Here is a 56,240-nt window from a genome sequence, read left to right as displayed (position 1 = left end):
GAACCGCGTGGCGCTGAAGGCGGAGCTGGAAGCCAGGCTGCGCGAGTTCGATGGCAAGGTGCTGGCCGACGAACTGGTGGCCGCGGGCGTGCCCTGCGCGCCGGTGCTGTCCGTGGCCGATGCCTTGCAGCATCCGCATACGCAGCACCGCGAGATGGTGGTGGAGATGGAGGGTGGCTACCAGGGGCTGGGTGCGCCGGTCAAGCTGAGCCGGACGCCGGCGACGTACAGGTATGCGCCGCTCACCGAAGGGGACGAGTTCCTGGATTAGACGCGACGTTGCCGCGCGGCAAACGAGAAAGGCGGCCATGTGGCCGCCTTTCTTCATGGATTCCGGCTAGCCCATCACCCCGGAATCATCCCCGGCAACAGGTAAGCCTGCACCACCGTCATGATGCCGATGATCACGGCAAACAGCAGGCTGTGCCTGACCGTGAAGCGGAACAGCTCCGACTCCTTGCCCACCAGCCCGGTCGCCGCGCAGGCCACGGCGATCGATTGCGGCGAGATCATCTTGGCCGTGACGCCGCCGGTGGTGTTGGCGGCGACCAGCAGCGTGTCCGACACGCCGATCTGATGCGCCGTGGTGTTCTGCAGCGCGCAGAAGAGCGCGTTGGACGAAGTGTCAGAACCAGTCAGGAACACCCCCAGCCAGCCCAGGAACGGCGAGAAGAACGGGAACGCCGCGCCGGTGCCGGCCAGCAGCAGCGCCAGTGTCGACGACATGCCGGAGTAGTTGGCGACAAAGGCGAATGCCAGCACCAGGCCGATCGACAGCACCGGGCGCGCCAGTTCCACCAGGGTCTCGGCAAAGGTGGCCAGCAGCGTGCGCGGCTTCATGCGCAGCGGCACCGCCGAGATCAGCGCGGTCAGCAGGATGGCGGTGCCGACGGCGGAGAGCAGGTCGAGCTTCAGCACCGCGTCATAGGCCTTGGGCGTGGCCACGATCGGCGCGGCCTTGATCACCATCTGGTCCAGCCCCGGGATCTTGAACTTCAGCACCGTGCCCGCGAGCGCGCCGTTGGCTGCAAACAGCGCCTTGAACGGCTGCAGGCTCCACACGGTGACGATGGCGGTCAGGATGCCGAACGGCGCCCACGCGCGCAGCGTCTGCGCCAGGGTGTAGGGCGACGCCTTGCGCCCGGACATCGCGCCGCCGAAGCCGCCGCCGAAGCCGGCCAGCGCGATGGTGCCGCCGCTGACATTGCCGCTGACATTGCCACCGGCGCGCTGCGACGCGCCGCGCGGCTGCCATACCTTCAGGAACGCGGCCAGCGACACCAGGCTGACCAGCGCCGAAGTGATGTCCGGCAGTTCGGGCCCGATATGGTTGGACGTGAAGTACTGCGTCACGGCAAAGCTGCCCCCGCACACCAGCGCCGCCGGCCACGTTTCGCGCACGCCCTTGGCGCCGTCCATCATGAACACCAGCCAGAACGGCACCAGCAGCGACAACAGCGGCAGCTGGCGGCCGGCCATCGCGCCGATGTGGAAGGGATCGATGCCCGTGACCTGACCCGCCACGATGATGGGGATCCCCATCGCGCCAAACGCCACCGGCGCGGTATTGGCGATCAGGCACAGGCCCGCCGCATACAGCGGGTTGAAGCCCAGTCCCACCAGCAGCGCCGCGGTGATCGCCACCGGCGCGCCGAAGCCCGCCGCGCCTTCCAGGAAGGCGCCGAAGGCAAAGCCGATCAGCAGCATCTGCAGGCGCTGGTCGTCGGTGATCGACAGCACCGAGGCGCGGATCACGTCGAACTGGCCGGTCTTGACCACGATCTTGTAGAGGAACACCGCGGTCACGATGATCCATGCAATCGGCCACAGTCCATAGGCAAAGCCGAAGCCGGCCGAGGCCAGCGCCTGCTGCGCGGGCATGCCGTAGGCGAAGATCGCCACGGCCAGCGCCAATAGCAGCGTCACGGCTGCGGCGACATGGCCCTTCATGCGCCAGACGGCCAGCGCAATGAAGAAGAACAGGATGGGAATGGCTGCCGCCAGCGACGACAGCCACAGGCTGCCCAGCGGCGTATAGAGTTGGGTCCAGGGTTGCACGGTTAGTCTCCTGCTTTGGTGGTGTTTCGGGAAATCTTTGTTTTGTTTGCAAGCACTGCGTGAAGGCCTACTCCGGCTGTCCCTTCTCCTTCAGCAAATCCGCCAGGCTCTTCGCCGCCGGCTTCAGCGGCGTGCGGTGCTGCGTCCAGCCCATCTGCTTCGACGGCGTCAGCGCGCGCAGCCGCGTGGCGGCCCAGCGGAACAGCCGGTACGTCGCCGGGTGCGAATACGCGCCGCTCCAGAAGCGCCACACCAGGTGCTCGCCGCGGCTGTACTTGGTGCCCTGGCCGCGCAGCGGGTTGGCGACCTGCTCTTCCGGATCGCGGTTGGCCTCGGTGCGCAGGCGCACCAGCAGTTGTGGGATCGGGATGCGTACCGGGCATACCTCGCCGCAGGCGCCGCACAGGCTCGACGCGGTGGCCAGGTCGGCGGTGGCGTCCAGCCCCAGCAGGTGCGGCGAGATGATCTTGCCGATGGGGCCGGGATAGGTCGTGCCGTAGGCGTGGCCGCCGATGCGCGTGTAGACCGGGCAGTGGTTCATGCACGCGCCGCAGCGGATGCATTGCAGCGTGGCGCGCAGCTGCGTGTCGGCATAGGCCTGGGTGCGGCCGTTGTCGAGCAGCACCAGGTGGACCTCGCGCGGGCCATCGCGCTCGCCCGCGCGGCGCGGCCCGGAGATCAGGTTGAAGTAGGTGGTGATGGCCTGCCCGGTGGCCGAGCGCGTCAGCAGCGTGGACAGCGGCACGATATGCTCCAGCCGGGCCACGACCTTCTCCATGCCCATGATGGCGATATGCACGTCGGGCACGGTGGTGGAAAGCCTGCCGTTGCCCTCGTTCTCCACCAGCCACAGCGTGCCGGTGTCGGCGGCGGCGAAGTTCACGCCGGACAAGCCGATATCCGCTTCGACAAAGGCCTGGCGCAGCGCACGGCGGCCGGTCTGGATCAGCGCGTCGACATCCTCGGTATAGGGCGTGTCGGGGATATGCGCCTGGAACAGCTGCGCGATATCGCCCTTGGTCTTGTGGATCGCCGGCATCACGATATGCGAGGGCTTTTCGCCGGCCAGCTGGACGATGTACTCGCCCATGTCCGACTCGATGCAGTCCACGCCGCGCTCGGCCAGGTAATGGTTCAGCTCGATCTCCTCGCTGGCCATCGACTTGCCCTTGATCACGCGCTGCGCCTGCTTCGATGCCGCGATGCGGTGGATGATCGCATTGGCTTCATCGGCGTTCTCGGCCCAGTGCACCTGCACGCCGGCAGCGGTGAGCTTTGCCTCCAGCTGCACCAGCAGGTCCGGCAGGTTGGCCAGCGCGTGCTGGCGCACGGCCTCGCCCAGGTCGCGCAGATGTTCCAGCTCGTCCGCGTCGGGGAACTGCGCCAGGCGCTTGCCCTGCAGGAAGTCCATCGCGCCGCGGAAGCTCTGGCGCAGCTTGGGATCGTCCAGGGCCTCGCGGGCGCGTGCCTTGAAGTCCTGCGGCGGAACAAAATTGAGTGTGTGCTGGCTCATTGCCCGGCCTCCGCAGTGTCGGTCTCGATGATGACCCACAGCCGGCGCGGACCATGCGCGCCGTAGGCCAGCGTCTGCTGGATGTCGGAGGTCTTGGACGGGCCGGAGATCAGCACCAGGTTGGTCGGCATGCCGTCGGACCAGCGTTCGGTGCGCGCGGCCATATGCAGGTCGGTGTGCAGCGTCGAGGCGCGCACCAGCGCGACATGCAGCGGCGGCACCAGCGACACCGTGCGTGGCGAGCCCGCATCGGGCGCGACCACCAGCGTGCCGGTGGCGGCAATGCCGGAGCGCGCCACGGTGAAGCCGGCATCGATGGTGTCGAACAGCTCCGCCTTCCAGGCTTCGATCGGGCGGTCGTAGCCGATGGCTTCGATATGGGCCGGCAGGGCGGCCGCCAGTGCCGCACCGGCCGTACTGGCGGGATCAAGCAGCAGGCGCTTCACGCCGGCATTGGCCAGCTCAGTGGCCAGCAATGCCGGCCAGGCCGCCTCGCTGGCGCACCAGACCTCGGCATGCAGGCCTTGCAGTGCCGCCTGCATCGCGCCGACCAGTTCGCCAACGGCTGGCGCGCCGTGGCGGCGTGCCTCGAAATGGCCGTCGATGCTGCGGTCGAGTTCCGCGGTGCCTGGGGAAGGTGCAGGCGCGGCAGCGCGCAGCCGGCCGAGCATGCGTTCGCGGGCGCCGGGCGTGCTCATGCGGCACCTCCGGTACGGCGCCACAGGAAGGTGGCCAGGTGCTCCACCTGCAGCGGGGCGTGGTCATGCGCCGCGGTATGGCCGATATTGAGCAGGCAGCCGCAGTCGGCCGAGACCAGCCGGTCGCAGCCGGTGGCGCAGGCCGAGGCCACCTTGTCGCGCACCATGGCGCCGGAGATATCGGGATGCTTGAGCGAGAAGGTGCCGCCGAAGCCGCAGCATTCTGACTCGCGTTCATGCTCCACGCGGGTCACGCCCGGCAGTGCGTCGACCAGGGCCACGCCGTGCTGGCGCGTACCCATTTCTCGACGGGCGCCGCACGACGTATGCAGCACGATGCGCTCCTGCGGCTGGCCCGCCGCTGCGGCATCGCCAAAGTCCACCTTCAGCACGTGCAGCAGGAACTCGCCTAGCTCATAGATGCGCCCGGCCAGTTCCAGTGCCTTGGGGCCGGCCACCGGATCGTCGGCAAAGAGCTGCGGCCAGTGGTGGCGCATCATGCCCGCGCACGAGCCCGACGGCACGATTACCGGCCACGGCTGGCTGAACAGGTCGAGCTGGGCGCGCGCCACCGCCCGGGCCGCGTCGGGCTTGCCGCTGCTGTAGGCGGGCTGGCCGCAGCAACTCTGGCCGCGCGGGAAGTGCACGGTGAGCCCTTCACGTTCAAGCAGCCGCACGGCGTCGAGGCCGGCCTGCGGCACGAACATGTCCACCAGGCAGGTGGCAAACAGGTAGGCCTGCGCGGGGGCAGGGCCGGTGGGGTACTGACGATCCTTCATGTCTCGCTCCGGACGTGCTGGGGTCGCACGTTTCGGCGCATAATTCCCGCTTCTGCGCGGCGGTACAAATTGGTTGGACCAATCTGCCCGGCGACCCGCGCAAGCTCAGGAGCGAGGACATACGGCATGACGGCAGCGGCAGCAAGGCACGGGCGCACCCGCGGACGCGTGGAGTCGGTCATGCGCCGGATCGAGACCGCGCTGCTCGACGGCACTTGGCCGCCCGGCACGCGGCTGCCGGCCGAGCGGGTGCTGGCCGGGCAATACGAGGTGGCGCGCAACACCGTGCGCGAGGCGATCCAGCGCCTGGCCGCGCGCGGCCTGCTGCAGAGCCGGCGCGGTGCCGGGGTTTACGCCACCGACCAGCTGCGCGCCGGCATTGCCTCGCCCTGGGGCCAGCTGGTGGCCGACCACCCCGCGCTGCGCGACGACATCCTGGAGTTCCGCCGCGTGCTGGAGGGCGCGACCGCGTATTTTGCGGCGCTGCGCGCGGATGCCGCTGACGTGAAGCGCATCCGCGCCCTGATGGCTGAACTGGAACGCGCGCGCGCCGCCGACGACAAGCAGGCGGAGGCCGACGCCGATGCGCAGCTGCATGACGCCATCGCCCAGGCCTCGCACAACACCATGTTCCTGCACCTGCATACCAGCGTGATCGGCATGCTGCGCGAGCACATCACCATCAACGGCACCGGCCTGCGCGAACAGGACGACGGCGCCTCAGACCTGCTGTTGCTGCAGCACCGCACGCTGTGCGATGCGATTTGCACGCGCCGCCCGGAAGAGGCGCGCACCGCCATGCAGACCCATATCGACTTCGTGCGCAGCCGGGTGGAGCAGGACGGCGCCTGAACCGGCATTGGTCCTACCACCGCTGCGGCATGCCGGCCGCGGCACTCAGATCAGCCCGGCGCCGGCCAGCTCCCGCTTCAGGTAGGCGTAGAAGATCGGTCCGGCGATCACGCCCGGGATGCCGAACAGCGTTTCCATCAGCAGCATCACCGTCAGCAGTTCCCACGCCGCGGCCTGGATGCGCGCACCGATGATGCGTGCGTTCAGGAAGTACTCCAGCTTGTGGATCACCACCAGGAACACCAGCGACGCCACCGCGATCGGCAGCGACACCGACAGCGAGGCCACCACGATGGCGGTGTTGGAAATCAGGTTGCCCAGCACCGGCAGCAGCCCGGCCACGAAGGTGATCACCAGCAGCGTCTTGGTCAGCGGCAGGTGCACGCCAAAGAGCGGCAGCACCAGCAGCAGGTAGATCGCCGTCAGCACGGTGTTGATGGTCGAGATTTGGATCTGCGCGAAGATGAACTGCGAGAACGCCTGCTGCAGCGTGCGTGCGCGCGCCACCAGCGCCGCGGCCAGCGGCCGGCGGTTGGGCCGCGCCACCGCGCGGTACAGCGCCACCATCGCGCCGATCACCAGCCCGATCAGGATATGCACCAGCGTGCGCAGCACCTCGGCACCCAGCTTCTGCGCCATCGCGGCATGCTCGCGCAGCGTCTCGATCAGCGTGTTGGCCAGCTCGTCCACGCCGTTGGGCAGCGCATCGCTGAGCCACGGCGGCATCTGCCCGCGCGAGCGGTCGATGATGTCGGCCACATGGTTGAGCAGCCCGTCCAGGGTATTGCCCTCGCCACTGACAAAGCGCACCAGCAGCCAGCCCGCCAGCGTCAGCGCCAGCAGGATCAGCGCCGACAGGATGGCCACGGCCAGGGCGTCGTGGCGCTGGTTCAGGCGCTTCAGGCGCGGCGCCAGCACGTCCACCAGCGAGTACAGCAGCAGCCCGGACAGCAATGCAGCCACCAGGTTGGCGTGGAGCACGGTCCAGAGCGCCAGGGCGGTCAGCAGGTAGGCGACGGTGCCGACGCTGTACCACGCGGCCGGCAGCAGGCGCGGGGTGGTGGTCGGGTCGGGGTCTTTCATCGGGGTCTCCGGCATGCAATTTGCTCAAATTTATTCTGAATTCTCGCCGATCCAGATGTTGTTCCTGGGTCAGGCTGTGTGCGCTGAGGCGATGTTGGCTTCGCGGCACACGCAAAGGCTGTCTATATTAGGGGGAATCGTGCCCGGCAAGGCGCCTGGCGCACCGCTGTCATCGTTTTCCCCAGAGCCCAGGAACGGAACGCATGGCCTACACCCACACCATCGGCACCCACCGCCACGTCTTTGCCGACCTGCGCACGCTGCTGGCCCGGGCCAGCCCGGCGCGTTCCGGTGACGCGCTGGCGGGCGTTGCCGCGGCCAGCGAGCAGGAGCGGATGGCCGCGCGGCTGGCGCTGGCAGAGGTGCCGCTCAAGCAGTTCCTGACCGAGGCGCTGGTGCCGTATGAGGAAGACGAGGTCACGCGCCTGATCCTGGACCGGCACGATGGCGCGGCCTTTGCCGCCATCGGTGCCACCACCGTGGGCGACCTGCGCAACTGGCTGCTGCTGCATGAGACCGACAGCGCCACGCTGGCGCGGGTGGCGCCGGGCATCACCCCGGAGATGGCCGCCGCGGTCAGCAAGCTGATGCGCAACCAGGACCTGGTGGCAGTGGCGCGCAAGTGCCAGGTGGTGACGCGATTTCGCAGCACGGTGGGGCTGCCGGGCCGGCTCTCGGTGCGGCTGCAGCCCAACCACCCGACCGACGATCCCAAGGGCATTGCCGCGTCGATCATCGACGGGCTGCTCTATGGCTGCGGCGATGCCACCATCGGCGTCAACCCGGCTTCGGACAACCTGGGCGCCATCGTGTCGCTGCTGCGCATGATCGATGAGCTGCGCAGCCGCTTCGACATCCCCACGCAATCCTGCGTGCTGACCCATGTCACCAACACGCTGCGCGCGATCGGGCAGGGCGCGCCGGTGGACCTGGTGTTCCAGTCGGTGGCCGGCAGCGAGCGCGCCAATGCGGCCTTTGGCATCAGCCTGTCGCTGCTGGCCGAGGCGCACGATGCCGCGCAGGCGCTCGCGCGCGGCACCGTTGGCGACAACCTGATGTACTTCGAGACCGGGCAGGGCAGCGCGCTGTCGGCCAATGCGCACCATGGCGTCGACCAGCAGACCATGGAGGCGCGCGCCTACGCGGTGGCGCGCGCGTTCTCGCCGCTGCTGGTCAATACGGTGGTGGGCTTTATCGGTCCCGAATACCTGTACGATGGCAAGCAGATCATCCGCGCCGGGCTGGAAGACCACTTCTGCGGCAAGCTGATGGGGGTGCCGATGGGCTGCGACGTCTGCTACACCAACCATGCCGAGGCCGACCAGGACGACATGGACACGCTGCTGACGCTGTTCGGCGTGGCCGGCATCAATTTCATCATGGGCGTGCCCGGTGCCGACGACATCATGCTGAACTACCAGAGCACCTCGTTCCACGATGCGCTGTACCTGCGCGAGGTGCTGGGGCTGCGCCCCGCGCCGGAGTTCGAGGCCTGGCTGCAGCGCATGGGCATTGCCGATGCCAGCGGCAGGCTGCTCGAGCCCGCCGCGCGCCAGCCGCTGCTGCAGATGGCCCACAGCCTGTAAGGTGCAGCCGATGACGGCCAGACGCCCGCCTCCCGCCGCTCCTGCCAACGCCGATGCCGAGGCCGACCCGTGGCAACGCCTGCGCCAGTTCACGCGCGCGCGCGTAGCGCTGGGCCGTACCGGCCACAGCCAGACCACCGATGCGGTGCTGGCCTTCGGGCTGGCCCATGCGCAGGCGCGCGATGCGGTGCACCTGCCGCTGGACGTGGGCGCGGTCACCGCGGCGCTGGATGCGGCGGGGGTACAGAACCTAGCCGTGCACAGCGCGGCGCCGGACCGCGCGCACTACCTGCGGCGCCCCGACCTGGGCCGGCGCCTGGACGATGCCAGCCGCGCGCGGCTGGCCGCGGCGCGGCCGGGCGCGGCGCCCGATGTGGTGTTCGTGGTTGCCGACGGCCTGTCCGCGCTGGCCACGCAGACGCACGCGCTGCCGTTGCTCGATGCCACCCGCGCGCGCTTGCCGCCGACATGGCGCATCGGCCCGGTGGTGGTGGCCGAGCAGTCGCGCGTGGCGCTGGGCGACGAGATCGGCGAGCTGCTTGGCGCGCGCCAGGTGGTGATGCTGATCGGCGAACGGCCGGGCCTGAGCTCGCCCGACAGCCTTGGCATCTACCTGACCCATGCGCCGCGCACGGGCCGCACCGATGCCGAGCGCAACTGCATCTCCAACGTGCGCCCCGAAGGCCTGCCGTATGCGCAGGCCGCCGACCGGCTCGCCTTCCTGCTGCGCGGCGCGGCGGCATTGGGCCGCTCGGGCGTGGACCTGAAGGACGACAGCGTGCCGGCGTTGCCTGAAGGCTGAAGCGTCTGCCTTACCCACCCGCCAGCATGCAAAACGGCCGCCGCGCGGGTTCGCAACCCGCGTGGTGGCCGTTCAGTGGCCAATAAAAAGCGCCGCTTACATCATGCGGCGCGAAAACTGCCCGTGCCCAGCGTCCGACATGAGCCGCGAGAACTGTTCGCCGCTCATGTGCACCAGTTCCTGGTGGTCGCCGCCTTCGAAATACACGTCGGGCTGCGCCATCAGGCTGTCGTCCACATAGGTCTGCATGCCGTAGGCCATCGCCACCGGCGGGATCGCGCCGAGGTCGCAATCCTTGAAGATCTCGCGGATCTCGTCCTCATGCGCCAGCACCAGGTTGCGCCCGGTCTGTTCGCAGATGGCGGCCATGTGCAGATGGTGGCTTGAAGGAATCACGGCGGCGACATAGCCGCGGTCATCCTCCAGCAACAGCGTCTTGGCCAGCCGGTCCCCGGGAACATGCGCGGCCTCGGCAGTGGCCATGCTGCTGAGGGTGTAGGGGTGGCGGATGATGTCGTACTGGGTGTTCTTGCTGCTCAGGCAGCTTGCAAGCGTGCTAGCCAGGGCCATGGTAGCTCCTCAGGTGCGGATGCGCCGACGGTTATCCTTGTGCTCCTACTATAGTCCGTGGCGCCGCTGCCGAAGGCGCCGCGCCAAGGGTCTGTTCCCCCATGGGAACAGACCCTAGCGGTGCAGGCGCGGCCAGACTGCCTGCAGCTCGGTCTTCAGGAAGTTCAGCAGGTAGCGCGTGGCCAGCGTCTGGTAGCGGTTGGGCATGGTCAGCATATAGAGCTTGCTGCCGAACACGCTGATACGGTAGTCGCACAGCAGCGGCACCAGTGCGCCGCTGTCCAGTTCGGCGCCGATCGCATAGATCGGGAGAATGCCGATCCCCAGGCCTGCCAGCACCGATTCCTTCAGGAAGGCAAAGTTTTCCGAGGTCAGCGTCGGTTCGAGCACCACCTGCTCGCGGGTTTCGTTCGCGTCACGGCCTTCATCGGCATCCAGCCGCGTGCCCGATGCCTTGAGTTTCTGGCCCACCGGCGACGCGCACACCATCGCATGTCCTTGCAGCCCGGTGAGTGTTTTCGGCGCAGGATGCGCGGCGAGATACCCCGGCGACGCGCACACGATCCAGTCGACTTCGCCAATCTCCGTGGCGACCACCGAATCGGGCGGGGTGGAGATAATGCGCAGCGCCACGTCCACGTCCTCGGACACCAGGTTGTGCACGCGGTTGTCGAACATGACGTCAAGCGTGATGTCGGGATAGCGCTGCTTGAACAGCACCAGCAGCGGCGACAGCAGCGTATGCCCCAGCCCTGTGGGCACCGAAAGCCGCACATGGCCCTGCAGGGTCTTGCCCATATTGCTGATGAGCGCATTGGCGGCCGCCACTTCGCCCAGGATGTTGCGGCCGTGCTCGTACAGGCCGGCGCCGACCGGGGTCGGCTCGACATGGCGCGTGGTCCGGCGCAGCAGCTGCACGCCCAGCTCTTCTTCGAGCGCCTTGAGCCGGTAGCTCACATTGGCGCGCGTCATCTTGAGCTTGCGCGCGGCCGCGCTCAGGTTGCCCGCATCGACGATGTCGACGAACAGGCGCAGGGCGTTCAGGTCCATGGGGTGATCAATGAAAGACGGGGGCGATTGCGGCCCCCGTATATTGCCATGCTCGTGGCGGCGTCCCGCGGCATTGCACCGCGGGGTGCCCATCAATGCTCGTGATGCAGGTATCTGGCCTGGCGCGGCAGGCGCAGGCTGACGAAGAAGGCAATCACCATCATCGCCGTCACGTACCAGTAGAACGCGGTCTCGTGGCCGAGCGTCTTCATGCCCAGCGCCACATATTCGGCGGAGCCGCCGAAGATTGCGTTGGCGATGGCATAGGCCAGGCCCACGCCCAGCGCGCGCACCTCGGGCGGGAACATCTCGGCCTTCACGATGCCGCTGATCGAGGTGTAGAAGCTGACGATGGCCAGCGCCACGGCAATCAGCACAAAGGCAAGCTCAGGGCTGCTGACCGTGCCGAGCGCCGTCAGGATCGGCACCGTGCAGAGCGCACCGAGCGCGCCGAACAGCAGCATGTTGGTGCGCCGGCCGATGCGGTCGGAGAGCGCGCCGAACACCGGCTGCATGCACATGTACAGGAACAGGCATCCCGTCATCACATAGCTGGCGGTCTTGATCGACATGCCGGCGGTGTTGACCAGGTACTTCTGCATATACGTGGTGAAGGTGTAGAAGATCAGCGAGCCGCCCGCGGTATAGCCTAGCACCGTGAAGAAGGCGGCCTTGTGGTGGCGGAACAGCGCGGCCACGCTGCCGGCTTCCTTGCTGCCGCGGGTGGCCGCCGACGAGGTCTCGTGCAGCGTGCGGCGCAGGAACAGCGCCACCACCGCGGTGACCGCGCCGACCACGAACGGGATGCGCCAGCCCCAGGCCTTCAGTTCGGCCTCGTCCAGCAGTTGCTGCAGGATCACCACCACCAGCACCGCCAGCAACTGGCCGCCGATCAGCGTCACATACTGGAACGACGAGAAGAAGCCGCGCCGGCCGCGCAGCGCCACCTCGCTCATATAGGTGGCGGTGGTGCCGTATTCGCCGCCGACCGACAGGCCCTGGATCAGGCGTGCGAGCAGCAGCAGCGCCGGCGCCCAGTTGCCGATGCTGGCATAGGTGGGCAGGCAGGCGATCAGCAGCGAGCCGGCGCACATCATGATCACCGAGATCAGCATCGAGTTCTTGCGGCCGTGGCGGTCGGCGATGGTGCCGAACAGCCAGCCGCCGATGGGCCGCATCAGGAAGCCGGCGGCAAACACGCCGGCGGTGTTCAGCAGCTGCGCGGTGGGATCGGACTTGGGGAAGAACGACGGCGCGAAGTAGATCGCGCAGAAGGCGTAGACGTAGAAGTCGAACCATTCGACCAGGTTGCCCGACGAGGCGGCGACGATGGCGTAGATGCGCTTGCGCACCTCTTCGCGGCTCGGAGCGGCCGTCTGGGCTGGGGTAGCGGTGAGATCGGTCATGTTGTTGTGTTGCAGTCAGGGCGGCGCAGGGCAGCCGCGGGTCAGGTCGCGCTGCGCAGTGCTGGCGGCAGATGCCGCAGACATGGCGGCCGCAGGCCACCGGAACGGTGGGCGGCAAGGGGGAACACGGGGAAGGCCGGGCGGGAGCCCGTCGGTCTGGGGCGTGAACTGGCGCGCACTGCGGCGCATTTGCCATCGAAGCGTAGCCCGATCCGCCGGGGCTGCCCACCCCTTGGATGTGCTGCGGTGCAGCATAGGCCGACCGGTCGACGCAGCCATCAGGGTTTGCGGGCGATTGTCCATGTGACTGGACACTGAATCCGGCTGCGGCCCGTCTGGCGCCCGGCCACAACAGGGTGTTGCGTGCGCTGCGGCTTGCACTGTGCGCGGGTCTGGGCAATGATGCGAGCCGGACCCTCAACTGGCCTACCGCGCCCCCCGTTTGCCATGCACCGCTCGTTGCGTCGATGGCTGTGCCTGCCTTTGCTCTTTGCCGCCGCCAGCGCCCCTGCCCAGGACCTGGTCGAATGCAAGCGGATCGAGCACGAACAACTGATCACAGCCTCGCAGGAAACGCTGCTGTTCCTGCGCTGCCGCGCGCGCCAGGTCGCGTATGAAGCGCCGCGCCTCAAGGGCGTTTCGCAGCGCGTAAAGGACGACCTGGTGTTCGCCTGCCTGGACCAGGCCGACGCCGTCGAGCACCAGCTGCGCGTGCGCCACGGCTACTCGCGCGACGCGCTGGCGCGCCAGCGCTGCGATCTGTCAGGGCCGACGCCGGGGGGCTGATTGCTGGCCCGGCGGGCAACTGCTCAGGCAAAGCCCCCGTTCACGCGCATCACCTGAGCATTGACCCACGCCCCATCCGGCCCGGCCAGGAATGACACCGCCGCGGCAATGTCCTCGGGCGTGCCCAGCCGCTCCAGCGGCGCCACTTTGGACAGCTGCGCCACCTGCGCTTCCGATTTGCCATCGAGGAACAGTTCGGTCGCGACCGGCCCCGGCGCTACCGCATTGACGGTGATGCCGCGCCCGCGCAGTTCGTTGGCCAGGACCCGCACCAGCCCTTCCACGCCTGCCTTGGCGGCGATATACGGACCGTATCCGGGGAAGGAGCGCGCGATCACGCTGGTCGACAGCGCAATGATGCGTCCGCCTTCGCCCAGCCGCGCGGCGGCCTCGCCCAGCACCAGGAAAGCGCCGCGCAGGTTGGTGGCGATGGTCTGCTCGAAGGCGTCCAGGCTGGCCGGCGCAACCGGCGCCATCTGCATGATGCCGGCGCTGTTGACGACCACGTCTAGCCGGCCGAACGCCTGCTGCGCGGCATCGAACAGCCGTGCCACGTCTGGCGCCTGCGCCACATCGCCCTGGATGGCGATGGCATTGACGCCGGACTCGCGCGCCGCCGCCACCGTCTCTTCGGCCCGGGCGGCGTTGCCGGCGTAGCCAATGGCCACGTCGAAGCCGTCGGCGGCCAGCCGCAGCGCGATAGCGCGGCCGATGCCGCGGGAGGCGCCGGTGACGAGCGCGGCGCGGCGGGAGATTGCTGGGGTGGAGGTCATGGCAGTTTCCTTGGGAGCAAAGGGAGGATGACCTCATGATGGATGTTGGCTGTATTTGGATAAATGTGCGGAAATCAATTTGATTAGCCAGAATTTCTCAATAATATCGGGCGTGCCGCATGCGCCGCACCGCATTGCACATCCCGGAAATCCCGCGCTGGCGTTGCAGGCTCCGCCTGCGCCGCCCCCAGGCATGCGTTAAGATTCTTCCTTTCCAGCCGTCTTTGGCGCTGCATCCTGCCGCTGTATCCCGCGTTTCGCCATGAGCAACCTGAACCAGCAATCCATCCTCTCCGTCCATCACTGGACCGACACCCTTTTCAGCTTCACCTGCACGCGCGACCCTGGTTTTCGCTTTGAAAATGGCCAGTTCGCCATGGTCGGGCTGGAAGTGAACGGCCGCCCGCTGCTGCGCGCCTACAGCATCGCCAGCGCCAACTATGAGGAAACGCTGGAATTCTTCAGCATCAAGGTGCCCGATGGCCCGCTGACCTCGCGCCTGCAGCACCTGCGCGAGGGCGACCAGATCTTCGTCGGCAAGAAGCCGACCGGCACGCTGCTGGTGGACAACCTGCAGCCCGGCAAGACGCTGTGGCTGCTGGCCACCGGCACCGGCCTGGCCCCGTTCCTGTCGATCATCCGCGATCCGGAGGTCTACGAACGCTACGACAAGGTCGTGCTGACGCACACCTGCCGCTTCGTGGAAGAACTGGCCTACCGCGAACTGATCCAGGAACACCTGCCACAGCACGAGCACCTGGGCGATCTGGTGCGCGAAAAGCTGGTGTACTTCCCGACCGTGACGCGCGAAGAATTCGACAACCGCGGCCGCATCACCGACCTGATCGCCTCCGGCGAGCTGTTCGAGCGCCTGGGCGTGGAGCCGTTCTCGCTGGAGAACGACCGCATCATGCTGTGCGGCAGCCCTGACATGCTCAAGGACGTCCGCGGCATCCTGGAAGGGCGCGGCTTTGCCGAAGGCAATATGAGCCATCCCGGCCATTTCGTGCTGGAGAAGGCCTTCGTCGGCTGAGGCCGGCCTGCCCCGGCGCGGATCGGTTCCGTGCCGGGGCACATCTCTGCTACACCCCCAGCTACACCTCCCGCGTCATCCCCTTCAGGTCGATCCACTCTGCAAACTGCGCCTCGGTGACATGCCCCGACGCAATCGCCGCCTCGCGCAGCGACAGGTTGCGCTTGACCGCCAGCTTGGCGATCTCCGCGGCCTTGTCGTAGCCGATATGCGGATTGAGCGCGGTCACCGGCATCAGCGAACGCTCCAGCAGTTCGGCGATGCGTTCGCGGTCGGCCTCGACGCCTTCGACCATATGCTCGGCAAAGCTCGACGCGGCACCGGCCAGCAGGCTCACAGACTGCAGCAGGCTGTAGATGATCACCGGCTTGTAGGCGTTCAGCTCCAGCGTGCCCAGCCCGTTGGCCAGCGTCACCGTGGTGTGGTTGCCGATCACGCGGCAGCACACCATCGCCAGCGCCTCGGCCTGGGTCGGGTTGACCTTGCCCGGCATGATCGATGAGCCCGGCTCGTTGGCCGGCAGCACCAGCTCGGCAAAGCCGGCGCGTGGCCCTGAGCCCAGCAGCATGAAGTCGCGCGCAATCTTCAGGAACGACGACGCCGTGGTGCTGAGCGCGCCGGACAGGTCGGCCAGCGCATCGTGCGAGGCTTGCAGCGCATAGCGGTTGGGCGCGGGCTCGAACGGCAGGCCCGTGTAGTCGGCCAGCGCCCGTGCGAAGGCCGCGGCGAAGCCGTGCGGGGCGTTCAGGCCGGTGCCTACCGCGGTGCCGCCCTGCGCCACCGGCATCGCGCGCAGCATGGCCTGCTGCAGGCGCGATTGCGCATCGGCCACTTGCGTCATGTAGCCCGAGAACTCCTGCCCCAGCGTCAGCGGCACGGCATCCTGCAGGTGGGTGCGGCCCACCTTGACGATATCGGCAAAGGCTTCCACCTTGCGCGCGAAGGTCTGCTGCAGCTGCTCCAGTGCCGGCAGCAGTTCCTGCTGGATCGCGCGCGTGGCGGCGATATGCATCGCGGTGGGGAAGCTGTCATTGGAAGACTGGCTGGCGTTGACGTGGTCGTTGGGGTGCACCGGCGTCTTGCTGCCGACCTTGCCGCCCAGCAACTGAATGGCGCGGTTCGCGATGACCTCGTTCAGGTTCATGTTGGTCTGCGTGCCGGACCCGGTCTGCCAGACCGACAGCGGGAACTCATCGGGCCAGCGGCCTTCGATGACTTCGGTCGCGGCCTGTTCGATCGCGTGCGCCAGTTCGGGCTTGAGCACGCCAAGCTCGCCGTTGGCGCGCGCCGCGCACAGCTTCAGGATGGCGAAGGCCTCGATCAGTGCCGGCGGCATCTTCTCGTTGCCGATGCGGAAGTTCTGGCGCGAGCGCTCGGTCTGCGCCCCCCACAGGTGATCGGCGGGCACGGGCACGTCGCCCAGGCTGTCTTTCTCGATGCGGGTGGCGGAGGTGGACGGGGCAGACATGGGCAGACTCCTATGCAAGGCAGCGGACGGTTGGGCCGGGTGGCCTGGTGCAGTCCATTAGAATACCGCTTCACCGCGGCCGGCGCCCAGGCGCCCGCCGCCTTGCCTTGCCCTTAGCGACATCCCTCGGCCGCATGCTCATCGCCCAGCTCAAGTCCTTCTTCATGGTGGCCCGCATTGGCAGCGTCACGCAGGCCGCCAAGCGCCTGGGCCTGTCGCAGCCCACCATCACCGTGCAGATCCGCGCGCTGGAAGAAGCCTACGGGGTCGAGCTGTTCCACCGCGGCGGGCGCCGCCTGGCGCTGTCAGACGCGGGGCTGGCATTGCTGCCGCGCGTCGAGGCGCTGGTGCAGCAGGAAACCGAGATCGATTTCTTCTTGCGCCATTCGGGCGACCTGCGCACCGGCAGCCTGCGCGTGGGCGCGACCGCGCCCTACTATGTGCTGGAGCTGATCCGCGGCTTCAGCGAGCGCTTTCCCGCCATCGATGTCAGCGTGGTGACCGGCAATTCGCAGGACGTGCTGGAAGCACTGCAGGAATACCGTGTCGATATCGCCACCTCGTCGCAGCGGGTGGACGATGCGCGCCTGTCGCGCGTGCTGCTGGGCGTGGATCCGCTGATGCTGGTGGTGCACCGCACCCATGCGCTGGCCGGGCACACCGAAGTGGCCGTCAGTGCGCTGGCGGGCTGCCGCCTGCTGATGCGCGAGCTCGGGTCGACCACGCGCATCGCCACCGAAGACATGCTGGCGCAGGCGCGCGTGAGCCCCGCCGCGCAGATGGAGATCGGCAGCCGGGAGTCGATCCGCGAGGCGGTGATACGCAACCTGGGCGTATCGGTGATTGCCCGGCACGAGGTGCCGAGCCATCCGGACCTGCGCGTGCTGGGCTTCACCGATGCCTCGCCCTGCCTGCACGAGTATCTCTACTGCCTGCGCGAGCGGCGCGGCGCCAGGCTGATCGATGCCTTCGTCGCGCTGGCCGAACCGCCGCAGGGGCAGCAGGAATCGGGCTGGGACCGCTAAGCCGTCATCTTCAGGCACTGCTCCATGCAGGCTGCGCAGGCGCGGGCGCAATCCTGGCAGTGCTCGTTGTCATGGTGCTCGCATTCCTCCTTGCACCACTTGCAGACTTCGGCGCAGTCTTCACACACCAGCGGCGCGAACTCGCTGTTGCGCAGCATGTAGGACGCGGCCAGCTGGGCGATGCCGGCGCAATCCATGTCCAGCGCGATGCAGCGCGCCATCTTGCGCACGTCCTGTTCTTCCAGGCAGGCCGCGGCGCACTTGAGTGCGGCAGCGGCTGCGGCATTGCAGGCGGCAATGCAGTCGGCGTAGCGGGCGGCGTTTTCCTGCACGGTGGGTCGGATCATGGAACGTCCTCCTTCGGGGGTAGGTGGATGGGACCAGCATGCCCACGGTGCCGGAAGCGGCGCATCGGCACGCGCACGGGGCATCGTTATCCACAATAGCAGGCGCTGGCGGTTCCTGTCGGCCCGGTATTTGCTGCGCCGCGCTGGTTACAATGCCATCTGAGCGCAGCAGATCGGCGACCGCGCGCACGCAACGCGGCCGTCACCTGCGACAATGGCCGGGCACCACCAGCCCGCATTGCGCATCTAACAGGCACGGTTCCGCCGCACTGGCGGGGCCGATGCAAACACACACCGGCAGCACGGGGAAGGAAGGCACATCATGGGCGAGGCAAAACGGCGGGGTACCCCCGAGGAGCGTGCGGCACAGGCACGCGCAAAGATCGAGGCCTTGCGCCCCGCCCAGCTGGTCTGCGGGCACTGCAAGACCGCGTTCGCGCAATTCGATGCACTCGACGTGCCGGGCCTGCCCGGCATCGATGCCGTGTTCGGCGGCGAATGCCCCGGCTGCGGCAACGACGTGGTGGTGTTCAAGGGCGCGCCCGATGCGGTGGCCCAGGCCATGATCGCGTGGGAGAAGATGCTGGGCGCCGATGCGCAGCTGGGCTACCAGTCCAGCGATGGCCGCCACGTGCCGTTCGAGCCCGAGGGGGCCGGCGGCGCGGCGTCGGACAAGCCCGGTGGCACCATCCACTGAGCCCTCGGCCGGGGCTGCCTACTGCGCGCTGAGCTCGCCCGCCAGTTCCGGCGGGCCGATCTCATAGCGCCCGCGGCCCGCGCCCTTGACGCGGTATAGCAGCACGTCCGCCAGCCGCATCAGTTCGCGGTCCTGCGCCGGGCCGCCGTTGTAGAGCGCCACGCCGATGCTGACATCCACGTCGGCGGACACGCCCTCGAAGTCGAAGGGCTCGTCCATTGCCTGCAGGATGGCTTGCGCCACGCGGCGTGCCGCGGCGGGCTGGGTCATGTCTTCGAGCACCACCGCGAACTCGTCGCCACCCAGCCGCGCGACGGTGTCGCGCTCGCGTACGCAGCGGCGCACGCGCTGGGCAAAGGTCTGCAGCAGCTGGTCGCCGGCGGCGTGGCCGTGAATATCGTTGACGGCCTTGAAGCGGTCCATGTCCAGGTACAGCAGGGCCATCAGCGTGCCATGCTCGCGGCTGCGCATCATAGCCGCTTGCAGCTGGCCCTCGAATGCGCTGCGGTTCATTAGCTGCGTCAAGTGGTCGGTGCGCGACATGCGCGCCAGGCGCTGCGTTTCCAGCTTGCGCTGCGTGATGTCCTGCACGTGGATATGCACGCCCACCACCTCGCTGCCGTCGGCGCTCCATTCCGGGCGCAGGCTGCTCTCCATGCAGTGGTATTCGGGGTCGCTGTCTTCGGTTTCGAAGGTCACCGCAGTGCCCGCCAGCGCGCGCTGCATGAATGGCTGCACGCGCGCGTAGCGGGCCTCGCCCAGGATCTCGCGCACGTGCCTGCCGCGCAGTTCCTCCGGCTTCAGGCCGAAGACACGCTCGTAGGCCTGGTTGTTGAACACATAGCGCTCATCGGTGCCGATAAAGGCCAGCAGCGACGGCAGCGTGTCGGTCACCGCGCGCAGGCGCCGTTCGCTGCGGTCCAGCGCGTGGCGGCGCTCGCGCACGTCGCGCATCAGCTTGATGAAGGCGCGCGTCACGTCGCCGATCTCGTCGCGCTGCTGCCGTGTCGGCAGCCGCTCGAACGCGGACAGGTCGTTGGCGCTGGCCTGCACCACCTTGTGCAGGCGCGCCAGCGGCGCCAGCTGGCGCCGCACCGCCAGCCAGATCAGCAGGGCCACCGCCGCCATGGCCACCCCGGCCATGCCCAGGAAGCGCTGCTGCATCTGGTGCAGCGGTGCGTAGGCCTCGCGCGCGGGCAGCAGCGCCACCAGTTCCCAGCCGGTGCTCGACATCAGGTAGCGCGCGATCACCGGCCGCGCCGGCGTGAGGAATTCCAGCGGCGCGGCGCTGTCATCCTCGCCGCAGGTATCGGCCACGGCCTGCGCCGGCTGGCGCGCCTGCGCGGGATCGGGATGGCGGATGTAGACCGGCTCGGGGCCGGCCGACACCAGGCAGTAGTAGCCGGTAGTGCCGAGGCGGTTGTGCAGGATCTCGACCAGGAAGTTGGCGCTGGACAGGTCCAGCCAGCCGCCCACCAGGCCGACGAAGGCCTGGTTTGGCGCCAGCACCGGCACCGCCACCATCACCCCCATCTGGCCGTTGGTGCGCGAACGGATGGGCGGCGACACCACGGGCGCGAGCGAGCGGGCGGCCTCGCGGAAATAGCTGCGGTCGCCAATGTCCGCCCCGCTGCCGCGGTTGCTGACGATGTTGCCTTGCATGTCGGCAACCAGCAGCGCGTTGAACGCGGCCGGCACCGGGATCGCTGCAGACAGCGCATCCAGCGCCCGCTCGCGCACCGCGGCGGCTTGCGCGCCGTGCGCCTGCGCCAGCAGGCCGCTGAGTTGCGCAGCCTGGTGCGAGAGCAGCACGATTCGGTCGCTCATGGCGGTGTCGAGCTGGCTGGCGGTCAGCTTGACGACGGAATCCTGCTGGACCTGCAGCACATCGTGCAGGTCGCGGTGGGCATCGTACAGGGCGGTCAGTACAATGCCGGTGCCGAATACCGCGGCCAGCACGGTGGTGATGATCGCAATGCGCGCTTTCAGCGTGGGTGTGTAGACGGGCATGTAGAGCGCAGTTGGGGCGTTAGTGTCCTGTTCCGCAAATGCCTTGCCATGAAATTTTGGCAAGTTAACTACGGAACAGGACACTAGTGACGCGGACTGTCGCGTACTTGGGGGCATCTCCGGTGGAACCCTACCATACCCCGCCGTGGGGGGGCATGCGGTCTTTCCCCCGAACGGGTTCATCCCCGGCGGGGGTGTGCGGGCTGCCTGTGCCACGGTATAGTCCCCCGTTAATGCGAAGGCACGTCCACGCAGACGGCATGCCCCTGCTGCATGCCGGAACAGATCGACCATGAGACTGACTTCGCTTTCCCCTGCCTTGTTGTCATTGCTGGTCGCGGCCGGCGGCGCGCTGTTGACGGCAGGGGCATGGCTGCAGGCGGAGCGGCTCGAGCGCCGCGAGGCGCAGCAGCATTTCGACGCGCTGCTGGGACAGGCCGGCAGCTCGCTGCGCGAGCGCATGCTGGAGAACGAACGCCTGCTGCGCGGCGTGGCCGCCATGCTGACCGCCAACCCCGACACCTCGCGCGCGCAGTGGCGCGACTATCTTTATACCGCCCAGCTCGACGACCTGCCCGCCGGCACCCAGTCGATCGGCTACGCGCCGCTCACGCCGTTGCAGCGGGTGCCGCAGCTGGTGCACGCCGCCCGTGCCGATGGCCTTGCCGACTACGACATTCATCCCGGCGGCACGCGCGACCTGTACGCACCGATCTTCTATATCGAACCGCTGGACGGGCGCAACACGCGCGCCGCCGGCTTTGACATGCTGTCCGAGCCGACGCGCCGGGCGACGTTGGAAGCCGCCCGCGACAGCGGCGAACCGCGGCTCACGCCCGGCCTGGCACAGGTCCGCGAAGCCGAGGCGGCGCAGCGCCAGCACGGCGCGCTGATATTCCTGCCGGTCTACGCCGGCGAGGCGGCGGTCAGCACGGTGGCGCAGCGGCGCCAGGCTGTGCTCGGCTATGTCTACGTGTCGCTGCGCCTGGGCGACCTGATGCGCGCGGTCGGAGCCCCGGCGGCGGCGGAACTGGAGCTGTCGCTGTATGAGGGCTCCCCGGCCGCGCACGGGCCGATGCTGTCCGGCGGGCCGACCGAGGGCGAGCGCCGCGAGGACGGCAGTGCCGCGCTGCTGCAGGGCGAGCGCCAGCTCCAGTATGGCGGCGTCACCTGGACGCTGCGAGGCGCCACGCGCCCCGCCTTCGAAGCCGCGCATGGCCCGCGGCAGGCATACCTGGTGCTGGCCGCGGGCACGCTGGCCACGCTGCTGCTGGCGTGGCTCACCCATGCACTGGCACGCCAGGGCCGCGCCGCGCGCCAGCGCGAAGCGCAGGCCGTCCATGCCTGGGAGGATGACAACGCCATGTTGCAGGCGTGCATGGCGCAGTCGGCCGACGGCTTCCTGCTGGCCGATGCACAGGGCGTGGTGGTACGCGCGAGCGAGCGGGCGGGGCGGCTGTTCGGCGCCGATCCGGCGGCGCTGGCCGGGCGCAGCCTGGACACCCTGGTACCCGGCGCCACCGGCGTAGTCCCCAGCGGCGCTGCGGCCGGGGCCGAGGCCCACCGTGAACTGGCGGGCGTGCGCGCGGACGGCAGCCGCTTCGCGCTGCGCGCCAGCGCCGCGCGCCTGCCTGTGGCCGACGGCGACACCGCGCACTGGCTGTGGGCGGTCACGGACCTGGAGCCGGAACGGCGCGCCCAGCAGGCCGCCGCGGTGCAGGCCGCGCGCTATGCCGGGCTGCTCGACCATGCCGCCTTCTGCGTGATCACCTTCGATGAGGACGGGCTGATCACCGGCATCAATGCGGCTGGCCAGCGCATGCTCTGGTACAACGCCGCGGAGCTGGTCGGGCACATGCACATGACCGGCCTGCATATTGCCGACGAACTGGCCGACCATGCCCGCATGCTCAGTGGCGAACTGGGCGAGCCGGTGCCACCGGGGCTGCCCGCCCTGGTGGCCAAGGCACGGCTTGGCCTGACTGACGAGCGCGAATGGACCTGGGTGCGCAAGGGCGGCTCGCGCATGCCGGTGCAACTGGCGGTGTTCGCCTTGCCGGCGCCCATCGAGGCAGCGGCCGCCGACGCAGCGCCAGCCGGTCCAGCCGATGGTGCCGATGGTGCCGATGTGCACCGGCCCGCGCCATCGCCTGGCTACCAGGCCATCGGCTACGACCTGACCGAGCGCCTGCGCGTCGACGAGTACATCCGACACCTGGCGCTGCACGACCCGCTGACCGGCCTGCCCAACCGCGCCGAGCTGAGCGAGCGCGCGCAGGCGCTGCTGCTGCACGCGCGCAGCCACGGCGAGCGCGTGGCCCTGCTGCTGCTCGACCTGGACCATTTCAAGCACATCAACGACTCGCTCGGCCACCCGGTTGGCGACGACGTGCTGCGCACCATGGCCGACCGCCTCAAGGGCACGGTACGACAGGGCGACCTGGTGGCGCGCATGGGCGGCGATGAATTCGGCGTGGTGCTGGGCGGCCTGCGCCACGACACCGAAGCCGAGCTGATTGCCGCCAAGATCCAGGTGCGCGTCAATGAAGAACTGCAGGCCGGCGGCCAGCGCCTGCGCGTGACGCCGTCGATCGGCATGGCGATCTTCCCGGACGATGGCGATAGCCTGACCGAGCTGCTCAAGGCTGCCGATTCGGCCGTCTACGCCGCCAAGCACGACGGGCGCGCGCAGTTGCGCCGCTTTGCCAGCGCCATGGCCGAGGCCTCGCTGGCGCGCTTCACCATCGAAGGGCTGCTGCGGCGCGCGCTCGCCCGCGATGAGTTCCGGCTGCGCTACCAGCCGATCGTGGATGCCGCGACGCTGGCCATCACCGGCGTCGAGGCGCTGATTACCTGGAACACCCCGGAACGCGGCGCCATGCAGCCGGCCGAGTTCATCCCCATCGCCGAGCAGAGCGGCCTGGTGGCGCCGCTGGGCGAATGGACCCTGGCCACCGCCTGCCGCGAAATCCAGGCGCTGCGCCAGGCGCTGGGCAGCGAGATCGAGGTCGCGGTCAATATCTCGCCGCTGCAGCTGCGCCAGGCCAACTTCCCCGATACCGTGGCGCACTGCCTGCAGCAGGCCGGCCTGCCGCCGCAGGGGCTGGTGATCGAGGTCACTGAAGGCATCCTGGTCGACGGCGGCGACACCACCATCGAGACCTTCCGCCGGCTGCGCGAACTGGGCGTGGGGCTGTCGATCGACGACTTCGGCACCGGCTATTCCGGGCTCAATTACCTGACCCGGCTGCCAATCAGCCGGCTCAAGATCGACAAATCCTTTGTCGACGACGTGGCCACGCCCGGCCACGACCAGGCGGTGGCCGCGGCGATCATCGCGCTGGGCCACCAGCTGCACCTCAAGGTGATTGCCGAAGGGGTGGAGACGGCGGCCCAGTTCGAGTTCCTGAGGGCGCAGGGGTGCGACGGGCTGCAGGGATTCCTGTTCAGCCAGGCGGTACCGCACGAGGTGCTGCGGGAGACCCTGGAAAAGGGGATTCGAGCGCCGACCCCCACGTCTGCGGGCGCCACTGCGCTGCGCGAGTCATAGTCGCCCAGGGGCACCATTCCTAACTTGCCGGCGGGCCCCCCGTGCCGCTGCCCCATCTCAAATCCCCCGATACCTCCATCGAAATACTTTGCCGATCTGCCACACGGCTGGCATCTGCGCTGCCTATGCTGGCGACCGATTCAATTGAGATTGCGGAGATTCGGTCATGCAGGCAGGCAAGTCCGGGGAGGGCCGGGCGTTCCTGGCGGTGGAGCAGGTCAGCAAGCGCTTTGGCAGCTTCGTGGCGCTGGACGGCGTGTCGCTGTCGGTCGGGCAGGGCGAGCTGCTGTGCCTGCTGGGCCCGTCCGGCTGCGGCAAGACCACGCTGCTGCGCATCATCGCGGGACTTGAGCGCGAGGACGCAGGACGCATCCATGCCGGCGCGCGTGAGCTGACCGGGTTGCCGCCGCAGGCACGCGACTACGGCATCCTGTTCCAGTCCTACGCGCTGTTTCCCAACCTGACCGTGGCGCAGAACGTGGCCTATGGCCTGCACGGGCGCGGCATGGGACGCACGCACCGCGACGCGCGCGTGGCCGAGATGCTCGGCCTGGTCGGCCTGGCCGGCAGCGAGCGCAAGTTCCCGGGCCAGCTCTCCGGTGGTCAGCAGCAGCGCGTGGCGATGGCCCGTGCGCTGGCGCCGGCGCCTTCGCTGCTGTTGCTCGATGAACCGATGTCGGCGCTCGACGCGCGCGTGCGCGAACACCTGCGGCTGGAGCTGCGCCAGCTGCAGCGGCGCCTGAACATCACCACCGTGATGGTCACCCACGACCAGGAAGAGGCCATGACCATGGCCGACCGCATTGCCGTGATGGACGGCGGTCGCATCGTGCAGGCCGGCACCCCCGCCGAGATCTATGAGCAGCCGGCATCGGCCTTTGTCGCCGGTTTTGTCGGGCAGGCCAACTGGCTGCCGGGGCGCAGCGCGCAGGCGGGGCGCTTCACCGTTGGCGAGGGCGGCCAGGCCGTCGATTTCCTGGTTGACTCGCCGCAGCCTGCGGCATCCGCCGGCCGGCTGTGCTGCCGCCCGGAAGCGGTGCGGCTGGACCCGGATCACGCCGAGCCCAACCGGCTGCTGGCGCGCGTGGTCGACCAGACCTACCTTGGCAACCGCTACCGGCTGGCGCTGGAAGCGGACCGCCTGCCGGGGCTGACCCTGTTTGCCGACGTGGCGCGCGAGGCGCGGCACCGGCTGCCCGACGCGGGCGGCCACAAGTTCTGGATTGCGCTGCCCGCGCAGGCGTTGCGGGTGTTTGCATGATGCGCGCGGTTGCTGTCGTCCTGCCCGCGGATACGCAGGCAGCATCGCTGCGCGGCACCGGCCTGGCCTCCCGGCTGGCGCACGGTGCCCCGGCCGCGATGAAGTGGATCTGGCTGGCCGGGCTGGCCGTCGGCTTGCTGCTGCCGTTGCTGGCGCTGTTCCGTCAGGCATGGTTCGATGCGGCGGGCCAATGGGCGCTGGGCGCGCGCATGGCGGCGCTGGTGACCAGCCCCAACTTCCTGCCGATGCTCGGCCGCAGCGTGGCGGTGTCGCTGGCGGTGGTGGCGCTGGTGGTGCCGCTGGCATTTGGCTTTGCCTATGCGCTGCAGCGTTCCTGCATCGCGCTGCGGCCGCTGTGGCGCGGCATTGCGCTGCTGCCGCTGTTTGCGCCGTCGCTGCTGCCGGCGATCGCGCTGGTCTACCTGTTCGGCAATCAGGGCATCTTTCGCGGCGCCTTCGGGCAGGGCGGCATCTATGGCTTCTGGGGCATCGTGCTGGGCGAGGCCTTCTACACCTTCCCGCATGCGCTGATGGTGCTGGTGGCGACGCTGTCGCTGGCCGATGCGCGCCTCTATGAAGCGGCGCGCGTGATGGGCGCCAGCCCTTGGCGCACCTTCTGCACGGTCACGCTGCCGGGCGCGCGCCAGGGCCTGTTCGCCGCCGCCTGCCTGGTATTGACGCTGGTGATCACGGACTTTGGCGTACCCAAGGTGGTGGGCGGCGGTTATCCGGTGCTGGCGCTGGAAGCGTACAAGGCAGTGGTTGGCCAGCAGCAGTTTGACCGTGGCGCGCTGATCGGCATGCTGCTGCTGGCGCCGGCGCTGCTGACCTTTGCCGTGGACATGGCAATCCAGCAGCGCCAGCGCACACAGATGGGCAGCCGCGCGCAGGTGTATGTGCCGGCGCCCGAGCGCGGCCGCGACGGCGCGTGCCTGCTGCTGGTGGCGCTGGTCAGTGCCGCGCTGCTGGCAGTGATCGCCACCGCGGTGGGTGCGTCGCTGGTCAAGCTGTGGCCGTACAACCTGGGCCTGACGCTGGCGCATTACGACTTCGACAACATGGACGGCGGCGGCTGGCTGGCCTACCGCAACAGCCTGAAGCTGTCGGCGCTGACCGCGCTGGCGGGCACGGCGGCAATCTTCCTGGGCGCCTGGCTGACGCTGCGCACGCGCGGCCCGGCCTGGCTGCACGGCGTGCTGCGCGCGGGCTTCCTGTTGCCGATGGCGGTGCCGGGGCTGGTGCTGGGCCTGGGCTATGTGTTCTTCTTCAACGCGCCCGGCAATCCGCTGCACGCGCTGTACGGCACCATGGCGCTGCTGGTGCTGTGCAACGTGGCGCACTGCTACACCACCGGCCACCTGACCGCGGCCGCGGCGCTGCGCCAGCTAGATAACGAGTTCGAGGCCGCGGCGCTGTCGCTCGGGGTGGCGCCGCTGGTGACATGCTGGCGCGTGACCGTGCCGGTGTGCCTGCCGGCACTGCTCGATATCTTCCGCTACCTCTTCGTGTCGTCGATGACCACGGTCTCGGCGGTGATCTTCCTGTACAGCCCCGACACCGTGCTGGCCGCGATCTCGGTGCTGAACATGGACGATGCCGGCGACACCGCGCCCGCTGCCGCGATGTCGACGCTGATCCTGCTGACCTCGGTGCTGGCGGCCTTGCTGCTGCACGCGGTCTCGGCCGGCTGGCTGCGCCGCGCGCAACGCTGGCGCGCCGGCTGACCTTTGCCCGATTCGCCGTACCCCTGCATTCCGGAACACTGACCGAACCCAAGGAGAAACCATGTCCCGCATCACCAACCTTGTCGCGGCGCTTGCCGCCGCGGCCGCCCTGCCGATGCTGGCCGGCAACGCCAGCGCCGCCACCGTGCTGACGGTCTATACCGCGCTCGAAGCCGACCAGATCGCCGCCTACAAGGCCGCGTTCGAGGAGGTGCATCCCGATATCGAAATCAAGTGGGTGCGCGACTCCACCGGCATCGTCACCGCCAAGCTGCTCGCGGAAAAGGCCGCGCCGCGCGCCGACGCGGTGTGGGGCCTGGCCGGTTCCAGCCTGGCCATCCTGGACAAGGAAGGCATGCTCGACCCGTATGCGCCGAAGAACCTGGCCGCAATCGATGCCAAGTACCGCAGCCCGGCCAACCCGCCGGCATGGGTCGGCATGGACGTGTGGGGCGCGGCGATCTGCTTCAACACCGTGGAGGCGCAGAAGCAGGGCCTGCCCAAGCCGACCTCGTGGGCCGACCTGACCAAGCCGATCTACGCGGGCAAGGTGGTGATGCCGCACCCGGCCTCGTCGGGCACGGGCTTCCTCGATGTCAGCGCCTGGCTGCAGATGATGGGCGAGCAGAAGGGCTGGCAGTACATGGATGCCCTGCACAAGAACATCGGCCTGTACACGCACTCGGGCTCCAAGCCGTGCAAGATGGCCGCGCAGGGCGAGTTCCCGATCGGCATTGCGTTTGAGTACCGTGCCATGAAGTCGAAGAAGGAAGGCGCGCCGATCGATATCGTGCTGCCGAGCGAAGGCCTGGGCTGGGACATCGAGGCCACCGCCATCGTCAAGGGCAGCAAGAACCTGGACGCCGCGCGCAAGCTGGCGGACTTCTCGGCCTCGCGCGAAGCGATGGCGCTGTATGAGAAAAACTTTGCCGTGCTGGCCGTGCCCGGCATTGCCAGGCCCGACGCGCTGCTGCCCGCCGACTACGAGAAGCGCCTGATCAAGAACGACTTCCGCTGGGCGAGCGACAACCGCGACCGCATCCTGGCTGAATGGAGCAAGCGCTACGAAGGGAAGGCGGAGAAGAAGTAAGGCATAAGGCGCGCCTGGCGGCGAGGGGGCGGCCCGCAGAAACGGGTACGCTCCCCGCGCCGAGGCGGCCGCCCTGGCCGGATCAGGCCAGACGCGGCACTTCGTCGGTGGCCGGCTGGCCGGCGTGCAGGCGGCGGTAGAGATCGTCGATGCGCTTGCGGCTGGCCTGCAGTTCTTCGCGGCCGCGCTCGGTCAGCAGGTAGACCCGGCCGATGCCGTCGCGCAGCACGCTTTCCAGATAGCCTTCCATTTGCAGGGCGCGCAGCAACGGGCGCACTGAGCCGATATCGACCTGGAAGCCGTATTCCAGCAACATGTCGGCAAGCATCGCCACCGTAGCCGGGACTTCGAGCGCAAATTGCAGGACGTAGACGCGGGCCAGCAGGCCCAGGAACTGTCGTTTCATGTGGACTGGCAACGCGGCAGGCGCCGCGCCGGTTGACGCAGGCGCCGTCCGGAGCTCGGGGTTTGCGGGCGTTGTGACGCCGGCGGCGCGGCAGCCTGTCATCCTGTCGGACTGGCAGTGCGCGATGCGCCGGGAAAGGCGCATTTTACCCGTTCGGACAAAAAAAGAAGCCGCCAGGAGCCCTGGCGGCTTGTCGGGAATGCGTCGGAGGGGTCAATTAACTCTGGCGCAGACCAGAGTTTAATTTAATCGAAGGCGGCTTGTCACGCGTCGGTAACAGCGCCCCCTCCAGCGTGGGGTGATGATGAAAGGCTCTGGTAAGAAAAGTGACGAGTTTTCGCGACATTGTGCCGAGAACGGCGCTCAAACATGTCGTAGATCAGTCAACATCACTTAAATTCCTAGGCGGAAAGCGGGTCGCCATCGTGGCGACGGCGGGCACAGGTCCGAATCCGGCTTGCGGTATGCACTGCACAGGCGTCCAATCGCGGCAACCCCTCAACCTGCGCCGGCTTGCACGGCGCCTCCCGGTTCCCCCGATGAAACCCGCCGATCTCGCCCGCTTGCTTGCCCTGGCCGCCATCTGGGGCGCCAGTTTCCTGTTTATCCGCATCGGCGTGCCAGTGCTGGGACCGATGCCGACCGCCTTCGCCCGGGTGCTGATCGGCGCGCTCACGCTGGCGGCATGCCTGCCGCTGCTGAACCTGCGCTGGGATATGCAGGGCAAATGGCCGGCGGTGCTGGCGTTGGGCGTGGTCAATTCCGGCATCCCGTTTGTCATGTACGCCATCGCCGCGCTGTGGCTGCCGGCCGGTTATTCGGCCGTGTTCAATGCCATGACCCCGCTGATGGGCGTGCTGATCGGCGCGCTGGCGTTTTCCGAACGGCTCACGCGCGCCAAGGCCGCGGGCGTGCTGCTGGGCGTGGCGGGCGTCGCGGTGCTGACCCGCACCGGACCGGTGGCGTTCTCGGCCGACGTGCTGCTGGGCGCGCTGGCCTGCCTGCTGGCCACCGCCTGCTACGGCCTGTCCGGCTTTCTCGCGCGGCGCTGGATCACGCAGCGCGGCGGGCTGGACAGCCGGCTGGTCGCCGCCGGCAGCATGGTCGGCGCCACCGTGTTCCTGCTGCCCTTCTGCCTCGCCGCGCTGTGGCGCCACAACACGCTGCCCGCTGCCGGCGCCGGCGTGTGGGCGGCCATGCTGGGGCTGGGCGTGCTGTGCACGGCGCTGGCCTACATCCTGTACTACCGCCTGATCGCCGACCTGGGCCCGGTGCGCTCGCTGAGCGTCACCTTCCTGATCCCGCCGTTCGGCATCGTCTGGGGCGCGCTGTTCCTGGGCGAGGCACTGTCGTGGGCGCACGCGGCGGGTGGTGCGCTGATCGGGGTGGCGGTGTGGCTGGTGTTGCGGCCGGTGGCGGGGGTCGAGCAGGGCGCCAGTGCGGCAGGTGGTGTTGCGGTCAAACGTTGAAACTGCGGGTTCAGGCCTGTGCCGCCGTGCCCGCTGCCACGTTGTACTGCTCGCGCACCATCATCACCACACGGCGTGCCTGGCGCAGGTGGCGCACGGCGTCGGCTTCGCTGCGTTCGGGGAAGTCGACTTCGGCGCTCCAGTTGCAGCCGGTGTGGTCGGGCCGGTGCACGCAGACCGCGCGCAGCTGGCAGTCGTGGCAGCCGGGCTCCTGCCGCAGGCACAGGTTGATCAGGCGTTTGAGTTCGGACAGGGGCTTGTTCAGGCGCTCCATGGATGGCTCCGTCAGGTGCGCGGCGAGCTTACGCCCGGGCGGGCAGCTCCGGCGTGGGCTCGGCCTCATTGGCGCCGGCCCGGCATTGCGGGCAGACGCCGTACAGCACCAGCATGTGCTCGCGCAAAACAAAGGCGTTGTCGGCGGCTACCTGGCGCTGGCGCTGCTCGATGCTTTCGTCGCGGAATTCCTCCACGCGGCCGCAGGCAACGCAGATCAGGTGGTCATGATGGCCGCCTTCGTTGAGTTCGAACACGGCGTGGTCGGACTCGAAGCTGTGCCGCAGCAGGATGTCGGCCTGCACCAGCTGGTTGAGCACGCGATATACCGTGGATAGTCCCACGTCCTCGTCCTGCGTCAGCAGGATGCGGTAGACGTCTTCGGCGCTCAGGTGGCGCCGGGCGCTGGTGCGGAACACTTCAAGGATCCGCATGCGCGGCGAGGTGGCCTTCAGGCCGGCGCGCTTGAGATGGATCGGGTTTGTGCTCTCGAATGACATGGCGGAAGGCATTGGCATGCGGCTGGCGCCCCGCGCGCAGGGCGGCGCCCGGCCTAGCGCCGCGCACGGGCGGCGTCGATGGCTTGGCGGGATTTCAGGCTGAAGCGCCAGGGCCGGACCAGCGCTGGCGCTGCCGTCCCTGGCGGCGCGCCGTGCCTGCACGACGCGCGGAATAAAAAGGTGGCCTGGCTTGTCACCGGAAGACGCGATCGGGAAAGCGGGGTCTGGTTGCTTTCCCGATCTTCCGAAGACTGGCTACTGCCAAACGCTCCGCGTGACGGAGCGGTCCCCACAAAAGTCGGTGTCGAATGCCGCAGCGGCGGCATCCGGAAATCCTGTTCCCGCCAGCTTCGGTTGCTGCCGCGTGCCGCGGCGAGCCGGACCTGGCCGGTCTGCCTGTATCGGGCGGTGCGCCGTGCGTCAGGCAGTGATCGAATGGTAAATGAGAATCGATCTCATTACAAGAGAAATTTTTACGGGCCGCCATTTTTGTCTTGGATGTCTCGGCCTCGAAGGTGTACAGCGGCCCATTGATGCCGGCTTTTCGGGAAGTGCTGCCGAACGTCACGCCGATTGAACGCCGCAACATGAACCTTTGGGAAGACGATGTGGTGCGCGACGCGATTACGGCTACCGGAAAGCGTACGCTGGCCATTCAGCGTATGAGGGCGTGATTCTCGTCGCCTGCCGGTTCAGTAAGGCCGCAGGCGGCTTCCAGGAACACTGTCCGTGAAATGTGTCTGCAAGCGGAATCCGCAGTGCAGCGCCACGTCGCCTTCAGTACGCAAACTGCAGGAACGCTACCGCGATCAGGACCAGGTTGATGGCGGCCAGCGCGAGCCAGCCGCACATCAGCCGCAGGCTTTCGTTCTCATCCATCACGTCCTCCGTAAGGGTTCCGGGCCGCGCTGCAGCGATCCCATTGAGATTGGAGGTGCATGTCGGAGCCTCCCCAGGTTCGCACTGTCATTGTTGGGAATCGTAGGAGGCAGGGTGGGGTGGCAACAATCGTTGCGTGGTCGTAGCCCCGTCAGACCATGGTATGAGTGCGGCAGCCTGCGGCTGGCCGGCCGGGTACCTCGCGCGGGTGTGACGCTGTGTTGCCCTCACGCCGGCCTGGACATGGGTTCATTGCATGAGCCGTAGATGCGATAACGAATCGCGCGTGCCAGACTGAGCGGATTGAGCGGCCGGTGCTTACCGGGCGCTTGCGCGCAATGCGCGTATCGCCGCCGGTGCGCCATGCAGGAACATGTCCACCTTCTGGCGGATAGCGGCTTCCATGTCGGTCGGCACCTTGAGTCCGTAGACCCATTTGCGCATGCCAATATAGAAAATGGCCGCGTGCAGGCTCCAGATCATCTCGATCTCGGCCTCGGTCTCCGCCGCATTGCGCGGTGCTTCAATGCCGAATGCGTCCCGGACCTCGGCCAACACCGGCAGGAAGACCTTGCTGCGCAGCTTGCTGAGGTACTTGTTGTTGATGCCTTCGTGGGTCAGGCCGGCAAAGATGAACAGCCGGATCCATTCTTCGCGGAGGATCACCGATGAGTAGTCGAGGTAGAAGGCATAGAGCCGCTCCGTCAGTGGCATCGAGCGGTCGGTGATCTGCCGGTCCCAGTCAGGGCGCCATTGGAAGACCTCGTTGTACACGCGCTCGATGAGTGCTTCCTTGCTCTCAAAATAGCGATAGAGCAGGGGTTGCGTGACACCGATCTGCCGGGCCAGCTCCCGGGTACTGCCGCCAAAGCCATTCCGGGTGAAATGTTCGATCGCCTTGTCGACGATCTGCTGCTCGCGTTCTTCGGGTAGCAGCCGTCTGGTGCCTTTGACGGCGGCGTCCTCTTTGGCCGGTGCGGTGCCTGACTCCATGACGTTCTCTCTCGCGGTTGCGATGCGGATATGAGTGGGATGCGCGAGGCGGCGCTCGTGTCCGCCAGGGGCACACCGTGCATCCCGGGAACGGCGACACGCCGCGGAGATCCTGCCCCTGGCCCTGCAGGGCCAGACGCCCTAGACCCCGCCGTGGATCGGTATGGTGAACGCGAACATGCTGCCGTACGGAACCAGCGGTACGGCACGCAATTGCCCTTTGTGGCCTTCAATGATCGACCGGCAGATCGACAGCCCCATGCCCATGCCGTTGGCCTTGGTCGTGTAGAACGGCTGGAAGACCTGTTCAAGCAGGTTTCCGCCAATTCCCACGCCGGTGTCGGACACGCTTAGCTCCAGCGCGGTGCCATCGACGATGCGCGTGGCGATATGCATCACGCGCGGGCGGTCGTTCCCCTCGCTCATCGCCTCCATGGCATTCACCACAAGGTTCAGGATCACCTGCTGGAGCTGGATACAGTCGCCGAACACCGTGGGCTGTTCGGCATGCAGCGCCAGCTCGATCGTAATGTGGCGGCGTTCGATCTCGCTGCGCGAAATGACCAGGATATGCCGCACCGCCTCGTGGAGATCCACCGGCGCCAGCACGGGCGCGGCATTGCGCGTCAGCGACTGCAGGCCGCGGATCATGTCGCCGGCACGCTGGCCTTCGCTGGCAATGGCCTCCAGGCTTTCGCGGGCGTTGGCAAGATCCGGGTTGGGGCGGGTCAGCCAGCGCAGGCCGGCGCCGGCGTTCGAGACGATCGACATCAGCGGCTGGTTGATCTCGTGCGCGATCGATGCGGTAAGCTGTCCGACCGTGTTGGTACGCGCCACGCGCGCCAGGTCGGCCTGTGCGCTGCGCACTGCGTCCTCCGCCTGCCGGCGCGTAGTGATATCGGTGACTGTCCCGACATACTCGAGCGTGCCGTCTTCCGCGGGCAAGGGCTCGCCCACGCCTGCCAGATGGCGTATGGAGCCGTCGGTGCGGACGATCCGATGCTCGACGCGGATCGGCAGCCACTGTTCGACATGGGTTTCCACCACCTTGCGTATCGCAGCCCTGTCTTCGGGATGCATGCGCGCGACGAAGTCCTCGAACGCGATCTCGCACTGCGCAGGGTCGAGTTCAAAGATGCGCCGTAGCTCTTCCGAGCAATAGAAACGATCCTTGCGCAAGTCCCAGCGCCAGCTTCCGGTGTGGCTCACGCGCTCGCCCATGACCAGCATGGCCTCGCTGGTGCGCAGTTCACGCTCCACATTTTTCCGCCGTTCGTTCTCGGCAAGCAGGTCGTCATAGAGACGCGCAGTGTGCAGCGAAATCGCGGCTTGTGCGGCGATCAGTTCCAGCAGGTGCGCCTGATCCAGCGTAAAGGCGTCGCGGACCAGGCGGTTTTCCAGGTAGAGCGCGCCGATCACTTCGTTATGGCGCAGCATCGGGATGCAGATGGCCGAGCATTCGGGGTGTGCCAGAAGGTAGGGATCCATGGCGGACGGGCTGGCGGACCGGGCCGCCCCCACCATGGCCACCTGGCCCGAGCGGACGGCGGTGTGGAACATCGACAGCGGCAGCGCGTCCGCCGCCAGCCTGTCCTGCACCAGATGCACGCGTATGCCCTTCGCCGAGGTGTCGGCGCGCGCCTCCACCAGTGGCCCTTCGGGCTGGATGCGTATCAGCAACCCACGCTGGGCGGTCGCATATTCCAGCGCAATCGTCATCAGCTTGTCGATCAGGCGTTCCAGCCGGATTTCTTCGGTCAACGCCCGCGATGCCTTGATCACGCTTTCCGCGTCCACCGACTGCTGGCCGTCGCCCAGGTACCAGGCGCGCGGCGGCACCGCGTCGACAAGATCGGGATGCTGCGCCTCCATCTGCGCGACCTTGCCCGTGGCGCCCCAGCGCAGGTAGTGATCGCGGGCGGCACGGCGATGTGCCCTTGCCGCCGACGCCAGTCCCAGTGTGGTGAAGTGCCTTGCGGCCCGTTCGTGCGCCATCGCGGCGATCTGCACGAATCCTTGTGTGGTCGCTTGCGCGATCGCCGCTTCGTAGCGCGACATCGCGCCCAGTGCGTCGCCTTCCAGCCTGGCCAGCTCCGCCTCCACCAGCAGCGACTTGTCGGTGAACATCGCCGGATTGGCATCGGCGAAGGCACGGATCTGGCGTGCATCGGCACGCAGCGTCTGCCACGCCGCCGGGTCCGGTGAGCCGGGCAGGGAGGCGATGGTCAGCGCGCGGTACAGGTGAAAGTCGAGCTGATGGATGTGGCCCGGTGCGGACCATGCAAAGCGGGCTGCCTGGTCCAGGCACCGTGCTGCCAACTCAGGCTGATCCGCGAGAAACAGGATCGTGGCGCGATAGAGCCAGTGCCAGAACTCGAACGTCGAAAGGCGTTCGCCGGCAGAACCGGGCGCGGCATCGAAATCGAGCGCCAGGGCGTCCCCGAATGGAAATCCCGTGGTGCGCAAGCCATCGACATAGCGCAGCTGCAGCAGCAGGATCAACTCGACGTCATGAAAGCCGACCCGGCGTACCACTTCCAGCCCGCGACCGATCTCGGCGCGGATGTCGTCCAGCCGGTCCCCGCGAACCATCATGGTGGCCACGATATGGCAGCACTCGTAGCATGCGGTGGTCAGGTCGCCGTGAGCCATGCCCGCGGCAAGGCCGGCGCGGGCGCACTCGATCGAATACGACAGCGGCTGCGTCCATACGCTGAGCTGATCCAGCGGCAGAAGCGTGCGGGCTTCATAGGCGGCGTAGCCGTGGTGCGTCACCAGTCGACGGGCCATCTCCCCGTAGCGGAAGCCGTCGGCATAGGCGCCGTAGCGGTGGCAGACCATGACTCCCAGCCAGGCCAGTGACGCGGTGGAGGGGGCCGCCATGCCGTGGGCGAGCGTGAGCCGAAGCATTTCGCAATGCCCCAGGAACGCGAGGTTCTCGTCGGTGAAGCTGGCGGGTACGAGCAGCGCCGACAGCAGACTCATCGCGGCCTCGGTCTCCGCATCGCGAACCTCGGCCAGCGTGATCAACTCGGGCAGCTTGTCGGGAGCCAGTAGCGGCCGGATCGTGTCGTACAACGCATCGCATGCCGCTGCGCCTGGGTGCGGGCTCAGCTCGATGCCGATCGGACGCAGGCTGGCGATTGCGGTCTCCACGGCGAGCGTGTTCTCCGAGCGGCGTGTATGCATCTCGATCTTGAGCCGGTAGACGCCGGCTTGCTGCAGCAGGCCCGCCGGCTGGCGGATCAGTTCGGTGGCCAGCGTCAGCGCATCATCCAGGCGTCCGAGCTGGAACCAGCAGGTCGCCTGTTGCTCCAGCAAGGCAAAGTACAGTGGCTGACTTGCATCCGAATGTGTGGTGGCCTTGCGCACGAAGGCCATGCCGCTTTCCACATAGCCCAGTGCCGCACCATAGGCCGCCGCGCGCCGGGCGCGCATTGTGGCGGTGTGGAACAGCCAGGCCACGTCGAGCGCTTCCTCCGGCGTCGTGACCAGCGCTTCGGCCTGCGCCAGCAGGCCGCTGGCACGGAACAGTACGTCGTCGCGCACCTCGTCGCTGACATCGTCGCGCACGCGGGCAGCCAGCAGCCGGCCGGCGCGCAGGCAGATGTCGGCTTGGTCTCCGGCAGCCAGTCCGGCGTGCGCGGCTTCCTGGACGCGGTCGTGCACAAAGGCATAGGCGCCGTCTTGCGCCAGCGATACCACGCCGGCCGCACGGGCCGGTGACAGCCGGGCGTGCAGCGCACGCTCGCTGATGCCGAAGGTCCCGCATAGCAGCGACATTTCGGCGCGGCGGCCCAGGCATGCCATGCCGCCCAGCAGACGGCGGGTTGGCCCGGGCAGGCGGCGCAGGCGCTGCAGCACCAGCGCCGCCACATTGTCGGTATGGGCATGCTGCGCGACGCGCGCCAGATCGTACTGCCAGCCATCGGCATCGGACGAATAGACGAGCAGCCGGTCATCGACCAGCGTCGTCAGGAACTGGATCACGAAGAAAGGGTTGCCGAGGGTCTTGTCATGCACAAGACGGGCCAGGGGCAGCAGGGCCCGCGCCGGCATACGCAACGTCTCCGCCAGCAGGTTGGCCACGGTTGCCTCGGAAAATCCATGCAGCACCACGTCGTGCACCGGCACGCTTTGCCGCAGGCATTTCAGCGCATCGGTCCCCGGGGTTCGTGTGCTGCAAACCAGCAGCAGCGGCGGCGGCGGGGCAGGGTGGCGCACCAGCCGCGCGAGTAGTTGCCGGGATGGTGCGTCGAGCCATTGGCAATCGTCGATCAGCAGCACGAACGGGATATCTGACTGCGAGAATGCGCTCACCAGCTGGCGCATCGCGATATCGACATGGATATCGGCGTCGGCGGCTTCCGAAGCGGGGAGGGGCGGGAAATCGTCCACCAGGAGCCGCAGCGCCGGTGCGATGCTGCACGCCAGCTCACCGTAGGCGCCCAGGGCCTGCATCAGGCGCACTTGCCAGGCGCGTACGTCTTCCTCGGGCAGGCCAAGGATCTGGTGGACCAGCCCCTGGAATGCCTCGGCGATCGGCGCGTATGGCACATCCTGGCGAAACTGGTCGGCCTTGCCCATGGCACACCATACCCGCTGTGGCTGGAGGGACTTGACGAACGCCTGCATCAGCGCGGATTTGCCGATTCCTGACGGGCCTGTCAGCGCCACGGCCGTAGAGGATTTGGCGGTGATCACGCGGCTAAACGCCGCGGATAGCTGGTGCAACGCGGCATCCCGCGCAAACAGGCCTTCGGGAAGGTCGAGGCCAGCAGGCTGATCACGCTCGCCGGGCTCGAAAGGGGCGATGTCGCCGGTCTCCCGCCACGCTGCCATGCAGCGCCTGAGGTCGCACTCCAGCCCGGCGGCCGACTGGTAGCGGCGGCTCGGGTTCTTGTCGAGCAGCTTGAGAATGATTCGGGAGAGGGGTTCCGGAATCTCTGGCACGCTCTTGTGGAGCGGCACTGGCGCACTGGCCACATGGCTGTGGATCCATTCAGCCAGGTCACCCGGGTTCCTGGCCGCGAGCGGCAACTGCCCGCTCAGCAACCGATAGAGGATCACGCCAAGCGAGTACAGATCGCTGCGGGCATCGATGGCATGGCGGGTGCGGCCGGTATGCTCGGGTGACATGTAGGCCGGGGCTTCGCCACCCATCATCATCGCCGCGGGCCGCTCACGGCTTGCGTCGTTGTGACCATTCGCGCCGGACTGGCGCACGGCAAAGCCGAAATCGCCGATGCGGCAGTGTCCCGCCGCATCGACGAACAGGCTGAATGGGGTCACCGCGCGGTGGACCAGACCGCTCTCGTGCGTGGATTTCAGCGCGGCAGTGGCGCCGAGCGCGATTTCCAGTACGCGTTCCACCGGTTGGCGCGCTGGCAGCAGTGTGGCCAAAGGGTCGCCGCAACGATCGTCGTAAAGCGAGGCCACGCCGCCGCGATAGTGGCTGATGCCGCGCGGAACCAGCGCCCAGTCATCGCGCAGCAGCGCACGCAATGCGTATTCGTTCCGGACGCGGTGCGCAGCATCGGCTTCCACCTGGCTTGATGCCGCATGTGCTATCAGCACAGTCGCGCCAGTGGCTGCATGAATGCCGCGCGAGAATGCGACGATGCCATCCTGATGGATCGTTTCGAAGTGATAGTCGGATAACGCTATGGCGTCTGGCTGGCCGATACTGTCGGTCATCATGGTGCGGCGCTGAGGCCAATCGGGCAGGTAGCGCTCAAGGGCGCGAAATCGTCCACTGCCCGCCTGGACAGCATAGGCCCGTCGGGGTTGGCTTCATATGATACTGCGGTATTGCCGTCGCCAGCCGCCACCTGATATTCCCGGTCGCGCGCATTGGAGCACAGCTCTCGCAGGCTTGCCACCCATACCATCGTATTAGGGCCTGTTCACATATAAAACGTGCGCGCGCAAGGGGGATACGCGGCGCAGGGCTAGGCGCCAGTCGCGCCGCTTGGTCATTCCAAGCAAGCGGCTGGCAACGACGCCATGCGCCGCGTATCCCCCTTGCCCTCCGGGTTGGCCCGATCCGGGGCCATCTACTTTGTCGGGCGCCTTGCAAAGGGAATGACCCTTTGCGGCGACGCCCTTCGCGTAGCTGACCCCGGCTCGGGCCAACGCGCGTACGTTTTATATGTGAACAGGCCCTAAGGCAAGGTGCGATCATCCCTTGCGGGCGAGCCCAACTGCCAATGGTCCGTTCCAGCTTCATGTGCGTCCGCGCAATCTCCCGGCCCTCACCTTGCCGGCAGACACAAACCACAGCACGCAGCTGAAAGCCGCGCCAGCATCCGCTGTCCAGCCGCATCAAGCAGCGGAAGGTTCCGGCCACTAATACGAAAGGTTGATGGCTACCGCGGCGAAGGCTGTCTAGTCTTGCATCCGGTGGCATCGCGCGTCCTGCAGGTGGGAGCACGGCGCTCCGATGCCATCCGAACGGACGGCCCGGCGCATGCTGCGACGCCTGGTCTTCGCCCCCAACCGCCATAGAGGAATCAGACCATGTCGAACCCCAAGCTCGAAGTCCTGACCCCGCAGAACAGCCAGCTCATCATCATCGACCATCAGCCGCAGATGGCCTTCGGGGTCCAGTCGATGGACCGCCAGGCGTTGAAGAACAACGTGGTGGGCCTGGCCAAGGCGGCGAAGATCTTCAATATCCCGACCACCATCACCACGGTCGAAAGCGAGTCGTTCTCGGGCTACACGTACCCGGAGGTCCTCGATGTCTTCCCGAATGCGAGGACGCTCGAGCGGACCTCGATGAACTCGTGGGACGACCAGAAGGTACGTGACGCGCTGAAGGCCAACGGCCGCAACAAGGTCGTCGTGGCCGGCCTGTGGACCGAAGTCTGCAATACGACCTTCGCCCTGTGCGCGATGCTGGAAGGCAACTACGAGATCTACATGGTGGCCGATGCGTCGGGTGGCACCAGCAAGGAAGCGCACGACTATGCGATGCAGCGCATGGTGCAGGCCGGTGCCGTGCCCGTGACCTGGCAGCAGGTGCTGCTTGAGTGGCAGCGCGACTGGGCGCACCGCGATACGTATGACGCCGTGATGAAGCTCGTCAAGGAGCACTCGGGCGCCTACGGCATGGGCGTCGATTACGCGTACACGATGGTCCACAAGGCGGCGCAGCGCACCGCCACGCCGCACGAGTCGCTGGCCCCCGTCCCGGCCCGCTGATCATTGCTGCGCCAGACGCGCCATTTCGGAGGATCCAAAGCAGATGCACGACATCACTATCCCCGCATGCTTCCATTTCCGTAGTGCGAGGCCCGTATGAAGCTCTACCTTGTCTCCCTTGGCGCCGGCATCCTGGTCGGCCTCCTCTACGCGCTGATGCAGGTCCGCTCTCCGGCACCGCCGGTGGTGGCGCTGATCGGCCTGCTCGGCATGTTGATCGGCGAACAGGTGCTGCCGCCGATCAGGCGCATGATCGCGGGCGAGCCGGTCACCGTGGCATGGTTCCACACGGAATGCATGCCAAAGATCACCGGTGCGCCGGGACCGGCGCTGACCGCCGAGCGCCACGCAAACGGCGAGGATGCGGCGCGTTAACGACTGACTGAGGACTTTTTATGTCTGCCGCTCCAGTGATCGCTATCGTTGACGACAATGCATCTGTCAGAGATGCCATGGGACGGCTGGTGCGCTCATATGATTACGGCGCGGAACTATTCGGTAGCGGACTGGCGCTCTTGCAGTTTGTCGCGCTCGACCGAATCGCATGTGTGATCACGGATGTGGTCATGCCCGGCATGAACGGTTTTGCGCTCTATGAAGCATTGCGTACGCGCGGCTTCGACAAGCCGGTCATTTTCATGACCGGCTTTGCCGAAGCGGGCTCCGAGCAGCGCGCCCTGGCAGCGGGCGCCGCCGGTTTCCTCAAGAAGCCGATTCAGGATACGGAGATCATCCGATGCATCGAGCAAGCCCTGCTGGCGCGCCGGGACGAGGGCTGAACCCGGACCGGTTCGACCGGGCCAGGTCCAGTCATTGGGCCAGATACAACCGCCCCGCCGCCACTGGCCCCAGCCCGATGCCGGTATCCTGAACGGCGTGACGGCGCAGTCAGGTTACGCAACGGTAAACTGGCAAGCCCCGGAGGCCTGTGCTAGAAATTCTTGCAGGAAACGCTTGCGGTTCGCCCCGGCACGTTTTTGAGCAGTCAACGTTGCTGTATATCATCGCCGGAACACAGTGAGCCGACAAACGAATCATGCCAGCGAGAGCAAGAGGAGAGCCAGCCGTGACCGCCGCCAGTGGGGAGCCTGCCAGGACCGGCGCGAACGATGAGCAGACGGTGCTGATCGTCGATGACGATACCATGCTGCGCAATGCGCTGGGCAACCTGTTCCGTTCAGTGGGCATGCAGGTAGCACTGTTCGGTTCGGCCGCCGAGCTGCTCGCGTTCAAGTTGCCCGACGCGCCATGCTGCCTGGTGCTGGACGTACGGCTGCGTGGCCCGAGCGGGCTTGACCTGCAGACGCGCCTGGCACAGATGGGCATCCACATTCCCATCATCTTCATGACCGGATATGGCGACATCGCCATGAGCGTGGCGGCGATGAAGGCGGGCGCCGAGGATTTCATGGCCAAGCCGTTTCGCGACCAGGATCTGCTTGACGCCGTGTCCGCCGCGCTGGAGAAGGACCGCCTGCGCCGTCAGGCGGTGAGCAGAATCGAGGAGATTCGCGCCAACTACGCCACGCTGTCACCGCGTGAATCCGAAGTCATGGGCCTGGCGGTGTCCGGCCTGCTGAACAAGCAGATTGCCGGCGAGATGGGCATCAGTGAGGTCACCGTCAAGATCCACCGCGCCCAGGCCATGCGCAAGATGAAGGCGCGCACGTTTGCCGATCTGGTGCTGATGGCGCAGCAACTCGGCATCTGCATGGCCGACCACTGACTGGCGCCGACTCAGCCCGGCCGCCGTCCATGGAACGCATCGTCCAGCAGTTGCCGGATGCCGGGCGCGTCCAGCGGACGTGGGTTGGTACTGTTCAAGCAGCGCCAGCGCGCAGGCCTGATCGAGGTCTTCCTCGCGCATGCCGATGTCGCGCAGCGCAACGGGCGCGCCCAGCGCTGCCGCGAGCTCAAACACCGCCTGCGCACCATTGACATCCTCACGCCCGAGCGCGGCCGCGACCGTGGCGATGGCTTGCGGCGCTGCCACGGCGTTATAGGCCAAGGCGGTTTCCGGCCCGGCACCCTACCCGTGCAAGGCCGCCTTCGTCTTCGCCCGGCAGGCCGAGATGCGCCGCGCGCTGAGCCGCGCCTTCCACCTCGCGCGCAGCCTGCCGACCTTTCCCCCTCCGATCTGCTGGATCGGTCTGAAGCGCGTCGACTCGCGTTGGCAGTGCGTCGCCTCCGTGTACCCAGTAACTGTGAGACAGACCGCAACTTTTACCCACTTACTGTGAGAATTCAACCCAGTTTATTTGGGACAGTGCTGCGTAACCCCTTGATTCGTCTGTGATCGGCATCCCATTAACTTCGAGATGGGACAGCAGGGGTGCGATCCGGCGGCGGTAGCTGGCATCGACCTGATGACGCTGGCGCTCGCGGCAGCATGCGGGCGCGCTCGCGCTCGCGCTGGCCTGGTCGCTCCATGTTGCTGCCGACGGCGGGCCGCTGGGAACGGTGTCGTGGCTTGGCACGCTGACCGCCAGCGCGTTTGCCGTGGCGCTGGGCCGTTCCTATGCGCCACGCGCGGTGCAGCGCCTGCTGCCCGGCGTGGCGGGTATCGGCCTGACCGCGCTGGTCGCGCGCTGGTTGCTCGCAACCTGGGTGTAGCCGCTACGTAGCCTTACAGCGGCGGGGACACCCAGTACGGGTCGCGGCCGTAGTACTCGTGCAGCGACCTGCCCCACTGGGGATCGGCCATGCTCGGCCAGCTGTCCTTGTTGAAGCCGGGGGCGGATTTGAGCCGGTCCGCCGTCACGGCAATCCGGAAGCATTTCTCGTCGGTGTCCATGACCAGTGCATTCCATGGGATGGCGTGCAGTGTGTCGCCGATGCCGAGGAAGCCGCCGGTGGTCAGCACCGCGTAGGCGATGCGGCCGTGCGGCACATCCAGCATGATCTCGGAAATCTTGCCGACGTGTTCGCCGTCGGATGAATAGGCCTTGGTGCCGTCAAGGCTCGATGCCGCCATCACTTCAGGGCCCGGGCCTTCGCCCACGCCTGAACCGATGATGGCCGCGCCTTCACGGGTGGGAGATTGGTTCCGCATGTTGTGCTCCTTGTCGCAAGACGTTGGAATGCATGGCATGCGCAATGACCATGCCTGCGCCGTTTGTGGCGCCGTGCGCATGGAGCTGAAGTTGCCAGCTGCCGCCGTGGTAATTCTTTCGCGCGGCATGGAAAAAAGGCGCGTCAGCGTGGCGCTGCGCGCCTTCTTGCAGCGGCTCCCGGCGGAGCCTAGAAGCGATGCCGCATGCCAAGCATGACGCCCACGCGCGTGGTGCTGTCCATGCCCGCGGCGGGCGGCGCGCCCTGCTGGAACATCAGCCCGCCCCCCAGCGTGGTGCCGCGCGCCAGGCTGCCAGGCTGCTCGCCGGCGGTCTTCATGTAGACCACGCTGTTGTTGATGCGGTAGTCCTGGAAGAAGAAGTCACCGCCGATATACAGCGGGTCGGACCAGGCGCTGGTTTACCTGCATTGCGCAAACGCCCCCGGAAAGTGCGCCATCGACCGCAGCGAGGTGGCGCGATCAGTTGCCCGCAGCCGTGGCCGGCGCATCGCGCGACAGGCCCAGGATCCAGTTGCGGAAGGCCGCCAGCGCTTCGGATTCGGGCCGGCCCTCCGGATAGGCAAAGTAGTAGCCCTGCTGCTCGTCCAGCATGCCCGCCAGCGGGATCACCAGCTGGCCGGTCTGCAGCTCGCGCTCGATCAGCAGGCGCGGCGCCAGGCCGATGCCGAGCCCGGCCGCCGCGGCGGCCGTCATCATCGTGAACAGTTCATAGCGCGGCCCGCGCGAGGCGGCCAGGTCATAGGCCCAGCCCTGTGCCGCGTACCAGTCGCGCCAGGCGTTGGCGCGCGTGCTCAGGTGCAGGTGTCGGCAGCGCGCCAGGCTGGCGTCGTCGGTCACGGGGTGCCCGGCCAGGAAGGCGGGACTGCACACCGGCACCATGCCCCCTTCGCGGAAGATCACGCCGCCGCGCGTGCCGGGCCAGAACTGGTCGCCGAAGTAGATCGCCGCGTCATAGGCGCATTCCTGGAACGAGAACGGCTGCGAGCGCGCCGACAGGTTGACCGTCACATTGGGATGGCGCCGCGCAAAGTCCGGCAGGCGCGGGATCAGCCATTGGGTGGCAAAGGTGGGCACCACCGCCAGCTCCAGCGTGTAGCCCATGGCCCGGCCGGTGGTGATTTCCAGCGTGTCGCGCTGCAGGTGGTCCAGGTGCCGGCGGATGCGCGCGGCGTATTCGCGCCCGGTATCGGTCAGCTCCAGGCGCCGGCGCACGCGCGTGAACAGCGCCACGCCCAGGCGCTGCTCCAGCTGCGCCACCTGCCGCCCCACCGCGCTGTGCGTCAGCGCCAGCTCTGCCGCGGCGCGGGTAAAGCTGCCCAGCCGTGCCGAAGCCTCGAAGGCCTGCAGCGCGCCCAGGTTGGGGATGTCGTTTCTCATGGGACTGCGAGGGAAGGAAGGCTGACAGTATAAACAGCGGCGCCAGGCCGCACCGCTACCGCGGTCGTGCGCCGCACGCACAACGTTGTGCGCAATGCGCGCTTGTGCGCGCCATGGGGGCGCCCCTATCCTGCCTCGCGGATCGTCGCCAGCCCGGCTGCCATCCAGTGCTCACCTGTTTGCGCCCATGACCATCAAACTCTCCACGCTCCTTACCGCCAACGTCGGCGCCGCCCGCGCCGCGCAACTGCTCGCGCTGGTCACCTTGCCCGCGGATCTGCCGCAGGCCCCGCAGGGCCGTGCCAGCCGCGCGGAAATCGCCCAGGCCCTGAACATGGTGCTGTTCGGCGGCATCCTCGAGCGCGTGCCGAGCGGCCGCGCCTACACCGACGATGTCGCCGCTGCCGGCGGCAAGGTCACCTTCGACCACGGCGCGCTGCGCACGGTCAAGTGGCGCGACAACGGCGCGCTGCCCGAAGGCGAGGCCGCCTTCACCCGCATCCTGCGCCCGCTCGGCTACGTGCTCAACGGCACCTATCCGCTGGACCGCATCGGCATGACCGGCCGCTCATACGCGCATGCCGACGCGCCCGAGGACATCGCCCAGTTCTTCCTCAGCGAATTCCATCCGGAACGCTTCAGCGAAGCCTTCCGCGCCGCCGTCAGCCGCGTCACCGGCACCTCCGCAGACCCGCTCACGCCGCGCGCGCAGACCCTGCTGTGGCAGCTGGAGCGCGACGGCGCGCTGGACCTGGCCGACGGCGCCGAGCTGGTCGGCCTGCTGGTGCCATGCTTCGAGCGCCAGCACGCCACGCCGAGCCTGGCCGACTATGAAACCCTGCTGAGTGAATCGGCGGAGATGGCCTGGGTCGCCACCGAAGGCAACGCCTTCAACCATGCCACCGACCGCGTCGACGACGTGTTCGCGCTGGCCGAGCAGCAGAAGCAGCTGGGCCGGCCGATGAAGGACAAGGTGGAAGTCTCGCGCAGCGGGCGCGTCAAACAGACCGCGTTCCGCGCGGATACGGTGCGCCGCACCTTCGTCGGCGCGCAGGGCGAGACGGTGGAGCGGGACGTGCCGGGGTCGTTCTACGAGTTCATCACGCGAGACCGCTTTGCCGAAGAAGCGGCCGCGCCGCAGCGTTATGACCTGGGGTTTGATGCGGGCAATGCGCAGGGGATCTTCAAGATGACGGCGGCGGCCTGCTGAGGTAATGAGGGGGGAGGGCGCGGGCGCGTGGATGCGCCGGCCCTCTCCCCCGGCCCCTCTCCCGCAACCGGGAGAGGGGAGCAAACCCTTGTTACCCCGCCCGCTTCGTCGACATCACCGCCTCAGCCACATTGGCCGGCGCCTCGGCATAGTGCTTGAACTCCATCGTGTACGTCGCGCGCCCCTGCGTCAGCGAGCGCAGCGTGGTGGAGTAACCGAACATGGTTGCCAGAGGCACCTCGGCGCGCACGATCTTGCCGCCGCCACCGGCGATGTCTTCCATGCCGTGCACCATGCCGCGGCGTGACGACAAATCGCCCATCACGTTGCCGGTGAATTCCTCAGGCGTTTCCACCTCGACGGCCATCATCGGCTCCAGCAGGATGGGCCGGGCCCGGCGCATGCCTTCCTTGAACGCCATCGAGCCGGCCATGCGGAACGCGTTCTCGTTCGAGTCGACGTCGTGGTAGGAGCCGAACACCAGCGTGGCCTTGATGTCGACCACCGGGTAGCCGGCCAGCACGCCTGACTGCAGGGTCTCGCGGATGCCCTTGTCCACCGCGGGGATGAACTCGCGCGGGACCACGCCGCCCTTGATGGCATCGACGAATTCATAGCCGCCGCCGTGCGGCATCGGCTCCAGGTTGAGCACCACGTGGCCGTACTGGCCGCGTCCGCCCGATTGCTTGATGAACTTGCCTTCCACGTCCTTGACCGGCTGGCGGATGGTCTCGCGGTAGGCCACCTGGGGCTTGCCGACCGAGGCCTCCACGCCGAACTCGCGCCGCATGCGGTCGACCAGGATTTCCAGGTGCAGCTCGCCCATGCCGGAGATGATGGTCTGGCCGGATTCCTCGTCCGTGGTCACGCGGAAGGACGGGTCTTCCTGCGCAAGGCGGTTCAGCGCAATGCCCATCTTTTCCTGGTCGGCCTTGGTCCTCGGCTCCACGGCCTGCGAGATCACCGGTTCCGGGAAGCTCATGCGCTCCAGGATGATGACCTTGTCGGGGTCGCACAGGGTGTCGCCGGTGGTCGCTTCCTTCAGGCCGACGGCAGCGGCGATGTCGCCGGCGCGCACTTCCTTGATCTCCTGGCGCACGTTGGCGTGCATCTGCAGGATGCGGCCCAGGCGCTCGCGCTTGGCCTTGACCGGGTTGTAGACGGTGTCGCCGGATTTGACCACGCCGGAATAGACGCGGAAGAAGATCAGCTGGCCGACAAAGGGGTCGGTCATGATCTTGAACGCCAGCGCTGCAAACGGCTCGTCGTCGCTGGGATGGCGCTCGGCCTCGCGGTCGTCCTCGGTGTGGCCCAGGATGGCCGGCACGTCGGCGGGCGAGGGCAGGTAGTCGATCACGGCGTCCAGCATGCTCTGCACGCCCTTGTTCTTGAAGGCGCTGCCGCACAGCATCGGCACGATCTCGTTGGCGATGGTGCGCTTGCGCAGGCCGCGCTTGATCTGTTCCTCGGTCAGCGGCTCGCCCGACAGGTACTGGTGGAGCAGCGTCTCGTCGGCCTCGGCGGCGGCTTCGACCATCTTGTCGCGCCATTCCTGCGCGGTGGCCAGCAGGTCCGCAGGGATGTCCCGGTATTCGAAGCGCACGCCCTGGCTGGCATCGTCCCAGACGATGGCCTTCATCGTGACCAGGTCGACCACGCCCTGGAAATGGTCCTCGGCGCCCAGCGGGATCTGGATCGGCACGGCGCGGCCCTTGAGGCGGTCGGCAATCTGCGTCTGCACGCGGAAGAAGTCGGCGCCGACGCGGTCCATCTTGTTGACGAAGGCAATGCGCGGCACCGCGTACTTGTTGGCCTGGCGCCAGACCGTCTCGGACTGCGGCTGCACGCCGCCGACAGCGTCATAGACCATGCAGGCGCCGTCGAGCACGCGCATGGAGCGCTCGACTTCGATGGTGAAGTCGACGTGTCCCGGCGTATCGATGATGTTGATGCGGTGTTCGGGATAGTTGCCGGCCATGCCCTTCCAGAAGGCAGTGGTGGCGGCCGACGTGATGGTGATGCCGCGCTCCTGCTCCTGCTCCATCCAGTCCATGGTGGCAGCGCCATCGTGCACTTCGCCCAGCTTGTGGCTGACGCCCGTGTAGAACAGGATCCGTTCGGTCGTCGTGGTCTTGCCGGCGTCGATATGCGCGCTGATGCCGATATTGCGGTAGCGCTCGATGGGGGTCTTGCGAGGCACAGTGTTCTCCATGGATGAAACACGCTGGAATAGAGTAGCACCACTGGCCGTTTGCCGTTGTCCCTGCCGTGCGCAGGGGCACACCGCCGCGGCCCGGTGCTCCGGCATGAGCGTGTGTCTGAGGCGGGCCTAGGATTCGGCTTCATGCGAAACCGATTTCTCCCATCCTGCCAGCGTCCGCGGCTCCCTATACTGGCGCAGCATCGCGCCCCGCGTGTTCATCGCCCCTGCCATTCGATGCCCGGGTGGAATGCGCCTGGTCGCCGATGCGTTCCCGGACTACGAAGCCACGCATGACAACCATCCTGATCGTTGACGACCATCCGGCGATGCGGCTGGTGCTCAGGCACCACCTGTTGCAGCTGCTTGGCGTAGACGAGGTGATCGAAGCAGACAACGGACAATGCGCCATCGAGCTGGTGCGCGCCCGCATGCCGGACCTCGTGCTGCTCGACCTGGACATCCCGCGCTCCAGCGGGCTGGATGTGGCGCCACGCCTGCGCGCGATCCATCCGCAGGTGCGCATTCTGGTGGTGACGGCGCTGGACCCGGCGGTGTTCATCAGCCGGTCATGGCAGGCCGGTGCGCAGGGCTTCGTCAGCAAGACCCAGGACATCAAGGAAATCCTGCGTGCGGTCGAGGCGGTGCTGGCGGGCTATACCGTGTTCCCGGTGCTCAACCGCGGCGGCGCGCCGCGCCAGGCCATGTCGGCGGACGAGGAGATCCTGCGGCGCCTCTCCGACAAGGAACTGGTGGTGCTGCAGATGCTGGCGCGCGGCATGTCCTACAAGGCCATCAGCGCCAGCCTTTTCATCAGCAACAAGACCGTCAGCAGCTACAAGGCACGCATCATGGGCAAGCTGCAGGTCTCGTCCCTGGTGGAGCTGGTGGACTTTGCGCGGCGCTGCCGGCTGACGCCCTGATCCCGGTCATTCTCATTAGACATCGTATGACTTGGCGGGCCGCACCCACTCAAGTGTGCGCGCGCCGGTCAGCCTTGGGCGCCGGCCGGCCCTGAGGCCTTTCGCAGCCGTTCGCGGCTGTTGGTCAGGTGCATGCGCATGGCGGCCTTGGCCCCGTCGGGGTCGCGGCGCTCGATCGCGTCGTAGATGTTCTCGTGCTCGATGCTGACGCGCTCCAGGTACTGCTCGCGCTCGGGCGTGCTGACCTGCAGGCGGCTGCGCGGGATCACCATGGTGCCCAGGTGGCCCATGATGTCCGTGAAGTAGCGGTTGCCGGTGGCGCGCGCGATCGCCAGGTGGAAGGCAAAGTCGCTCTCCACGGCGTCGTTGCCGGCGCCGGCGCTGCGCTTGAGCTCATCCAGCGCCTGGCGCATGGCGGCCAGCTGCGCGTCGGTGCGGCGCGATGCGGCCAGGCCCGCGGCCTCGGCCTCCAGGCTGACGCGGAATTCCAGCATCGCCATCACATCCATGGCCGTGCCCAGCGCATCCGGCCCGATGCGGAAGGGCGAAGGCGCCTCGGCCGCGCGCGCCAGCACGAAGGTGCCGATGCCGTGGCGGGTCTCCACCAGGCCGCTGGCCTGCAGCCGCGATAGTGCCTCGCGCACGACGGTGCGGCTGACCCCCATCGACGCCATGATCTCCGACTCGGTCGGGAGCTTGTTGCCGGGCTTGAGCTGGCCCTGGCGGATCTGTTCGCCAAGGGCCTGCACCACTTCCTCGGCAAGCGTGCGGCCGCGGCGGCGCAGCGGCGCTTGCGGCGCAGGAACGGGCGGAACGGACTGGGCGGGGGTGGAGTTCGGCATGGTGGATACGGGCGGGGTTTCCCGGACTTGACCGGTTCGAGATGGCCTCATTATACTGGGTTATCAGTCATACGATGACAGATAACATACGCGACACGATGGTCGGGGTGAGCGATACTGCGCCCGCCATCGGAAATGCCGGAGACAACCCTGAGATGACCCCAACCGCCGCCCCCATGGCGTCCGCCCACACCCCGGTCGTAACCGAACTGACCGTGGTGCCCGTGGCCGGGCATGACAGCATGCTGATGAACCTGTCCGGCGCCCATGGCCCGTACTTCACGCGCAATATCGTGATCGTGCGCGACAGCGCCGGCCATACCGGCGTGGGCGAGGTCCCGGGCGGCGAGGGCATCCGCCAGACCCTGGAAGACGCGCGGCCGCTGCTGGTGGGCCAGCCCATCGGCCAGTACCAGGCCATCCTGAACCGCGTGCGCGCGGCATTCGCCAGCCGCGATGCCGGCGGCCGCGGCCTGCAGACCTTTGACCTGCGCATCACCATCCATGCGGTGACGGCGCTGGAGGCGGCCCTGCTCGACCTGCTCGGCCAGCACCTGGAGGTGCCGGTGGCCGCGCTGCTCGGCGAAGGCCAGCAGCGCGATGCCGTGGAGATGCTGGGTTACCTCTTCTATATCGGCGACCGCCAGCGCACCACGCTGGACTACCGCACCGAGCCCGATGCCGGCAACGCGTGGTTCCGACTGCGCAATGAAGTGGCGATGACGCCGGAGGGCGTGGTGCGCCTGGCCGAAGCCGCTTACGAGCGCTACGGCTTCAACGACTTCAAGCTCAAGGGCGGCGTGCTGAGCGGCGACGAAGAGATGGAAGCGGTCCTGGCGCTGGCCGAACGCTTCCCCAGGGCGCGCATCACGCTGGACCCCAACGGCGCCTGGTCGCTGGCAGAAGCCGTGCGCCTGTGCCGCGACAAGCGCGGCGTGCTGGCCTATGCCGAAGACCCGTGCGGTGCCGAAGACGGCTATTCCGGGCGCGAGATCATGGCCGAGTTCCGCACCGCCACCGGCCTGCCCACCGCCACCAACATGATCGCCACCGACTGGCGCCAGATGGGGCATGCGGTGCGGCTGCAGTCGGTCGACATCCCGCTGGCCGACCCGCACTTCTGGACCATGCAGGGCTCGGTGCGCGTGGCCCAGATGTGCGCTGAATGGGGCCTGACCTGGGGCTCGCACTCGAATAACCACTTCGATATTTCGCTGGCGATGTTCACCCACGTGGCCGCCGCCGCACCGGGGCGCGTCACCGCCATCGACACGCACTGGATCTGGCAGGACGGCGAGAACCTGACCCGCAACCCGCTGCAGATCGAAGGCGGCCTGGTGCAGGTGCCCAAGACGCCGGGCCTGGGCGTGGAGCTCGACATGGATGCCCTGGCGCGCGCGCACGCGCTGTACCAGCGCAAGGGCCTGGGCGCACGCGACGATGCCGCGGCGATGCAGTTCCTGATCCCGGGCTGGAAGTTCAACAACAAGGCGCCCTGCATGGTGCGCTGATGCGGTACCGGCAATGACGCCAACCGGCCGTTGCCGTTATCGGGACGGCCGGGCTCATCTGATAAAGACACACTGCAGGAGACAACGATGTACACGTTCCAACGCCAGCGCGCCCTGCGCCTGCACCACTGGCTGCGCGCCTTCGCGCTCGGCTCTGTCGTCACGGTGGCGGCCCTGACCGTCAGCGCCGCCGCCTACGCCGCGCCACAGGACTGGCCGCAACGCCCGGTATCGGTCGTGGTGCCGTTCCCGCCAGGCGGCTCCAGCGACGCCATCGCGCGCATGCTGACCGTGCCGCTCAATGAAAAGCTGGGCCAGCCCTTCGTCATCGACAACCGCCCCGGCGCGACCGGCGCCATCGGCGCCACCTTCGTCAAGCGCGCGCCGGCGGACGGCTACACCATGATGGTGGCGTCGATCGGCGTGTATGCGGTGAACCCGTTCCTGCAGAAGAACCTGGCCTATGACCCGGCCAGGGACTTCGACCTGCTGACGGTGGCGGTGCGCGCGCCCAACGTGCTGGTGGCCAATCCGCAGTTCCCGGCCAACACGCTGCAGGAGCTGGTGGCCTACATGAAGAAGAACCCGGGCAAGGTCAGCTTTGCCTCGTCCGGCGCGGGCTCGTCCGATCACCTGACCGCGGCGCTGTTCTGGCAGAAGAGCGCCACCGACGGCCTGCACGTGCCCTACAAGGGCGGCGGCCCGGCCATCTCCGACCTGCTTGCCGGCCAGGTCGACGTGTCGTTCCAGAACGTCAACGCCGTGCTGCAACACATCCGCGCCGGAAAGCTCAAGGCCATGGCGGTGACCTCCGACAAGCGCTCGCCGGTGCTGCCCAATGTGCCGACCATGGCCGAGGCCGGCGTGAAGGATGTGGAGGTGTACTCCTGGCAGGGCGTGGCCGCGCCGCGCGGCCTGCCGCCCGAGGTGAAGAGCCGCCTGCACGGCGCGCTGGTGTCGTCGCTGAACGACCCGAAGATGCGCCAGAAGCTGTCCGAGAACGGCTTCGAGGTGGTGGCCAACACGCCTGAGCAGTTCAGCCAGTTCGAGGCGCAGGAGCTGCAGCGCTGGAAGACCGTGATCGAGAAGGGCAAGATCGCGCTGGACTGACGCCATCGCACTGAACCCGGACACTGCAGCACCGACCGCGCCGGCCATGCACGCATAGCGTGCCGCGCCGGCGCGCGCGTCATCGACAGGAGACAACAGCATGACCCAGGGACGCCGCACCTTCCTCAAGCAATCCTCCGCACTGGCCGCCGGCCTGGCAGCCGGCCCGCTCGCGGGCCTGTCATCGGCGGCGCACGCCGCGCAGGACTGGCCCACCCGCCCGATCCGCCTGGTGGTGCCATACACCGCCGGCGGCTCGTCGGACATCATCGCGCGCCTGATCAGCAAGCAGCTGGGCGAGGCGCTGGGCCAGTCAGTGGTGGTGGACAACCGCCCCGGTGCCAACGGCAATGTCGGCGCGGCGCTGGTCGCGCAGGCGACCGACAACCACACGCTGATGCTGTGCGATATCGGCGCGCTGGCGATCAGCCCGTCGGTCTACACCAAGCTGACCTTCAATATCGCCAAGGACCTCAAGCCGGTGTCGATGCTGGCCTACTCGCCGCACCTGCTGGTGGTGCATCCGTCGGTGCAGGCGGCCAGCGTGAAGGAACTGGTGGCGCTGTCGCAGCGCAGCCAGCTCAACTTCGCCGTGACCGCCATCGGCAGCGCGCCGCACCTGGCCGGCGTGGCGGTGGAGCAGGCCACCGGCGCCAAGTGGCAATACGTACCCTACAAGGGCGGCTCGCAGGCCATTGCCGATACCGTGGGCGGCAGCGCCCAGGTGCTGATGAACGGCATGCTGGCCACGCTGCCGCACGTGCAGTCGGGCAAGCTCAAGCTGATCGCCCAGTCCAAGCGCACGCGCATGCCGCTGCTGCAGAACGTGCCGACCATCGCTGAGCAGGGCGTCCCGAATTTCGAATCCGGAACGTGGCAGGGCGTGATGGCCCCGGCCAGCATGCCCGATGCGATGGTGGCGCGCCTCAGCGGCGAGCTGATCCGCATCATCCGCGCGCCGGACCTGCGCGCGCAGCTTGTGGCCCAGGGCGCGGAAGTGGTGACGATGACGCCGGGCGAGACCGGGAAGTTCTTTGTTGCCGAGCAGGCGCGATGGGCGGGGGTGGTCAAGCAGGCGGGGATCACGCTGGACGCTTGAGCGGGCTGAAGGGCCTTGCATGCCGCTGGTTTTCTCCCCGGCTGTTTACCCCGGATGCGCATGCGACCTGGCTACTGGCCGCGCTGGATCCGACCGATGGTGACACTGCCTACGGTCTGTGCGACGTGGGTATCGGCATGCCCGAACTAGGCCATGTAAGGCTGTCCGACCTGGCATCCATCGTTGAGCCGCTCAAAAGGCCGATTCTTCGCGACCTGTACTTCCAGCCTACGCGACCGCTATCGGCCCTTTCGGTTGATTGAGCTGCTTATCGCTTCAGTTGGAATCCGCATTTGCGGATTCCAACAGATCAGGGGACCGCATCCTTGTCCTGCCTGGCTACCGCAATCCCGCTTCCGTGCTTATGTGGTTGCACGAATCCGAGGGCTTTTGGATCCGTGCTTCTGTACGAATACGCAAATCTGGCATCACGCTTTCGCGCTTTTGGCGGACGCGGTGTCGTGCGTCGAATTTCAGGGTCCCTACAATGGCCCCAAGCACGGGAGGAGCCGCTAGTCGAAGGCCGCTGCGCCGCATTGTGACTATGTCTATGTCGGTCTGATTCAAGGCGACGGCGGCCCAGATCAACATGCCTGCTATGTGGGTTCGCGCGGCGGCGCCTACACGATTGCCGCAAGCGGTCGTAAGAAACATCGGTTGACAACTGCACTTCTTCGGTGCCGCCAAGCCGACGTACGGTCCAGACAGAACTTGCAGATTGCCCACCGGATGTCGCCGTTCGAGCGATCTTCCGGTTCTGCTGGCCGTGCCTTCCCAAATTGCTCGGCAACGGTTGGGCTATCCCAGCACTTTAGTGATATCCGCGCCTAGCGCCTTGATGACTCTTTCGAGCGTATCCAAGGCGAGATTGGCCTCACCCGTTTCTATTCTGGAGACGTGATTGCGATCGAGGCCAACCTTGTCACCAAGTTGGCGCTGGGACAACTTCATGTCGGTGCGCAACGCACGTACCGTTGCGCTGACATCCTTTACGCCAGAGTATCTCCGGATACTCTGGTGCTCCTCACTGCTGGCACTAGTGAGCAGTTGGGACGGATGTACGTCTAGTGCCTGTCCCAGGCTAATGACTTTTTCGAGGGTGAGATTTGGCGCGAGTCTTTCAATGCGGCTGACCGCTGTGCGGTCAACCTCGATCACCGCTGCTAGCGCATCCTGCGTGTAACCCCTCAGTTCCCGATACTTCCTCAAATTTTGCGCAAACGTCTGCCGTAGTGACGTCATGCCACGGACTCGCCCTTATGAAAGTGACGATATATCCATGATTACAACGTTAGCGTCTATAGCATCTACGTTGTCATTATTGGAATTGTAGGCGTATACGTATACAACGCAAATGACTACAATGTGTGCGTCTCTCTATGTCGTGCGGTCGAAGCCATTTCCTGCCAAGGATCATGTTCGCCTAGTCGGTCATCTACGGATGCAGGGCGCCGCAGTGCATACATGCCGACGGGGACGCAGCTCGGAGCCACTGTGAGGCCCCGGCGCAGCCCATCAGCGCTTCTTCGCCCTCCACTGTGAATTGAAACTTTCGGGAGTCTGCAACCATGAATTACACCCTCATCACCGCGGAACAACGCGCACAGCTGCTCACAAACGGCCAGGCATACGCAGCCGGCCACGCTGGCGACCCGCTGCCCGTGGTACGGCTGTTTGCTCCGGATGCGCATGCGACATGGCTCTTGGCCGCGCTGGACCCGGCCGATGGTGACACCGCCTACGGTCTGTGCGACGTGGGTATCGGCATGCCCGAACTGGGCCATGTGAAGGTGTCCGACCTCGCATCCATCGTTGGGCCGCTCAAAAGGCCGATTCTTCGCGACCTGTACTTCCAGCCAACGCGACCGCTATCGGAGTATGCGCAGCTAGCCCGGCTTGACGGATCGATCCCCGACTGACCGAACCAGCTGTCCCACTCTAGCCCGGAAGATCCAGCCTGACGCCGCATAGGCGATATCTCGTTGAAGAGCTGGTAGGGCTGCTGTGAGAAGAGCCGCCAGAGATACGGCTTGATGTCTCAGCGGCTGGCCGTTTCCATGCAGGCATGGCGCATCGGACGATGCTTGGATGGCATTGCTCTCGGGCTATCGAAGGGGTCTTGGCCTCAGAAGGCGGGCCCTAACCGAATTCCATTTGATCACTACCCGACAAGGAATGAACGTGAATCTACAACAGGAACCCCATGTGAATCCCCTGAGCGCAGCTGGGGGCGTCTTGTCCACACCGGCACGCCCGCTGAGTGCTCGCGACTACAAGACCTTGGCCCTGGCGACCCTTGGCGGCACGCTCGAATTCTATGACTTCGTCATCTACGTCTTCTTCGTCACGGTGCTGGGCGCGCTATTCTTCCCGCCCAACATGCCAGATTGGCTGCGACAACTGCAGACGTTCGGCATTTTCGCCGCCGGCTACCTGGCACGCCCGCTGGGCGGCATCGTGATCGCCCACTTTGGTGACCGGCTTGGCCGAAAGCGCATGTTCACGCTGTCGATCTTGCTGATGGCGGCGCCCACGCTGATGATCGGCCTGCTGCCCACCTACGCCAGCATCGGCGTCGCGGCGCCACTGTTGCTGTTGGCGATGCGAGTGCTGCAGGGCGCGGCCATTGGGGGCGAGATGCCCGGTGCCTGGGTGTTTGTCGGCGAACACGTGCCGAGCCGGCACTACGGTTTCGGTATCGGGACCCTGACCTCAGGCATCACTGGCGGCATCCTGCTGGGTTCGCTCGTTGCGGTCGCCATCAATCGACACTACACGCCTGAACAGGTAAGCGATTTCGCTTGGCGCATCCCCTTCATTCTGGGCGGCGTGTTCGGACTGGTGTCCGTCTACCTGCGCCGGTTTCTGCATGAGACCCCCGTGTTCCGCGAGTTGGCTGACCGGAGCAACCTGGCGCGCGAACTGCCGATTCGCACCGTGCTGCGCGATCACCGCTCGGCCAGTCTGTTCGTGGCACTGCTGACCTGGGTACTTTCGACCTCCATCGT

At 67.3% G+C, this 56,240-nt stretch carries 47 protein-coding genes and 4 pseudogenes (1 of these 51 running past the window's edge); 27 read left to right on the top strand and 24 right to left on the bottom strand.

Features of this window, described 5'->3' with window-relative positions; translation table 11 throughout:
- A protein-coding gene (locus tag AC07UK_RS08580) for a CaiB/BaiF CoA transferase family protein (RefSeq protein WP_494685836.1) crosses the window boundary here: on the top strand, nucleotides 1-271 show its final stretch. 851 nt of this gene lie to the left of the window's left edge; the window shows 271 of its 1,122 coding nt (coding positions 852-1,122); the start codon falls outside the window, past its left edge; the stop codon is at nucleotides 269-271.
- Between the two features lie 74 nt (nucleotides 272-345).
- Here the strand turns inward: AC07UK_RS08580 and AC07UK_RS08575 are convergent, their stop codons facing one another.
- From AC07UK_RS08575 to AC07UK_RS08560, 4 genes are all read right to left on the bottom strand, one after another.
- Complete coding sequence (locus AC07UK_RS08575; protein ID WP_494685835.1) at nucleotides 346-2,058, bottom strand: lactate permease LctP family transporter; 1,713 nt, start codon at nucleotides 2,056-2,058, stop codon at nucleotides 346-348.
- A gap of 67 nt (nucleotides 2,059-2,125) precedes the next feature.
- Nucleotides 2,126-3,571, bottom strand: coding sequence for a LutB/LldF family L-lactate oxidation iron-sulfur protein (locus tag AC07UK_RS08570; protein WP_436224464.1), 1,446 nt, complete (start codon nucleotides 3,569-3,571; stop codon nucleotides 2,126-2,128).
- Complete coding sequence (locus AC07UK_RS08565; RefSeq protein ID WP_436224463.1) at nucleotides 3,568-4,269, bottom strand: LutC/YkgG family protein; 702 nt, start codon at nucleotides 4,267-4,269, stop codon at nucleotides 3,568-3,570. The genes AC07UK_RS08570 and AC07UK_RS08565 overlap by 4 nt, the downstream gene beginning before the upstream one ends.
- Nucleotides 4,266-5,048, bottom strand: coding sequence for a (Fe-S)-binding protein (locus AC07UK_RS08560; RefSeq protein WP_494685834.1), 783 nt, complete (start codon nucleotides 5,046-5,048; stop codon nucleotides 4,266-4,268). Before AC07UK_RS08560 ends, AC07UK_RS08565 begins: the two co-directional genes overlap by 4 nt.
- Before the next feature lie 126 nt (nucleotides 5,049-5,174).
- Here AC07UK_RS08560 and AC07UK_RS08555 point away from each other — a divergent pair, with 126 nt between their 5' ends.
- Nucleotides 5,175-5,900, top strand: coding sequence for a FadR/GntR family transcriptional regulator (locus AC07UK_RS08555; RefSeq protein ID WP_494685833.1), 726 nt, complete (start codon nucleotides 5,175-5,177; stop codon nucleotides 5,898-5,900).
- 45 nt (nucleotides 5,901-5,945) lie between these two features.
- Here the strand turns inward: AC07UK_RS08555 and AC07UK_RS08550 are convergent, their stop codons facing one another.
- Nucleotides 5,946-6,983, bottom strand: a complete 1,038-nt coding sequence (locus AC07UK_RS08550) for an AI-2E family transporter (RefSeq protein WP_436224461.1) — start codon at nucleotides 6,981-6,983, stop codon at nucleotides 5,946-5,948.
- A 203-nt stretch (nucleotides 6,984-7,186) separates the two neighbouring features.
- Between AC07UK_RS08550 and AC07UK_RS08545 the strand changes: the two genes are divergently transcribed.
- Together AC07UK_RS08545 and eutC are read left to right on the top strand one after the other, a co-directional pair.
- Nucleotides 7,187-8,569 (top strand): ethanolamine ammonia-lyase subunit EutB, encoded by a 1,383-nt coding sequence (locus tag AC07UK_RS08545; RefSeq protein ID WP_018313765.1) that lies wholly within the window; start codon nucleotides 7,187-7,189, stop codon nucleotides 8,567-8,569.
- Nucleotides 8,570-8,579: 10 nt separating this feature from the next.
- Nucleotides 8,580-9,371, top strand: a complete 792-nt coding sequence (eutC, locus tag AC07UK_RS08540) for an ethanolamine ammonia-lyase subunit EutC (protein ID WP_479945602.1) — start codon at nucleotides 8,580-8,582, stop codon at nucleotides 9,369-9,371.
- Between the two features lie 96 nt (nucleotides 9,372-9,467).
- On the opposite strand, the gene AC07UK_RS08535 is transcribed toward eutC, so the two are convergent.
- The 3 genes from AC07UK_RS08535 to AC07UK_RS08525 form a co-directional block, all read right to left on the bottom strand.
- Nucleotides 9,468-9,941, bottom strand: coding sequence for an aminoacyl-tRNA deacylase (locus AC07UK_RS08535; RefSeq protein ID WP_013951805.1), 474 nt, complete (start codon nucleotides 9,939-9,941; stop codon nucleotides 9,468-9,470).
- A gap of 114 nt (nucleotides 9,942-10,055) precedes the next feature.
- A complete protein-coding gene (locus AC07UK_RS08530; RefSeq protein ID WP_436224459.1) occupies nucleotides 10,056-10,991 on the bottom strand; it encodes a LysR family transcriptional regulator in 936 nt (311 codons plus the stop codon).
- A gap of 92 nt (nucleotides 10,992-11,083) precedes the next feature.
- The gene (locus tag AC07UK_RS08525; RefSeq protein ID WP_494685832.1) at nucleotides 11,084-12,397 is read right to left on the bottom strand and encodes an MFS family transporter; all 1,314 of its coding nucleotides are present in this window, start codon (nucleotides 12,395-12,397) and stop codon (nucleotides 11,084-11,086) included.
- A 447-nt stretch (nucleotides 12,398-12,844) separates the two neighbouring features.
- Between AC07UK_RS08525 and AC07UK_RS08520 the strand changes: the two genes are divergently transcribed.
- Nucleotides 12,845-13,183 (top strand): hypothetical protein, encoded by a 339-nt coding sequence (locus AC07UK_RS08520; protein ID WP_436224458.1) that lies wholly within the window; start codon nucleotides 12,845-12,847, stop codon nucleotides 13,181-13,183.
- Nucleotides 13,184-13,206: 23 nt separating this feature from the next.
- On the opposite strand, the gene AC07UK_RS08515 is transcribed toward AC07UK_RS08520, so the two are convergent.
- Nucleotides 13,207-13,956: an SDR family oxidoreductase gene (locus AC07UK_RS08515; RefSeq protein WP_436224457.1), complete on the bottom strand. Its 750-nt coding sequence runs from the start codon at nucleotides 13,954-13,956 to the stop codon at nucleotides 13,207-13,209.
- A gap of 262 nt (nucleotides 13,957-14,218) precedes the next feature.
- Between AC07UK_RS08515 and AC07UK_RS08510 the strand changes: the two genes are divergently transcribed.
- Nucleotides 14,219-14,989: a ferredoxin--NADP reductase gene (locus AC07UK_RS08510; protein ID WP_436224456.1), complete on the top strand. Its 771-nt coding sequence runs from the start codon at nucleotides 14,219-14,221 to the stop codon at nucleotides 14,987-14,989.
- A gap of 61 nt (nucleotides 14,990-15,050) precedes the next feature.
- Here the strand turns inward: AC07UK_RS08510 and fumC are convergent, their stop codons facing one another.
- Nucleotides 15,051-16,457 (bottom strand): class II fumarate hydratase, encoded by a 1,407-nt coding sequence (gene fumC / locus AC07UK_RS08505; RefSeq protein ID WP_013951812.1) that lies wholly within the window; start codon nucleotides 16,455-16,457, stop codon nucleotides 15,051-15,053.
- A 134-nt stretch (nucleotides 16,458-16,591) separates the two neighbouring features.
- Here fumC and AC07UK_RS08500 point away from each other — a divergent pair, with 134 nt between their 5' ends.
- Nucleotides 16,592-17,482 carry a LysR family transcriptional regulator gene (locus AC07UK_RS08500; RefSeq protein ID WP_494685831.1) on the top strand — a complete coding sequence of 297 codons (891 nt, stop codon included), beginning with the start codon at nucleotides 16,592-16,594 and terminating at the stop codon, nucleotides 17,480-17,482.
- Here the strand turns inward: AC07UK_RS08500 and AC07UK_RS08495 are convergent.
- Complete coding sequence (locus AC07UK_RS08495; protein WP_013951814.1) at nucleotides 17,479-17,829, bottom strand: four-helix bundle copper-binding protein; 351 nt, start codon at nucleotides 17,827-17,829, stop codon at nucleotides 17,479-17,481. The genes AC07UK_RS08500 and AC07UK_RS08495 overlap by 4 nt on opposite strands.
- Nucleotides 17,830-18,151: 322 nt before the next feature.
- Between AC07UK_RS08495 and AC07UK_RS08490 the strand changes: the two genes are divergently transcribed.
- Nucleotides 18,152-18,526, top strand: a complete 375-nt coding sequence (locus tag AC07UK_RS08490; RefSeq protein WP_010814047.1) for a hypothetical protein — start codon at nucleotides 18,152-18,154, stop codon at nucleotides 18,524-18,526.
- Between the two features lie 18 nt (nucleotides 18,527-18,544).
- Here the strand turns inward: AC07UK_RS08490 and AC07UK_RS08485 are convergent, their stop codons facing one another.
- Nucleotides 18,545-20,536 carry a sensor domain-containing diguanylate cyclase gene (locus AC07UK_RS08485; protein ID WP_494685830.1) on the bottom strand — a complete coding sequence of 664 codons (1,992 nt, stop codon included), beginning with the start codon at nucleotides 20,534-20,536 and terminating at the stop codon, nucleotides 18,545-18,547.
- A gap of 292 nt (nucleotides 20,537-20,828) precedes the next feature.
- On the opposite strand from AC07UK_RS08485, the gene AC07UK_RS08480 reads away from it, so the two are divergent.
- The 4 genes from AC07UK_RS08480 (at nucleotide 20,829) to AC07UK_RS08465 (ending at nucleotide 28,161) form a co-directional block, all read left to right on the top strand.
- Nucleotides 20,829-24,086, top strand: a complete 3,258-nt coding sequence (locus tag AC07UK_RS08480) for a bifunctional diguanylate cyclase/phosphodiesterase (protein ID WP_494685829.1) — start codon at nucleotides 20,829-20,831, stop codon at nucleotides 24,084-24,086.
- Nucleotides 24,087-24,252: 166 nt separating this feature from the next.
- Nucleotides 24,253-25,347 carry a putative 2-aminoethylphosphonate ABC transporter ATP-binding protein gene (locus AC07UK_RS08475; protein WP_436224452.1) on the top strand — a complete coding sequence of 365 codons (1,095 nt, stop codon included), beginning with the start codon at nucleotides 24,253-24,255 and terminating at the stop codon, nucleotides 25,345-25,347.
- Complete coding sequence (locus AC07UK_RS08470) at nucleotides 25,344-27,071, top strand: putative 2-aminoethylphosphonate ABC transporter permease subunit (RefSeq protein ID WP_494685828.1); 1,728 nt, start codon at nucleotides 25,344-25,346, stop codon at nucleotides 27,069-27,071. Before AC07UK_RS08475 ends, AC07UK_RS08470 begins: the two co-directional genes overlap by 4 nt.
- Nucleotides 27,072-27,132: 61 nt before the next feature.
- Nucleotides 27,133-28,161: a putative 2-aminoethylphosphonate ABC transporter substrate-binding protein gene (locus tag AC07UK_RS08465; protein ID WP_494685827.1), complete on the top strand. Its 1,029-nt coding sequence runs from the start codon at nucleotides 27,133-27,135 to the stop codon at nucleotides 28,159-28,161.
- Nucleotides 28,162-28,243: 82 nt separating this feature from the next.
- Here the strand turns inward: AC07UK_RS08465 and AC07UK_RS08460 are convergent, their stop codons facing one another.
- Entirely contained in the window at nucleotides 28,244-28,567 is a 324-nt protein-coding gene (locus tag AC07UK_RS08460) for a PadR family transcriptional regulator (protein ID WP_041228506.1), read from the bottom strand.
- Between the two features lie 539 nt (nucleotides 28,568-29,106).
- On the opposite strand from AC07UK_RS08460, the gene AC07UK_RS08455 reads away from it, so the two are divergent.
- Entirely contained in the window at nucleotides 29,107-30,036 is a 930-nt protein-coding gene (locus tag AC07UK_RS08455) for a DMT family transporter (RefSeq protein ID WP_494685826.1), read from the top strand.
- Nucleotides 30,037-30,046: 10 nt separating this feature from the next.
- On the opposite strand, the gene AC07UK_RS08450 is transcribed toward AC07UK_RS08455, so the two are convergent.
- On the bottom strand, nucleotides 30,047-30,310 hold the full coding sequence (locus AC07UK_RS08450) for a hypothetical protein (RefSeq protein WP_010814037.1): 264 nt from the start codon (nucleotides 30,308-30,310) through the stop codon (nucleotides 30,047-30,049).
- A gap of 28 nt (nucleotides 30,311-30,338) precedes the next feature.
- Entirely contained in the window at nucleotides 30,339-30,827 is a 489-nt protein-coding gene (gene fur, locus AC07UK_RS08445; RefSeq protein ID WP_494685825.1) for a ferric iron uptake transcriptional regulator, read from the bottom strand.
- Between the two features lie 424 nt (nucleotides 30,828-31,251).
- Between fur and AC07UK_RS08440 the strand changes: the two genes are divergently transcribed.
- Nucleotides 31,252-31,386: a hypothetical protein gene (locus AC07UK_RS08440; protein WP_494685824.1), complete on the top strand. Its 135-nt coding sequence runs from the start codon at nucleotides 31,252-31,254 to the stop codon at nucleotides 31,384-31,386.
- Between the two features lie 620 nt (nucleotides 31,387-32,006).
- On the opposite strand, the gene AC07UK_RS08435 is transcribed toward AC07UK_RS08440, so the two are convergent.
- Complete coding sequence (locus AC07UK_RS08435) at nucleotides 32,007-32,681, bottom strand: TetR/AcrR family transcriptional regulator (protein WP_436225346.1); 675 nt, start codon at nucleotides 32,679-32,681, stop codon at nucleotides 32,007-32,009.
- Between the two features lie 141 nt (nucleotides 32,682-32,822).
- Nucleotides 32,823-38,381: a trifunctional serine/threonine-protein kinase/ATP-binding protein/sensor histidine kinase gene (locus tag AC07UK_RS08430; RefSeq protein ID WP_494685823.1), complete on the bottom strand. Its 5,559-nt coding sequence runs from the start codon at nucleotides 38,379-38,381 to the stop codon at nucleotides 32,823-32,825.
- An 819-nt stretch (nucleotides 38,382-39,200) separates the two neighbouring features.
- Between AC07UK_RS08430 and AC07UK_RS08425 the strand changes: the two genes are divergently transcribed.
- From AC07UK_RS08425 to AC07UK_RS08410, 4 genes are all read left to right on the top strand, one after another.
- Complete coding sequence (locus AC07UK_RS08425; RefSeq protein WP_436224447.1) at nucleotides 39,201-39,887, top strand: hydrolase; 687 nt, start codon at nucleotides 39,201-39,203, stop codon at nucleotides 39,885-39,887.
- A gap of 96 nt (nucleotides 39,888-39,983) precedes the next feature.
- Nucleotides 39,984-40,262 carry a XapX domain-containing protein gene (locus AC07UK_RS08420; RefSeq protein WP_436224446.1) on the top strand — a complete coding sequence of 93 codons (279 nt, stop codon included), beginning with the start codon at nucleotides 39,984-39,986 and terminating at the stop codon, nucleotides 40,260-40,262.
- Nucleotides 40,263-40,282: 20 nt separating this feature from the next.
- A complete protein-coding gene (locus tag AC07UK_RS08415; RefSeq protein ID WP_436224445.1) occupies nucleotides 40,283-40,666 on the top strand; it encodes a response regulator transcription factor in 384 nt (127 codons plus the stop codon).
- A gap of 287 nt (nucleotides 40,667-40,953) precedes the next feature.
- On the top strand, nucleotides 40,954-41,613 hold the full coding sequence (locus tag AC07UK_RS08410) for a response regulator transcription factor (RefSeq protein WP_436224444.1): 660 nt from the start codon (nucleotides 40,954-40,956) through the stop codon (nucleotides 41,611-41,613).
- A gap of 144 nt (nucleotides 41,614-41,757) precedes the next feature.
- Here the strand turns inward: AC07UK_RS08410 and AC07UK_RS08405 are convergent.
- Nucleotides 41,758-41,880 (bottom strand): annotated as a pseudogene (locus AC07UK_RS08405) (maleylacetate reductase); the annotation flags it as partial.
- A 398-nt stretch (nucleotides 41,881-42,278) separates the two neighbouring features.
- Between AC07UK_RS08405 and AC07UK_RS08400 the strand changes: the two are divergent.
- Nucleotides 42,279-42,500 (top strand): annotated as a pseudogene (locus AC07UK_RS08400) (DUF3325 family protein); the annotation flags it as partial.
- 13 nt (nucleotides 42,501-42,513) lie between these two features.
- Here AC07UK_RS08400 and AC07UK_RS08395 read toward each other — a convergent pair.
- The 3 genes and pseudogenes from AC07UK_RS08395 to AC07UK_RS08385 all read right to left on the bottom strand — a co-directional run bounded on the left by AC07UK_RS08395 (nucleotide 42,514) and on the right by AC07UK_RS08385 (nucleotide 44,337).
- Nucleotides 42,514-42,939, bottom strand: a complete 426-nt coding sequence (locus tag AC07UK_RS08395) for a PRC-barrel domain-containing protein (protein WP_114134495.1) — start codon at nucleotides 42,937-42,939, stop codon at nucleotides 42,514-42,516.
- Between the two features lie 239 nt (nucleotides 42,940-43,178).
- Nucleotides 43,179-43,349: pseudogene (locus tag AC07UK_RS08390) on the bottom strand (porin); the annotation flags it as partial.
- Between the two features lie 70 nt (nucleotides 43,350-43,419).
- Nucleotides 43,420-44,337, bottom strand: coding sequence for a LysR substrate-binding domain-containing protein (locus tag AC07UK_RS08385; protein ID WP_494685822.1), 918 nt, complete (start codon nucleotides 44,335-44,337; stop codon nucleotides 43,420-43,422).
- 187 nt (nucleotides 44,338-44,524) lie between these two features.
- Here AC07UK_RS08385 and AC07UK_RS08380 point away from each other — a divergent pair, with 187 nt between their 5' ends.
- Nucleotides 44,525-45,547, top strand: a complete 1,023-nt coding sequence (locus AC07UK_RS08380) for a DUF1338 domain-containing protein (protein WP_494685821.1) — start codon at nucleotides 44,525-44,527, stop codon at nucleotides 45,545-45,547.
- Between the two features lie 91 nt (nucleotides 45,548-45,638).
- Here the strand turns inward: AC07UK_RS08380 and fusA are convergent, their stop codons facing one another.
- On the bottom strand, nucleotides 45,639-47,747 hold the full coding sequence (gene fusA / locus AC07UK_RS08375; protein WP_494685820.1) for an elongation factor G: 2,109 nt from the start codon (nucleotides 47,745-47,747) through the stop codon (nucleotides 45,639-45,641).
- Between the two features lie 293 nt (nucleotides 47,748-48,040).
- Between fusA and AC07UK_RS08370 the strand changes: the two genes are divergently transcribed.
- Complete coding sequence (locus tag AC07UK_RS08370; RefSeq protein ID WP_211979527.1) at nucleotides 48,041-48,670, top strand: response regulator transcription factor; 630 nt, start codon at nucleotides 48,041-48,043, stop codon at nucleotides 48,668-48,670.
- A 68-nt stretch (nucleotides 48,671-48,738) separates the two neighbouring features.
- On the opposite strand, the gene AC07UK_RS08365 is transcribed toward AC07UK_RS08370, so the two are convergent.
- Nucleotides 48,739-49,512 (bottom strand): FadR/GntR family transcriptional regulator, encoded by a 774-nt coding sequence (locus tag AC07UK_RS08365; protein ID WP_494685819.1) that lies wholly within the window; start codon nucleotides 49,510-49,512, stop codon nucleotides 48,739-48,741.
- A gap of 155 nt (nucleotides 49,513-49,667) precedes the next feature.
- Here AC07UK_RS08365 and gudD point away from each other — a divergent pair, with 155 nt between their 5' ends.
- From gudD to AC07UK_RS08345, 4 genes and pseudogenes are all read left to right on the top strand, one after another.
- Entirely contained in the window at nucleotides 49,668-51,023 is a 1,356-nt protein-coding gene (gudD, locus tag AC07UK_RS08360) for a glucarate dehydratase (protein ID WP_494685818.1), read from the top strand.
- An 87-nt stretch (nucleotides 51,024-51,110) separates the two neighbouring features.
- Nucleotides 51,111-52,133 (top strand): Bug family tripartite tricarboxylate transporter substrate binding protein, encoded by a 1,023-nt coding sequence (locus tag AC07UK_RS08355; protein WP_494685817.1) that lies wholly within the window; start codon nucleotides 51,111-51,113, stop codon nucleotides 52,131-52,133.
- Between the two features lie 100 nt (nucleotides 52,134-52,233).
- Nucleotides 52,234-53,232, top strand: coding sequence for a Bug family tripartite tricarboxylate transporter substrate binding protein (locus AC07UK_RS08350; RefSeq protein ID WP_494685816.1), 999 nt, complete (start codon nucleotides 52,234-52,236; stop codon nucleotides 53,230-53,232).
- A gap of 38 nt (nucleotides 53,233-53,270) precedes the next feature.
- Nucleotides 53,271-53,495, top strand: a pseudogene (locus tag AC07UK_RS08345) (DUF2958 domain-containing protein); the annotation flags it as partial.
- Between the two features lie 535 nt (nucleotides 53,496-54,030).
- Here the strand turns inward: AC07UK_RS08345 and AC07UK_RS08340 are convergent.
- Nucleotides 54,031-54,474: a helix-turn-helix domain-containing protein gene (locus tag AC07UK_RS08340; RefSeq protein WP_114136187.1), complete on the bottom strand. Its 444-nt coding sequence runs from the start codon at nucleotides 54,472-54,474 to the stop codon at nucleotides 54,031-54,033.
- 326 nt (nucleotides 54,475-54,800) lie between these two features.
- On the opposite strand from AC07UK_RS08340, the gene AC07UK_RS08335 reads away from it, so the two are divergent.
- Nucleotides 54,801-55,151, top strand: a complete 351-nt coding sequence (locus AC07UK_RS08335) for a DUF2958 domain-containing protein (RefSeq protein ID WP_114136186.1) — start codon at nucleotides 54,801-54,803, stop codon at nucleotides 55,149-55,151.
- 256 nt (nucleotides 55,152-55,407) lie between these two features.
- A partial coding sequence (locus AC07UK_RS08330; protein ID WP_494693870.1) for an MFS transporter occupies nucleotides 55,408-56,240 on the top strand: 833 nt, incomplete at its 3' end.

It is taken from the genome of Cupriavidus sp. GW821-FHT07C08, from assembly GCF_059419025.1.
Note: the sequence above shows the minus strand (reverse complement) of the source record. Positions and strands in the feature narration are given on the sequence as shown.

Bases quoted from the DNA above. Each gene is read 5' to 3' on its own strand.
- AC07UK_RS08570 (WP_436224464.1), bottom strand. From the start codon at position 3,571: ATGAGCCAGCACACACTCAATTTTGTTCCGCCGCAGGACTTCAAGGCA.
- AC07UK_RS08565 (WP_436224463.1), bottom strand. From the start codon at position 4,269: ATGAGCACGCCCGGCGCCCGCGAACGCATGCTCGGCCGGCTGCGCGCT.
- AC07UK_RS08560 (WP_494685834.1), bottom strand. From the start codon at position 5,048: ATGAAGGATCGTCAGTACCCCACCGGCCCTGCCCCCGCGCAGGCCTAC.
- AC07UK_RS08555 (WP_494685833.1), top strand. From the start codon at position 5,175: ATGACGGCAGCGGCAGCAAGGCACGGGCGCACCCGCGGACGCGTGGAG.
- AC07UK_RS08550 (WP_436224461.1), bottom strand. From the start codon at position 6,983: ATGAAAGACCCCGACCCGACCACCACCCCGCGCCTGCTGCCGGCCGCG.
- AC07UK_RS08545 (WP_018313765.1), top strand. From the start codon at position 7,187: ATGGCCTACACCCACACCATCGGCACCCACCGCCACGTCTTTGCCGAC.
- eutC (WP_479945602.1), top strand. From the start codon at position 8,580: ATGACGGCCAGACGCCCGCCTCCCGCCGCTCCTGCCAACGCCGATGCC.
- AC07UK_RS08535 (WP_013951805.1), bottom strand. From the start codon at position 9,941: ATGGCCCTGGCTAGCACGCTTGCAAGCTGCCTGAGCAGCAAGAACACC.
- AC07UK_RS08530 (WP_436224459.1), bottom strand. From the start codon at position 10,991: ATGGACCTGAACGCCCTGCGCCTGTTCGTCGACATCGTCGATGCGGGC.
- AC07UK_RS08525 (WP_494685832.1), bottom strand. From the start codon at position 12,397: ATGACCGATCTCACCGCTACCCCAGCCCAGACGGCCGCTCCGAGCCGC.
- AC07UK_RS08520 (WP_436224458.1), top strand. From the start codon at position 12,845: ATGCACCGCTCGTTGCGTCGATGGCTGTGCCTGCCTTTGCTCTTTGCC.
- AC07UK_RS08515 (WP_436224457.1), bottom strand. From the start codon at position 13,956: ATGACCTCCACCCCAGCAATCTCCCGCCGCGCCGCGCTCGTCACCGGC.
- AC07UK_RS08510 (WP_436224456.1), top strand. From the start codon at position 14,219: ATGAGCAACCTGAACCAGCAATCCATCCTCTCCGTCCATCACTGGACC.
- fumC (WP_013951812.1), bottom strand. From the start codon at position 16,457: ATGTCTGCCCCGTCCACCTCCGCCACCCGCATCGAGAAAGACAGCCTG.
- AC07UK_RS08500 (WP_494685831.1), top strand. From the start codon at position 16,592: ATGCTCATCGCCCAGCTCAAGTCCTTCTTCATGGTGGCCCGCATTGGC.
- AC07UK_RS08495 (WP_013951814.1), bottom strand. From the start codon at position 17,829: ATGATCCGACCCACCGTGCAGGAAAACGCCGCCCGCTACGCCGACTGC.
- AC07UK_RS08490 (WP_010814047.1), top strand. From the start codon at position 18,152: ATGGGCGAGGCAAAACGGCGGGGTACCCCCGAGGAGCGTGCGGCACAG.
- AC07UK_RS08485 (WP_494685830.1), bottom strand. From the start codon at position 20,536: ATGCCCGTCTACACACCCACGCTGAAAGCGCGCATTGCGATCATCACC.
- AC07UK_RS08480 (WP_494685829.1), top strand. From the start codon at position 20,829: ATGAGACTGACTTCGCTTTCCCCTGCCTTGTTGTCATTGCTGGTCGCG.
- AC07UK_RS08475 (WP_436224452.1), top strand. From the start codon at position 24,253: ATGCAGGCAGGCAAGTCCGGGGAGGGCCGGGCGTTCCTGGCGGTGGAG.
- AC07UK_RS08470 (WP_494685828.1), top strand. From the start codon at position 25,344: ATGATGCGCGCGGTTGCTGTCGTCCTGCCCGCGGATACGCAGGCAGCA.
- AC07UK_RS08465 (WP_494685827.1), top strand. From the start codon at position 27,133: ATGTCCCGCATCACCAACCTTGTCGCGGCGCTTGCCGCCGCGGCCGCC.
- AC07UK_RS08460 (WP_041228506.1), bottom strand. From the start codon at position 28,567: ATGAAACGACAGTTCCTGGGCCTGCTGGCCCGCGTCTACGTCCTGCAA.
- AC07UK_RS08455 (WP_494685826.1), top strand. From the start codon at position 29,107: ATGAAACCCGCCGATCTCGCCCGCTTGCTTGCCCTGGCCGCCATCTGG.
- AC07UK_RS08450 (WP_010814037.1), bottom strand. From the start codon at position 30,310: ATGGAGCGCCTGAACAAGCCCCTGTCCGAACTCAAACGCCTGATCAAC.
- fur (WP_494685825.1), bottom strand. From the start codon at position 30,827: ATGCCAATGCCTTCCGCCATGTCATTCGAGAGCACAAACCCGATCCAT.
- AC07UK_RS08440 (WP_494685824.1), top strand. From the start codon at position 31,252: ATGAGAATCGATCTCATTACAAGAGAAATTTTTACGGGCCGCCATTTT.
- AC07UK_RS08435 (WP_436225346.1), bottom strand. From the start codon at position 32,681: ATGGAGTCAGGCACCGCACCGGCCAAAGAGGACGCCGCCGTCAAAGGC.
- AC07UK_RS08430 (WP_494685823.1), bottom strand. From the start codon at position 38,381: ATGATGACCGACAGTATCGGCCAGCCAGACGCCATAGCGTTATCCGAC.
- AC07UK_RS08425 (WP_436224447.1), top strand. From the start codon at position 39,201: ATGTCGAACCCCAAGCTCGAAGTCCTGACCCCGCAGAACAGCCAGCTC.
- AC07UK_RS08420 (WP_436224446.1), top strand. From the start codon at position 39,984: ATGAAGCTCTACCTTGTCTCCCTTGGCGCCGGCATCCTGGTCGGCCTC.
- AC07UK_RS08415 (WP_436224445.1), top strand. From the start codon at position 40,283: ATGTCTGCCGCTCCAGTGATCGCTATCGTTGACGACAATGCATCTGTC.
- AC07UK_RS08395 (WP_114134495.1), bottom strand. From the start codon at position 42,939: ATGCGGAACCAATCTCCCACCCGTGAAGGCGCGGCCATCATCGGTTCA.
- AC07UK_RS08385 (WP_494685822.1), bottom strand. From the start codon at position 44,337: ATGAGAAACGACATCCCCAACCTGGGCGCGCTGCAGGCCTTCGAGGCT.
- AC07UK_RS08380 (WP_494685821.1), top strand. From the start codon at position 44,525: ATGACCATCAAACTCTCCACGCTCCTTACCGCCAACGTCGGCGCCGCC.
- AC07UK_RS08370 (WP_211979527.1), top strand. From the start codon at position 48,041: ATGACAACCATCCTGATCGTTGACGACCATCCGGCGATGCGGCTGGTG.
- AC07UK_RS08365 (WP_494685819.1), bottom strand. From the start codon at position 49,512: ATGCCGAACTCCACCCCCGCCCAGTCCGTTCCGCCCGTTCCTGCGCCG.
- gudD (WP_494685818.1), top strand. From the start codon at position 49,668: ATGACCCCAACCGCCGCCCCCATGGCGTCCGCCCACACCCCGGTCGTA.
- AC07UK_RS08355 (WP_494685817.1), top strand. From the start codon at position 51,111: ATGTACACGTTCCAACGCCAGCGCGCCCTGCGCCTGCACCACTGGCTG.
- AC07UK_RS08350 (WP_494685816.1), top strand. From the start codon at position 52,234: ATGACCCAGGGACGCCGCACCTTCCTCAAGCAATCCTCCGCACTGGCC.
- AC07UK_RS08340 (WP_114136187.1), bottom strand. From the start codon at position 54,474: ATGACGTCACTACGGCAGACGTTTGCGCAAAATTTGAGGAAGTATCGG.
- AC07UK_RS08335 (WP_114136186.1), top strand. From the start codon at position 54,801: ATGAATTACACCCTCATCACCGCGGAACAACGCGCACAGCTGCTCACA.